The organism is Nocardioides sp. PD653-B2 (assembly GCF_002117935.1).
Taxonomy (GTDB): Bacteria; Actinomycetota; Actinomycetes; order Propionibacteriales; family Nocardioidaceae; genus Nocardioides.
In genome coordinates this window covers 229894-287564 of the sequence record NZ_BDJE01000004.1, presented here as the reverse complement: position 1 = coordinate 287564, position 57671 = coordinate 229894, and the positions used below count along the sequence as shown (strand labels likewise).

Annotated in this window: 50 protein-coding genes (2 of these 50 only partly in view); 27 read left to right on the top strand and 23 right to left on the bottom strand. The window is 70.1% G+C overall.

The features are described from left to right. The 3 genes from PD653B2_RS01990 to PD653B2_RS01980 all read right to left on the bottom strand — a co-directional run. Window positions 1–819, bottom strand: the 5' portion of a protein-coding gene (locus tag PD653B2_RS01990) for an iron ABC transporter substrate-binding protein (protein ID WP_242665090.1). 192 nt of this gene lie to the left of the window's left edge; only the first 819 of its 1011 coding nucleotides appear in the window; it begins with the start codon at window positions 817–819; the stop codon falls past the left edge of the window. Window positions 820–941: 122 nt separating this feature from the next. Then, complete coding sequence (locus PD653B2_RS01985) at window positions 942–1538, bottom strand: cysteine peptidase family C39 domain-containing protein (protein WP_123061212.1); 597 nt, start codon at window positions 1536–1538, stop codon at window positions 942–944. A 159-nt stretch (window positions 1539–1697) separates the two neighbouring features. Further along, window positions 1698–2339 (bottom strand): M15 family metallopeptidase, encoded by a 642-nt coding sequence (locus PD653B2_RS01980; RefSeq protein ID WP_242665089.1) that lies wholly within the window; start codon window positions 2337–2339, stop codon window positions 1698–1700. 287 nt (window positions 2340–2626) lie between these two features. Here PD653B2_RS01980 and PD653B2_RS01975 point away from each other — a divergent pair, with 287 nt between their 5' ends. Next, window positions 2627–3436, top strand: a complete 810-nt coding sequence (locus PD653B2_RS01975) for a hypothetical protein (RefSeq protein ID WP_133058903.1) — start codon at window positions 2627–2629, stop codon at window positions 3434–3436. A 152-nt stretch (window positions 3437–3588) separates the two neighbouring features. Next, on the top strand, window positions 3589–5163 hold the full coding sequence (locus PD653B2_RS01970) for a HEPN domain-containing protein (RefSeq protein WP_085870625.1): 1575 nt from the start codon (window positions 3589–3591) through the stop codon (window positions 5161–5163). A gap of 96 nt (window positions 5164–5259) precedes the next feature. Here PD653B2_RS01970 and PD653B2_RS01965 read toward each other — a convergent pair whose 3' ends face one another. Continuing rightward, window positions 5260–5715, bottom strand: coding sequence for a hypothetical protein (locus PD653B2_RS01965; protein ID WP_133058904.1), 456 nt, complete (start codon window positions 5713–5715; stop codon window positions 5260–5262). Window positions 5716–5856: 141 nt separating this feature from the next. On the opposite strand from PD653B2_RS01965, the gene PD653B2_RS01960 reads away from it, so the two are divergent. The 3 genes from PD653B2_RS01960 (at window position 5857) to PD653B2_RS01950 (ending at window position 11232) form a co-directional block, all read left to right on the top strand. Further along, window positions 5857–9591, top strand: a complete 3735-nt coding sequence (locus tag PD653B2_RS01960; RefSeq protein WP_133058905.1) for a hypothetical protein — start codon at window positions 5857–5859, stop codon at window positions 9589–9591. A 146-nt stretch (window positions 9592–9737) separates the two neighbouring features. Further along, window positions 9738–10082, top strand: a complete 345-nt coding sequence (locus PD653B2_RS01955; RefSeq protein WP_085870622.1) for a hypothetical protein — start codon at window positions 9738–9740, stop codon at window positions 10080–10082. A 46-nt stretch (window positions 10083–10128) separates the two neighbouring features. Continuing rightward, a complete protein-coding gene (locus tag PD653B2_RS01950; protein WP_085870621.1) occupies window positions 10129–11232 on the top strand; it encodes a hypothetical protein in 1104 nt (367 codons plus the stop codon). 109 nt (window positions 11233–11341) lie between these two features. Here the strand turns inward: PD653B2_RS01950 and PD653B2_RS01945 are convergent, their stop codons facing one another. Then, on the bottom strand, window positions 11342–11650 hold the full coding sequence (locus PD653B2_RS01945) for a DUF4209 domain-containing protein (RefSeq protein ID WP_165763298.1): 309 nt from the start codon (window positions 11648–11650) through the stop codon (window positions 11342–11344). 10 nt (window positions 11651–11660) lie between these two features. On the opposite strand from PD653B2_RS01945, the gene PD653B2_RS01940 reads away from it, so the two are divergent. Beyond that, window positions 11661–11987, top strand: coding sequence for a DNA-binding protein (locus tag PD653B2_RS01940; RefSeq protein WP_085870619.1), 327 nt, complete (start codon window positions 11661–11663; stop codon window positions 11985–11987). Between the two features lie 577 nt (window positions 11988–12564). Here PD653B2_RS01940 and dnaB read toward each other — a convergent pair. After that, entirely contained in the window at window positions 12565–14991 is a 2427-nt protein-coding gene (dnaB, locus tag PD653B2_RS01935; RefSeq protein ID WP_207559301.1) for a replicative DNA helicase, read from the bottom strand. 602 nt (window positions 14992–15593) lie between these two features. Here dnaB and PD653B2_RS01930 point away from each other — a divergent pair. From PD653B2_RS01930 to PD653B2_RS01920, 3 genes are read left to right on the top strand one after another with little or no spacing between them, the layout of a single operon-like run. Beyond that, entirely contained in the window at window positions 15594–16931 is a 1338-nt protein-coding gene (locus PD653B2_RS01930) for an MATE family efflux transporter (protein ID WP_242665088.1), read from the top strand. Next, on the top strand, window positions 16928–17485 hold the full coding sequence (locus PD653B2_RS01925; RefSeq protein ID WP_085870617.1) for a hypothetical protein: 558 nt from the start codon (window positions 16928–16930) through the stop codon (window positions 17483–17485). The genes PD653B2_RS01930 and PD653B2_RS01925 overlap by 4 nt, the downstream gene beginning before the upstream one ends. Window positions 17486–17544: 59 nt before the next feature. Further along, window positions 17545–18735, top strand: a complete 1191-nt coding sequence (locus PD653B2_RS01920; RefSeq protein ID WP_085870616.1) for a hypothetical protein — start codon at window positions 17545–17547, stop codon at window positions 18733–18735. Between the two features lie 89 nt (window positions 18736–18824). Here the strand turns inward: PD653B2_RS01920 and rplI are convergent, their stop codons facing one another. The 4 genes from rplI to rpsF all read right to left on the bottom strand — a co-directional run bounded on the left by rplI (window position 18825) and on the right by rpsF (window position 20681). Then, window positions 18825–19271 carry a 50S ribosomal protein L9 gene (rplI, locus tag PD653B2_RS01915; protein WP_085870615.1) on the bottom strand — a complete coding sequence of 149 codons (447 nt, stop codon included), beginning with the start codon at window positions 19269–19271 and terminating at the stop codon, window positions 18825–18827. Window positions 19272–19285: 14 nt separating this feature from the next. Continuing rightward, entirely contained in the window at window positions 19286–19522 is a 237-nt protein-coding gene (gene rpsR, locus PD653B2_RS01910) for a 30S ribosomal protein S18 (protein ID WP_017933521.1), read from the bottom strand. A 183-nt stretch (window positions 19523–19705) separates the two neighbouring features. Continuing rightward, the gene (locus PD653B2_RS01905) at window positions 19706–20272 is read right to left on the bottom strand and encodes a single-stranded DNA-binding protein (protein ID WP_085870614.1); all 567 of its coding nucleotides are present in this window, start codon (window positions 20270–20272) and stop codon (window positions 19706–19708) included. A 118-nt stretch (window positions 20273–20390) separates the two neighbouring features. Beyond that, window positions 20391–20681 carry a 30S ribosomal protein S6 gene (rpsF, locus tag PD653B2_RS01900; protein ID WP_085870666.1) on the bottom strand — a complete coding sequence of 97 codons (291 nt, stop codon included), beginning with the start codon at window positions 20679–20681 and terminating at the stop codon, window positions 20391–20393. Window positions 20682–20928: 247 nt separating this feature from the next. Between rpsF and PD653B2_RS01895 the strand changes: the two genes are divergently transcribed. From PD653B2_RS01895 to PD653B2_RS01875, 5 genes are all read left to right on the top strand, one after another. Further along, window positions 20929–21717, top strand: a complete 789-nt coding sequence (locus tag PD653B2_RS01895; protein WP_085870613.1) for a deoxyribonuclease IV — start codon at window positions 20929–20931, stop codon at window positions 21715–21717. A 63-nt stretch (window positions 21718–21780) separates the two neighbouring features. Beyond that, window positions 21781–23778, top strand: a complete 1998-nt coding sequence (locus PD653B2_RS01890) for a glycosyltransferase family 39 protein (RefSeq protein WP_085870612.1) — start codon at window positions 21781–21783, stop codon at window positions 23776–23778. Next, window positions 23775–24998 (top strand): bifunctional glycosyltransferase family 2/GtrA family protein, encoded by a 1224-nt coding sequence (locus tag PD653B2_RS01885; protein ID WP_085870611.1) that lies wholly within the window; start codon window positions 23775–23777, stop codon window positions 24996–24998. Before PD653B2_RS01890 ends, PD653B2_RS01885 begins: the two co-directional genes overlap by 4 nt. A gap of 40 nt (window positions 24999–25038) precedes the next feature. Then, the gene (locus PD653B2_RS01880) at window positions 25039–26166 is read left to right on the top strand and encodes a lipid II:glycine glycyltransferase FemX (RefSeq protein WP_242665087.1); all 1128 of its coding nucleotides are present in this window, start codon (window positions 25039–25041) and stop codon (window positions 26164–26166) included. Continuing rightward, the gene (locus PD653B2_RS01875) at window positions 26163–27218 is read left to right on the top strand and encodes an alanine racemase (protein WP_085870610.1); all 1056 of its coding nucleotides are present in this window, start codon (window positions 26163–26165) and stop codon (window positions 27216–27218) included. The genes PD653B2_RS01880 and PD653B2_RS01875 overlap by 4 nt, the downstream gene beginning before the upstream one ends. Here the strand turns inward: PD653B2_RS01875 and PD653B2_RS01870 are convergent. Together PD653B2_RS01870 and PD653B2_RS01865 are read right to left on the bottom strand one after the other, a co-directional pair. Continuing rightward, complete coding sequence (locus tag PD653B2_RS01870; protein ID WP_085870609.1) at window positions 27215–28690, bottom strand: glycosyltransferase family 87 protein; 1476 nt, start codon at window positions 28688–28690, stop codon at window positions 27215–27217. The two genes, PD653B2_RS01875 and PD653B2_RS01870, sit on opposite strands and share 4 nt — an antisense overlap. 10 nt (window positions 28691–28700) lie before the next feature. Beyond that, on the bottom strand, window positions 28701–31067 hold the full coding sequence (locus PD653B2_RS01865; protein ID WP_085870608.1) for a transglycosylase domain-containing protein: 2367 nt from the start codon (window positions 31065–31067) through the stop codon (window positions 28701–28703). A 192-nt stretch (window positions 31068–31259) separates the two neighbouring features. Between PD653B2_RS01865 and PD653B2_RS01860 the strand changes: the two genes are divergently transcribed. Together PD653B2_RS01860 and PD653B2_RS01855 are read left to right on the top strand one after the other, a co-directional pair. After that, window positions 31260–31889, top strand: a complete 630-nt coding sequence (locus PD653B2_RS01860) for a PadR family transcriptional regulator (RefSeq protein ID WP_085870607.1) — start codon at window positions 31260–31262, stop codon at window positions 31887–31889. Between the two features lie 51 nt (window positions 31890–31940). Beyond that, window positions 31941–33014: an inositol-3-phosphate synthase gene (locus PD653B2_RS01855; RefSeq protein WP_085870606.1), complete on the top strand. Its 1074-nt coding sequence runs from the start codon at window positions 31941–31943 to the stop codon at window positions 33012–33014. Between the two features lie 87 nt (window positions 33015–33101). Here the strand turns inward: PD653B2_RS01855 and PD653B2_RS01850 are convergent, their stop codons facing one another. Next, window positions 33102–34268 (bottom strand): phospholipase D-like domain-containing protein, encoded by a 1167-nt coding sequence (locus PD653B2_RS01850; protein WP_165763297.1) that lies wholly within the window; start codon window positions 34266–34268, stop codon window positions 33102–33104. 274 nt (window positions 34269–34542) lie between these two features. Between PD653B2_RS01850 and PD653B2_RS01845 the strand changes: the two genes are divergently transcribed. After that, complete coding sequence (locus PD653B2_RS01845) at window positions 34543–38184, top strand: PKD domain-containing protein (protein WP_085870604.1); 3642 nt, start codon at window positions 34543–34545, stop codon at window positions 38182–38184. Window positions 38185–38304: 120 nt separating this feature from the next. Here PD653B2_RS01845 and PD653B2_RS01840 read toward each other — a convergent pair whose 3' ends face one another. Then, on the bottom strand, window positions 38305–39759 hold the full coding sequence (locus PD653B2_RS01840) for a CCA tRNA nucleotidyltransferase (RefSeq protein WP_085870603.1): 1455 nt from the start codon (window positions 39757–39759) through the stop codon (window positions 38305–38307). A 69-nt stretch (window positions 39760–39828) separates the two neighbouring features. Here PD653B2_RS01840 and PD653B2_RS01835 point away from each other — a divergent pair, with 69 nt between their 5' ends. From PD653B2_RS01835 to trxA, 7 genes are all read left to right on the top strand, one after another. Further along, window positions 39829–41961, top strand: coding sequence for a DUF6049 family protein (locus tag PD653B2_RS01835; RefSeq protein WP_133058906.1), 2133 nt, complete (start codon window positions 39829–39831; stop codon window positions 41959–41961). Beyond that, the gene (gene murJ, locus PD653B2_RS01830; RefSeq protein WP_085870601.1) at window positions 41958–43646 is read left to right on the top strand and encodes a murein biosynthesis integral membrane protein MurJ; all 1689 of its coding nucleotides are present in this window, start codon (window positions 41958–41960) and stop codon (window positions 43644–43646) included. The genes PD653B2_RS01835 and murJ overlap by 4 nt, the downstream gene beginning before the upstream one ends. 60 nt (window positions 43647–43706) lie before the next feature. Next, window positions 43707–45554: a protein kinase family protein gene (locus PD653B2_RS01825; protein WP_085870600.1), complete on the top strand. Its 1848-nt coding sequence runs from the start codon at window positions 43707–43709 to the stop codon at window positions 45552–45554. After that, entirely contained in the window at window positions 45551–46252 is a 702-nt protein-coding gene (sigM, locus tag PD653B2_RS01820) for an RNA polymerase sigma factor SigM (RefSeq protein WP_085870599.1), read from the top strand. Before PD653B2_RS01825 ends, sigM begins: the two co-directional genes overlap by 4 nt. A gap of 45 nt (window positions 46253–46297) precedes the next feature. Beyond that, window positions 46298–47050: a hypothetical protein gene (locus tag PD653B2_RS01815; RefSeq protein WP_085870598.1), complete on the top strand. Its 753-nt coding sequence runs from the start codon at window positions 46298–46300 to the stop codon at window positions 47048–47050. A gap of 117 nt (window positions 47051–47167) precedes the next feature. Next, entirely contained in the window at window positions 47168–48178 is a 1011-nt protein-coding gene (trxB, locus tag PD653B2_RS01810) for a thioredoxin-disulfide reductase (protein ID WP_085870597.1), read from the top strand. An 87-nt stretch (window positions 48179–48265) separates the two neighbouring features. Further along, window positions 48266–48592 carry a thioredoxin gene (trxA, locus tag PD653B2_RS01805; RefSeq protein WP_085870596.1) on the top strand — a complete coding sequence of 109 codons (327 nt, stop codon included), beginning with the start codon at window positions 48266–48268 and terminating at the stop codon, window positions 48590–48592. A 137-nt stretch (window positions 48593–48729) separates the two neighbouring features. Here the strand turns inward: trxA and PD653B2_RS01800 are convergent, their stop codons facing one another. Next, the gene (locus tag PD653B2_RS01800) at window positions 48730–49362 is read right to left on the bottom strand and encodes a GNAT family N-acetyltransferase (RefSeq protein WP_085870595.1); all 633 of its coding nucleotides are present in this window, start codon (window positions 49360–49362) and stop codon (window positions 48730–48732) included. A gap of 55 nt (window positions 49363–49417) precedes the next feature. On the opposite strand from PD653B2_RS01800, the gene PD653B2_RS01795 reads away from it, so the two are divergent. Continuing rightward, window positions 49418–50635 (top strand): pyridoxal phosphate-dependent aminotransferase, encoded by a 1218-nt coding sequence (locus tag PD653B2_RS01795; protein ID WP_085870594.1) that lies wholly within the window; start codon window positions 49418–49420, stop codon window positions 50633–50635. Window positions 50636–50680: 45 nt separating this feature from the next. Then, window positions 50681–51460 (top strand): lysophospholipid acyltransferase family protein, encoded by a 780-nt coding sequence (locus PD653B2_RS01790; protein ID WP_085870593.1) that lies wholly within the window; start codon window positions 50681–50683, stop codon window positions 51458–51460. A 42-nt stretch (window positions 51461–51502) separates the two neighbouring features. Here PD653B2_RS01790 and PD653B2_RS01785 read toward each other — a convergent pair whose 3' ends face one another. The 8 genes from PD653B2_RS01785 to rpmH form a co-directional block, all read right to left on the bottom strand. Beyond that, window positions 51503–52459, bottom strand: a complete 957-nt coding sequence (locus PD653B2_RS01785; RefSeq protein ID WP_085870592.1) for a ParB/RepB/Spo0J family partition protein — start codon at window positions 52457–52459, stop codon at window positions 51503–51505. Continuing rightward, window positions 52456–53244: a ParA family protein gene (locus tag PD653B2_RS01780; RefSeq protein WP_414689147.1), complete on the bottom strand. Its 789-nt coding sequence runs from the start codon at window positions 53242–53244 to the stop codon at window positions 52456–52458. Before PD653B2_RS01780 ends, PD653B2_RS01785 begins: the two co-directional genes overlap by 4 nt. A 332-nt stretch (window positions 53245–53576) precedes the next feature. Next, window positions 53577–54275 carry a 16S rRNA (guanine(527)-N(7))-methyltransferase RsmG gene (rsmG, locus tag PD653B2_RS01775; protein ID WP_242665086.1) on the bottom strand — a complete coding sequence of 233 codons (699 nt, stop codon included), beginning with the start codon at window positions 54273–54275 and terminating at the stop codon, window positions 53577–53579. A 57-nt stretch (window positions 54276–54332) separates the two neighbouring features. Continuing rightward, window positions 54333–54950, bottom strand: coding sequence for a protein jag (locus PD653B2_RS01770; protein WP_414689146.1), 618 nt, complete (start codon window positions 54948–54950; stop codon window positions 54333–54335). Further along, window positions 54947–55945 (bottom strand): membrane protein insertase YidC, encoded by a 999-nt coding sequence (yidC, locus tag PD653B2_RS01765; RefSeq protein ID WP_089503858.1) that lies wholly within the window; start codon window positions 55943–55945, stop codon window positions 54947–54949. Before yidC ends, PD653B2_RS01770 begins: the two co-directional genes overlap by 4 nt. A gap of 3 nt (window positions 55946–55948) precedes the next feature. Further along, window positions 55949–56242 carry a membrane protein insertion efficiency factor YidD gene (gene yidD, locus PD653B2_RS01760; protein WP_085870590.1) on the bottom strand — a complete coding sequence of 98 codons (294 nt, stop codon included), beginning with the start codon at window positions 56240–56242 and terminating at the stop codon, window positions 55949–55951. After that, window positions 56239–56595 carry a ribonuclease P protein component gene (gene rnpA / locus PD653B2_RS01755; protein WP_085870589.1) on the bottom strand — a complete coding sequence of 119 codons (357 nt, stop codon included), beginning with the start codon at window positions 56593–56595 and terminating at the stop codon, window positions 56239–56241. The genes yidD and rnpA overlap by 4 nt, the downstream gene beginning before the upstream one ends. 32 nt (window positions 56596–56627) lie before the next feature. Next, the gene (gene rpmH / locus PD653B2_RS01750; RefSeq protein ID WP_056156542.1) at window positions 56628–56765 is read right to left on the bottom strand and encodes a 50S ribosomal protein L34; all 138 of its coding nucleotides are present in this window, start codon (window positions 56763–56765) and stop codon (window positions 56628–56630) included. A 493-nt stretch (window positions 56766–57258) separates the two neighbouring features. On the opposite strand from rpmH, the gene dnaA reads away from it, so the two are divergent. Further along, a protein-coding gene (dnaA, locus tag PD653B2_RS01745; RefSeq protein ID WP_085870588.1) for a chromosomal replication initiator protein DnaA crosses the window boundary here: on the top strand, window positions 57259–57671 show its beginning. It continues 1033 nt past the right edge of the window; 413 of the gene's 1446 nt are visible here — the first part of the coding sequence; the start codon lies at window positions 57259–57261; its stop codon lies beyond the right edge, outside the window.

Sequence of the window (57671 nt, the reverse complement as noted above, 5' to 3'; positions counted from 1 at the left end):
CGCGACGAACTCCTGCGCCTCCTTCGCGTGCTCGGCGCTCTCCAGGACACCGGCACCGGAGATGCTGAGGAAGGCCCCCGGGTCCTGGTTGCCGAAGAAGTGCAGCTTGCTGCTGTCGCTGTTCTCCCCCGACTCGGCCTGGTCGCGGTCCCAGTAGTAGTGGTACTCGATCCCGGTCGCGACCTCGCCGGAGTCGACGGCCTCGAGGACGACGTTGTTGCCGTCGTACACGGTGCCGTTGTCGGCGAGCCCGGCCAGCCACTTCTCGGTCGCGGCCTCACCCTCGAGATCCAGGACGGCGGCGACGATCGCCTGGAAGTCCGCCCCGGTCGGCGAGAACGACACCTCGCCCTGCCACTCCGGGTCGGCGAGATCGAGGATCGAGGCCGGGAGGTCGTCCTCGCTGATCAGGCTCGGGTTGTAGACCAGCACCGTCGAACGGGCCACGAAGCCGGTCCACAGGCCACTGGCCGGGCGGTACTGCTCCGGGATCGGGGTCGTCGCTGCGGCGTCGAGCGGGGCGAGCAGGCCGGCTCGTTCGACGGCCGACATCGCCGGGGTGTTCTCGGTCAGGAAGACGTCGGCGGGCGAGGCCTCGCCCTCCTGGATCAGCTGCGCCGCGAGCTCCGAGTCGGAGCCGTTGCGCAGCTCCACCTCGATGCCGGTCTTCTCCTCGAACTTCGGCGCGATCTCCTCCAGGAGCTGCTCGTGCTGCGCGTTGTAGATCACGAGCTTCGGCCCGTCATCCTGCGAGCAGGCGGCGCCGCCGCCGAGAGCGACGACCAGGACCATGGACAGGGCTGCGGGCAAGCGCTTCACGGGTGAGGGACTTCCTGGGCATCGGCTGTGGAATGACTTAGGGCAGCCTCACCTTAGCCGCGATCGCGAGATAGTTGAAGACTGGCCCAGCTTTCGTCTGGGCGTGGGCGCAGCCGTGCTCCTCACGTCGCCTGTCCGCACGGCTCCCACGGCAGAGCCGGTTGCGGGCCGGCGGTGGGCCAGAAGACGATCGCGCGACCGCTGTACGAGGCCGCGAAACGCGATCTCGAGACGCGGTCGTTCTCCCCGCCCCACCGTGACGGGTCGGCGAACCGGACGGCGTCGCTGCCGCGAACGGTACCGACGGCGACGACGAGGTGACCTCCCCGACGGCCGTCCATCGGAAGCTGGTGGGTGACCGAGACGATCGAGGGGTAGCCACCGTCCGCGAGGGCGAACAACGGGCCCACGTCGGCGACTTCGGTCGCGCGACCGCTGAGCCCGTGCGCCGCGCCCAGCTCACTCAGACCCACGTGCAGGATTCCCGCGTCGGTGAAGTACTCCTCGCGGATGGCGGCCCGCAGGAGCTCGGTCTGGCTGGGGACGGGGAGCCGGTGATACGCGAGCACGGTTCGCAGCGCGGCGAGCCCGCAACTGCGATCACTCCAGGCCGCCATCTCCTCGCTCGTGAGCGCGGTGTCGTCCTGCGGCTCGCCGCTCAACAGGTGGAAGTGCTGGGGGAACCGCAGCACGGGGCCTCTGCCCACCGTGTTCGTCATGATGCAGCAACCTCCGTGGGGCGCGGTGCGGACACGGCTCTGGAACCATCCGGCTGTGCGGAAGGGCCGCCGTCAGGCAGACGGCTGCCAGGGACGTCCACCCGACGTATCCAAACAGCATTGCCCGAGCGAAGACCACCGGGCTGAGGATCAGGTGGATCAGCTGGGCACGACAGGCCCGTAGCGCGCCTCGTCGGCTCCCGTCAGCAGCGCCCAGTAGCGATCGCCGTACGACCAGTGCCACCACTCGGTGGGGTAGTTCACCAGACCGGCTCCTGACAACGCTGCCGCGAGAACGTTCCGGTAGTGCCGGGCCTCGCTCCCGACCTCGGCATCCGAGTAGCATCGCCCACCCGACTCCTCCGGCGAGGCGTTGACGGGCGTGCCGAGATCGAGCTGCGTGCCCTGCTCGTCGCAGAGCGTCAGATCGATGGCAGCTCCGCTGACATGAGGCGCGACGGCCGGGGGTGAGACGTAGCGGCTCGCCAGCAGGGCGCACTGGTCGTCGGTCAGGTCCGCGTGGTCCCGGGCCAGGACAGCGCGGTACTCCTCGAAGTACCGATGCTGCAGCGAGGCGTCTCGATACCCCTCGACCCAGCAGAGTCGAAGCCCCTCGGGAAGCATCTGCCCTGCGTCGAGAAGACGCTCGTGCACACCCACGCGTACCAACCGGCGCGCCGGGTCGACATCCTCCTTGAGGGGCGACATCGCGAATCTCGCGTCCGCCGAGACCAGCGGCTCCCCACACTCACGGACCGGGACTCCGGCGACCTGCGGGTCTCCCATCAGCACGATCGGCACCCGATCCACCTTAGTCATCTGGCTGGCGGCGAGGACGGAGTCGACGATGTCGCGGTTGCCGCGGGCTCCGGCATCGACCTTCCTGACGGAGCCGCGCGATTCTGTCAGTCGGTTCTGCGGGGATCCCGGGATTCTGTCAGCGCTAGCGCAAACGACTTTGTCATCTCTGCCTAAATTGCGCCCCATCCCGGTTCAACTGAAGTCTTGAAGGCTGCGACGTTTGCCCATCGCAGGGTGCGTTGATCGAAGAAGTCCCCGCAGCGGGCGCTCGATGGCACGCTGTGCCGGTGACGTTGCTTCTCGTCTTCGGCGCCAACGACGGTCTCCTCATCCTGGCCGACGGCCGCACAACAACCACGCCTGCGGGTGACGCAGATCCATATGCCTCATGTGATACCGCACGCAAGACCGCGGTCGCCAAGACGGGAGCGGTCGTGGCGATGGCGGCGGGGAGAGCGTCGTTCAATGAGCAGGTCGTGGCAGACATCTTCAACGTGGCGCTCGCCGGCGAGGTCGCGAAAGTGTCCGCCGCAGGGAGGACCTTGACGGTGTCGGAAGCCGCACACGCCTGCTTCATCACTCTGCAGGCGCGCAACTTGACACACGAGCAGGAAGGGCGCGGCGTCCTTGCCGTCATTGTCGGCTATGACGACGAGACTCAGGGGCCCCAGGTGTGGGAGTTCACCGTCCCGGACACGGGCAACGGCCCTCACTCGAGTCAGCGCTTTCGCGAAGACGGGATGTTGGCCGTCCCTTGTACCGCGGATGCCGCCCACGTCGTCCGAACCGAGTTTGGGTTTGTCTCCCCGGACCGGCTCAACGAGCTACTCGACGAGCACGGCGATGACGACACCTCCCCCGACTTCTACGACCACTACACGCTCACTAACCAGTCTTTGGTGGACGTCAAAGCTGCCGTGGTGGCCGCCATGGCGAGGCTGACGGAGTCCGACGCCCCAGCCTTCGATGTCAGTGGTGTCGGCGGTGTGTGGGTGATGCACGAAGTGGCCGAAGGTCGACCCATCGAAACGACGCGACACAGGTGGGGCCCGATGCGCGTCGGCGGTGGCGGATGCGGAGAACCAAGTTTCAAGTAGGTGAACCTTCCGCCGGACGACCTTCCGTCGCCGGCAAGGTCATGTCAGGTCGGACCCCGGCTCGCGAACCGCCGCGGCGGTCGGCTACCGACATGTCGTCCAAACTCTCACACCAGACGCACGGAGCCTGGTCGGGTTGGTTGGATGGGATTGTGAGCGACACCGAGCCCGACACGCCGACCGTGACGCCGTCACCCGACCAAGCGTGGGCGCTTCCGCCGATGCCGGAGGACGTGATCGACCCGCAGTTGTTCAAGTTGACGATGACGGTGGTCGCTCAGATGGATGCGATGGTCACCGAGTACTTCGCCCGGGAGGGTTACAAGTACACGCCGTACCGGGACAAGAGGCAGGTGAAGGCGTTCGACTCTGGTTGGCCGAACGTGTACTCGAAGGAGAAGGACGAGACCCGCGTCGCGCCCGCGGATTTGTTTGCGCACAAGGCGAGCGTCATCGACCCGTTCCCCTACGACGACATCCCGGGCGTGGCCGCACTGAAGGAATACGTCACCTCAACACCTTCGGTGCTCCAGCGGATGCGTCCCGAGAACGAGGCCGGCACTCTGCCTGACGACCTGGCTGAGTCGTTTATGGACACGAGCATCGTGCTGTTTCCGAACAGCATCTACGACCGTGCGACCGCGTTAGGCCTAGAGATAACGGACCCCGCGGTGGCGGACCTATACGCTCAGCGGGAACGGTCGTGGCTCGCACCCACCCTGGAGTACCAGCTGGTTGTCCCGCTGCTCTTAACTGACTTCGACATCTCCGACGAGGGCCTGCAGGTCGATGACGAGACTCGTATCGAACGGCTCACCGACGACGACCTGCGATGCATCAGCGAAGTAGACCGGTTCACCGTCATGGCGCCACTGGCTGACGCAGCCAAGTGGGCCGTGGTCGTTGACATGGCCGCGATGGAGAACATCGGCGAAGGCCGGACGCTGTTCAGCCGCGATGCTCCCATCGACACCCGTGGCGTCGAGGCGGTGTGCGACGCCATCCGCATCGTCTCCCTCGCACGACCCGGATGGGCTCGGGTATTTCGCCGGCCCCGCAACTGGGCAAGGCACTGGGAAGACAACCTCCCGAACCTGAACCACGTCTTCACCGCACGCCGCTACCCGTCGTACTTCGAGGACGGCGGCTGGCTCAAGGAGCACGCCGGGGTGACCGCCAACGAGGCAGCACAACTTCCGGTGGTTGCAGCGGCGCTGAAAACTTCGAGTGCTCAGGCGAAGCTAGCGTCCCGGCGTTTGTCGACGGCGTTGCTGCGTGACACCCCGGACGATCAGCTCATCGACGCGTGCATCGGCCTGGAGGCGCTCCTAGGACAGAAGGGCGCCGAGATCTCCTACCGCGTCGCGGTTCGCGCCGCCGCACTCCTCGCGACCAAGGCCGAGGAACCCCGTGCCCCCGAACTCACGTTCAAGCTCGCTCGGAAGGTCTACGACCGCCGCTCCGAACTCGTGCACGGCAGCACCAGCGGCAAACACGCCATGGTCCAGCCACAGGAGGGCGGCCATGAGTTCTCCACCCACTCGGTCGCCGTGTGGCTGCTACGCGAAGTTCTCCTCGAGCGGCTGGTCCGGTCCGACTGGTCGGTCGAGGACCTGGACGCGATGGTCTTGCAGGGGTTGGCGCCGGCGAACCCAGCCGACCCGGGAGCCGACACCGAGGAAGCGCAAGCCTCCGCCACCGATGAGACGACCATCGGCGACGCCTAACCGGCTGCCGCCAGTGTCATGGGTTGGGTAATTGAGCCGCCCTTCGGTTTCACCATGCTCGAACCCTATTGTTCCCCGCTGCCATCGGCGACCGCGTCATTCCGGTCCGAAGCCGACGAGACTGTTGCACATGGTGACGATCTCACCGAGTTCGGTCGCCAAGGCTTCGATCTCCTGTGCTGACGGCGCAGGTCGACTCTGCCATGGTTCGTCGGCGCCGTGGCGAAACCTGAGGAGGACCGGAGTCGTCACGGGGCCGTCTTCGGTCTCGACGAACTGGTCCATCGCAAGGTCGTGCACAAGACGGTTGCGGCGGGCGAAGCGTTCCTCGGCGACTGAGTGCAGGTGGGCGAGGTCGGGATGCTGTGAGACGGCTTCTTTGAGCGCTCGGCGTGCGGCACCGGTGGTCTCCATGAGTTTGAACATGTCGGCCTCACGCACGCGTCCGGAGACAAGGATCGAGATCGCGAACTCGGCGCCGGTTGCGGCGAGGACGACCTTGCCGATGGCGCGGAGCTGGTCGTCGTCGAGGACGTGTTCAGCGAAGCCCACGACGCGGAGCGTACGACGATAGGACCCCGCGCGGATGCCAGTCGGGGGGAGACAGCCCTCGGCGAGCTCCAACAGAAGGCGCTCGCTGATCAGCACGCCGAGTCGCCATCGGGTGTCGGCGTAGGGCGCTACCTTCGCCTCGTGGGGGATGCGAGCACACCAAATAAGACACCTCGTCCTCTGGAGGGCTGGTCACCGACTCCGGACGGCATCTGGAACGCTCGCCGGGAAGCGCTGCACGCGGTTCTTGCTGCGCAAGACGCGCTCGTCGGCGGCCTCTACTGTCGTGCCGTCAACGGGCTCGGGGAACGACCCCTGACGCCAGATGCGCTCGTCGTGACCGCTCATGCGATCAGGGAGCTGGTCAATCGACTCCCGAAGGTTCTCGACTTGATCCCTGCGAAGAAGGGCGGGGAACCCAAAGAGTCGGCAGCGCGCGCAACCCTCGCCCGGGAGCTCGCGGCAGCCGGCTACAGCCTCTCGGGCGACCCCCGAGACCTTGATCCGGACTCACACGAGACCCCCGGCACCGGCACCAGCCCCGCTGTGGCGCACCGCGAAGATTCCGCAGGCCCGGTCACCGAACGGACGACCTCTGACCGAGCCGTGCTCGCCGGACTCGAGTCGTCCGTTGTTATCCCGCGGCGGCTGCTCGACGCCATCCGCGAGGTCGCCGCGGCGCACCGAGAAGGCTCGTCCCGAGCGGTCGACCTCCGCGCCGCGGTTGTCCTCGGAAAGGAAAGGTCCGGTGGCGCGGACGCGACGATCACGATGTTCAAGAAAGCGATCGACGAGTTCGAGAACTGCCGCCACCCCGGCGGCGGTGATCTCCCGGCCCACTTCTTCCGGCCGCAAGATCACTATGTCGCGCTATTCGAGGTCATCGAATCGGTCATCGAGAGTCGGGTCGGTCGATTCTTCGACGTCGTCGACGACCTTCGCCTGCTACTTGCACAGGCGAACCAGCAGTTGAACGGCACTTGGGTCACACCCGATGACGTCCTATTGGACCAGGTTCTCCCACGGATCGGAGACCCACAGCACAGACGCGTCTTCTTCAACGACCTGAAGAACCCCAGGTGGGTCGAGGGCCTCGATACCCGTGGTGTCTTCAACGACCCGCCACTCAACGTCGTCACCGACGCCGGACTGATGCCCTACATGCCGTGGCCGCAAGGCGACTACCTGCACGCAATGGTCGCCGAACAGCCGATGGCCGTGGCGATGATCCTTGATCGCGTCGTCACGCGCGACACCGTCTGGAACGTCCGAGAGCTCCTAGTGCGATGCGCTGGTCAAATGCCTGCCGACTCCGCCGTCATCCTCACCCCAAAGATCTGCGACATCCTGGACGACCGTCGGATTGGCCCCCACACGGGCGCCGACGTCCTAGCCGTCCTCGAAGTCCTCGTCCCCGGCAACCACCCGAAGGCAGCAAAGAGACTTCTGCACAAGATGCTCGAGCCGCGACCCGCACCGGACAGCAAGTTCACGTTCAACCGAGTCACCGCTGGAATCGACATCGACTGGTACGCCGAGGCATTGGAACGCGCCGTCATCGCTTACAACGGGAACCGCGACTTCCTCATCTGGCTCACCTGGTGGCTGACGCGACACCAGGAGTACTCGGGTTCATACGGCCCCGACGAACGCGACTTCACCACCCTTCGACGCCCGGCAATCGGCGACCACCCGCACAATCATCGCCACGACGAAGTAGGCGAAGCACTCATCGACACCGTCCGCGACCTGTCCATCTCCCGAATTCGCGACCACGGGCCAGAAGATGTCGCCGACATCCTGCACCGTGCGCCCGCACCAGTTCTCCGGCGGATCGAGCTGTACGCCCTGGCCCAGACAGTGCAAGACCATCCCGATGTAGTCGCCGTCGCGTCCGACCGGCTCGTGGACCCGCAGCTCAATGACGGCTACACCTACCTCCACGAGCTCAAGCAACTCGCCGCCGCAGTGCTGCCACTCGTCGACGAGAACACCTACCGGGCATGGGAACGACCGATCCTCGCCGGCCCAATCCTCACGGACGCAACAAGAGAGCGCATCACATCGAACTACGGCGGGGGCGATGCGGCCGTCGCGGTCGCTGAGTTTTCGGAGCGGTGGCAGTTGAGCCGACTCAACATCATCGACCCCGACTCACTGCGTGAGCCCGCCCGCACCCTTCGAGAGCAACTACTCGAAAAAGAGGAGCGGCGGTACCGACCCGACGATCACACGGCCGTCGGCTCCGAACCCAACTTCGCAGCGATGACGCCGAGCGAAGTCCTCGCGATCCTCTCCAATGACCACGACTTCACCGTCGACGCGTCACAACCCCGTGACACCCTTGCCCGGGCGCTCGAAGTCGAGGTAGCACGACGACCCCGCGAGTACACCGAGGTCGCCGGCGGGGCCCTTGAACTCGACTCCGGGTACGTCCACAGATACATCAGCGGTCTCCGTGACCATCTGAAGGCCATCAGCGAGACCACCAAAGTCGATCCGAAAGGCGAACAGCCCTCGGGAGACAACACCCAGCTGGGTCCCGCCGCGAAAGCAGACATCGACTGGGACGCACTCCTGCACGCGCTCCTCGCAAACCGGACGTGGCGAGATGACGTCCACCAGGACCACGACTTCGGAACGTGGCGCTGGGTACGACAAGAGGTCTGCAACCTGCTCGAGGACGCGACACCGCACCAGCTCCCTGCACATCTGCGGGCCGCCGCTGCCGCCATCACCACCGACATCGTGTCCGACACCGACCCGACACCCGAGACCGAAGAGCGATACGGCAACGGGTGGGATCCGTTCACCTACGCGCTCAACACTGTCCGGCCAACCGCCGTACGCACACTCCTTGCCATCGCTCGTGCCGATACCGCCGACCACCACCCGCCGGCCCCCGACTACAGCAAGACACCCCTGCCAGTGGCGGCCCTTCAGACCGTCACTGCCCTCCTCACACCCGAGCGCGACCACAGCCTCACCATTGCCGCCGCTATCGGCGAACGAGCCGGCTGGTTACTGTCCAGCAGCCGCGACTGGCTGGACCAGCATCAACCACAACTTCTCTCACCCGATCCGTTCGGCGACACGTTCGTCACCACGGCCGTCGCACTGCACAATCCGCACCCAACACTCATCGACTACCTACGCCCAGCGATCGACACAATGCTCCAACGCGCTGCCGCCGGCGAACACCTCACGAACGGCGTGCGCGACGACTCCCCGCTCAAGCTCATCGGGAACCACCTCGTCATCCTCAACGTCTGGGGCCGGCTGGACCTGAACGACCCACTCCTCGCTCAGTTCTTCAACGACGCACCCGTCGAAGAACGCGCCAAAGTTCTCGGCGGACTCGGTTGGCAGTTTTTCCATGCAGGCGCCCTCGACAACGACATCCGTGATCGAGCCGCCATCCTCTGGGACCACCGGCTTTCCGCTGTTCGATCACGCGACGCTGATCCCGCCGAACTGACAGAGTTCGACTGGTGGATCAGATGCGGACACTTTGACCGCACGTGGTGGCTACCTCGGCTCCAAGAACTGGCACGGGACTACCAGTTCGAAGGAAGTCTCCACGTGGGCGACGACCTCGAAGCCACATCCGTTGACGACCCGGATGCGGCTGTCGACGTCCTCGCCGGCCTCCTTCGTCACACTCCCGGCACGGCGCTCCACTACGGGCTGCACAGGGCCGCACCCGTGATTATTGCCCGCGCCCTTGAGCATGGAAGCGAAGCAGCCAGGAAGACCGCAGACGACGTCATGGATCGCATCGCGCGAAACGGCGGAATCAACATTGCAGACGAGGTCGAAGGCGCACGAGAGCAAGAGCGCCTCGCCAACCGCTGCGACACGAACACGGACCCCTGACAGGCCAACCTGCTAATTGCACCGGCCAGCTGGATCGCGGCCTACGGACCTCCGTAAGCGGGGAACAGTCAGCAGGGCTGGCCGGTCGATGTCCTAGCTATTGCGAGCGGGCCCGAGATGTCGGCGGCTGCTGCCACGATGCGATCGTGATGCTGAACCACTGGCTCGTCCTCATCTACACAGCGGGGGCGATCTCTGAACTGACCGGTGTTGGCCTGGTCGTCAAGCAGTTCCGCGACGCACGCGGTCTTTGGCGGTCGCACACGGCGGCAGTCGAGCAGCAGCGGGCTGCAGTTGCGTCCGACCCGCGATGGTCCTTCGACGAGATGTACTCGCGTTACGGCATCCTGCCCGGCGAGATCCAACGGAGCTCCGCCACGATTCGGTCGCTCCTCGAGGTCAACGAGCGCATGCAGATCTGGACCGTCGTGCTGCTCGTCGCCGGAATCGTCCTAGGCACGATCGGCAACATGGTGAGCTTGGCCGGATAGGCGGACCCGTCGGCTGAAGCATTGGAATGCGATAGGAGATCGGTCCATGGAATCTGCCTCATGGGAAGACCGGGTCGAACCCGGCACGAAGGCAGCCGGCGCGCTCCTGTCTGCGATGCACGCAGACCTCGACGACGTTCTCGGCGGCTTCGGCTGGTGGTCCGGATACACGGACCAACGACGTGTTGCCCTGCTGAGCGAGTACCTCATGTCGTCCATATCGGGCGTCTCCCACGCGCTGGCGAGCGCGTCGCTTCAGGCCACGACTCTCGCCGAGAAGCAGTTCGCAGACGCCATGTGGATCCACACCCGGTGCTTGGACGTCGCCCGAACGAACCCCGCTGCGTCGAACGATGACTTTCTCGCTTCCATTCAGCGCGGACCGTCGGAGCGCAGGCGCATGACCGAGATCGAAGCAGCGCGCGAGCACGTGTTCTTCCACCTCGCCCAGACAATGGACCGGCTGGCAGCCTCGATCATCGGAGTGGCCGCCCTTCATGTCGATATCATCCGGGCTGACTGGAACGACATCAGATACGCCCTCAGAAGGATGGACAACGGGGGCAAGCGCCCACTCGACGACCCTGGAACCGACGGTCGGTTAGCCCAAGAGGACCTGCTGAAGGTCATCCGCAGCGCGGTCGTTGTCGGCCCGGTCAATTGGATGGAGTGGATGCTCCGCCAACGTGACACCGCGGCCCATCGCGCACCGAAGACCTCATGGATGCTCTTGGTTAGCGGCGGCGCTCCTGACCCACGGACGGTCTTTCCGTTCTACCGACAACCCGGCTGGTCGGAGGTCGAGGCGATGGCGAGCACTGGCGTGAACGGCGGACCGAACGACCTGTTGATCATGCGCGAACCACAACAGATTGTCGACCACTTCGTCGAGCACGTGACAGGTGTAGTTGAGGCCGCCATGATCGCCATGAAGTCGCTGTGGGACCGGCGGCGGCGCGAACGCACGCTGCTTGTGCAGCCCGGAGTTCAGTGGCCGAATGTCATGGAGCACATCGCGCTTCAGTTCGACGGATTCGACGCCAGCCCGCTACACGTGGTCGGCGAAACCATCTTCACCTCACCGGAGACAAGCACCCGGATGAGCGCAAGCAAGGTCATGGACAGCGATCGGGCCTTTTGGCGGCCCTGACCACCACACGGGGTCGACGGCACTGTGCGAGCACGACCAGCGGTCCTAGATCCCACAGTTGGACAAGTCGATTGACAGCCACCTGGTTGAGAGCCACCGACGCAATGGCCTACTCATCGCTCTCCTCGCCACCTGGCTCGCTGTCGCCGTGCATCGCGACCCAAACCGGTACGACGGCGATGCGCATGATCAGCCACCATGCATACACCGCGTTGGCGCTCCACGCAGCGGCATCAGTTACAAGCCCGTGAGCCAACTCGTTCCTCAGGTTAGGTCCTTCCTGCTCAACCAGCAGGGAACGCAACTCGAGCTGCAGGCCGGGCCCCAAGATCTCCAGGGCCGCGTCCACCACCAGCAGTGCGCCCAGTCCCTTCTCGGTCTCGACTCCCGTCAGCGGATCGACGACGAGCGTGTTCACGCCGGCTCGCATGCGCACCGAGGCCGGGCGCGACCCTCACGACCGAGGACTGCAGGACTTGGTCGGCGAGCTCTCCACACAGTCAGAAACTTTCCGGCGCCTGTGGGCCGACCACAACGTCCGCACGCACGGCGCCGGCACCAAGCGCTTCCACCACCCGGTCGTCGGAGAGCTGACCCTCGCCTACGAGGAGCTCTCCATCACCGCCGAACCGGGACTCGTCCTCATGGTCTACACCGCCGAACCCGGCTCACCCTCCGCCGAGCGCCTCCGACTGCTCGCCTCCTGGGCCGTTCCCGCCGACCTACCCATCAACATCCCCAGTCCGAACAGCTAGAAGGAGCGGGGTCGCACTTACTACGGCGGGCGTGATGTCGTCTCGGGCCAGCAAAGAGCGGGTCTGCGTGCCCTTCCGCGGCGAGGATGAGCTCGCTTGGCGGGCGATGCATGTGCCTGCAAGAGCGACACACACGATCTCCGTCATCCGAGAGTCCCTTGGCTTGTCGTGGCCGCCGCGCCATGGCCGCTGTGATGGCCTGACGGGGTTGCCCAAACGCGTGATGCCAACGACTGGCGGACCGACTAGCAGCACGGCGGCCCATGCGGCAGCGCATTGGGTTTGGCTTGCCCTTCTTGTGACCTGCCGCCATTCAACCGGGTCCGGAAGCCCGGGTTTCTGCATCACTGCAGGTCAGTGGACCGGTGCGGAGCCGCCTGTCGGAATCGAACCGGCGACATGCCTATTAAGAGGTACGGCCGCACGACACGTGTTAGGCAGCAGTTGGCAATCCCGGACTTTCGTAGATTCTTAGCCGACTGCCGTCTCTGTGAGATGACAGAATTCAGGTGCAACTGACGGTTTAACTTGCGTTACTGACAGAGTTGCCCGACTCCGGCATCTATGTCGGGTCACATCAGTGCGCCATGTCGACGAAGCGTGAGTAGTGGCCCTGGAAGGCGACGGTGATGTCGCGGGTCGGCCCGTTGCGGTGCTTGGCGACGATCAGGTCGGCCTCGCCGGGACGGGTCGACTCCTTCTCGTAGACGTCGTCACGGTGCAGCAGGATCACCATGTCGGCGTCCTGCTCGAGCGAGCCCGACTCGCGCAGGTCGCTCATCATCGGGCGCTTGTCGCCGCGCTGCTCGGGGCCACGGTTGAGCTGGGAGAGCGCGATGATCGGGACGCTGAGCTCCTTGGCGAGCAGCTTGATCTGGCGGGAGAACTCCGAGACCTCGAGCTGGCGGGACTCGACCTTCTTGCCCGACGTCATCAGCTGCATGTAGTCGATGACGATCAGCTTGAGGTCGTGGCGCTGCTTGAGCCGGCGGGCCTTGGCCCGGATCTCCATCATCGTCATGTTGGGCGAGTCGTCGATGAACATGGGCGCCGACGACACCTCGCCCATCTTGCGGGCCAGCTTGGCCCAGTCGTCGTCGTTCATGTTGCCGTTGCGGATGTGGTTGAGCGGCACCTTCGCCTCGGCCGACAGCAGCCGCATGGTGATCTCGGAGCGCGTCATCTCGAGGCTGAAGAAGACACTGGTCAGGTTGTTGTGGATCGACGCCGCGCGGCACAGGTCGAGGGCGAGCGTCGAGTTGTGGGTCGGGATCATCGACTCACCCGCGAGGTAGAGGTGGTCGTCGTTGTCGACCTGGACGCAACGCACGGGCACGCTGTCGACCTGGCGCACGGCGGTCACGTAGCGGCGGCCGATCCGTGCGGTCGTGTCCGGGCGCTCCTCCTTGTGCAGCTGATGCTTGCGCTGCAGCCAGAAGACGTCGTCGGTCGTCGAGAAGTTGAGGATGTAGCAGGTCGACGTCTCCTCGGACCGACCCTGGACGCGCCTCGACGTGCGACCGCACTTGTAGCCGAGGCTGACGACGAGCTCGTAGACGTCGTCGGCGAGCTGCTTGCTCGTGACGGCGAACTGGCACGAGCCGACACCCTTGACGACAGTGCCGTCGGTGTCCATCAGACCGGCGAGCAGGGCCCGGCGTTGCGTCTCAGAGGCCCGGAGGTAGTCCTGCGGGATGTGCTTGTTGCCGAGGACCCCGATCTTGCGGAGCAACGCCTGGAACGTGCCGCGATCGGCGTAGCAGCCCGCGCACAGGATGCGCTTGCCCGCGCGCTCGCCACAATCCACGCACACACCGGACGGGACGTTCCACTCGTCGTCGGGCAGCTTGATGCTGTAGAGCATCGCTCCGTGGTGCTCGACGACGAGGTCGCAGACACCCTCGAGCCGCATCGGGATCTCAGGCGTCTCACAGGTGATCCTTGCGCTCGCGCTGTGCCCGTCACCCAGCCACACCCCCAGGGCGTACGCCGGCACGGCGAGCTGCAGATCAGCACCGGTCAGGGGCGCCGCGTTGAGCACTGCGTGGTTGGCCCGGCCCTCAGCCCCGACGCGCACGGTCGCGGCGATCTCCTCGGTCGTGACGACCGACGGGAAGACGTGCTGGTTGACCGTGCGGTTGTAGTGGCGCTCCGCCGCCCACCTCGACTTCCGGGCTGCCCGGGTCTCGGTCAGCCACTGGTGCTGGGCGTCGGCGACGATCCGGGACCCGTCGGAGAACTCGACCTCGTAGCACGGGCGGTCGGCCATCACGTCGGTCGCCGCGACGACCGTCGTCGGGCGCCCCTGGGCGTCGTACAGGCGGTCACCGACGCGGACCTCGCCCATCGTCGTCCAGCCGTCAGGGGTCGGCAGCGGGGTGTCGAGCGCGAGCGCCTTCCCCATGGCGGGGCGCGCCGCCACGATGATCATCTGGCCGGAGTGGAGACCGTTGGTGAGGTCGTCGAGGTCGGCGAAGCCCGTGGGCACCCCGTAGAGGCCGGCCTCGCGGTTGCCGATCGCCTCGATCTCGTCCAGGACGCCGTCCATGATGTCGGAGAGCGGGGCGTAGTCCTCGGCCGAGCGCCGGTCGGTGATCTTGTAGACCTCGGCCTGCGCGGTGTCGACGATGTCGTCGACCTGGCCCTCGCCGGCGTAGCCGATCTGCACGATCTTGGTGCCGGCGTCGACGAGGCGCCGCAGGATCGCCTTCTCGCGGACGATCTCGGCGTAGTAGCCCGCGTTGGCCGCGATCGGCACGTTGGCCGAGAGCGTGTGGAGGTACGACGCCCCGCCGATCCGCTGCAGCTCGCCGCGGCGCTGGAGCTCGGCGGCGACGGTGACCATGTCGACCGGCTCACCGCGCCCGTAGAGGTCGATGATCGCGTCGTGGATCGTCTCGTGGGAGGGCCGGTAGAAGTCGACACCGCGCAGCGCCTCGGAGACGTCGGCGATGGCGTCCTTCGAGATCAGCATCGCCCCGAGCACGGACTGCTCGGCGGCCATGTCCTGCGGCGGGGTGCGGTCGCCCGGCGTGGTGGGTCGTTCGCCCGGCGCGTAGGACGCCGGACCGTCGCCCCAGTCGTCCAGCGGGGGCTCCGGCATGCCTCGCGAGCCCTGGTCGGTGACGCTCACCCGTAGCCCCTCCTGATCCGCATCGGTCGACCCCTGGCCGCTGCTCCGTCGGGCAGCCGCGGCGTGCTGCCGAGGCTAGAGACGACCACCGACACCCCGGGACCGTACGCGGTCCGGCGGGTCCGGCGACACCCCGTCATCCACACCCCCCGGCGTCGCCTGGGGATAACTCGTGTGCTGCCCGTGGACGACACGCGGGCACCTGTGCACAGCCTGGGGAGCGGCCTGTGGAGGACCGGCCCCCGGAACCCCGGAGTACCCTTCTGACCTGCACAAACAGTTGCTCACAACTGTGGAACCAAAACTCCTGGCAAGAAAAAGTCGTTCACCTCCCGTCCACCCGGGCGTCACCGCACGGTTTGTCGACATAGCGCCCCGGAGCAGGTTTCCCCCGCTTCATCCACAGGTGTTGATAACTAGTTACGTAGGGGTCATTTGACGAGCATGTCTCTTACTATGACTAGGCTGTGGTCGTGAGGAACGGATCGGACCGGGAGATCCTCCGGCTCGCGGTCCCGGCGTTCCTCGCCCTGGTCGCCGAACCCCTCTTCCTGCTGGCCGACGCGGCCATCGTCGGCCACCTCGGCACCTCCCAGCTCGCCGGCCTCGGGATCGCCGCGGTCGTGCTGCAGACGGCGGTCGGGCTGTGCGTCTTCCTGGCCTACGGCACGACCGCCAGCGTGGCCCGCCACCTCGGCGCGGGTGACCTGCGCGGGGCCTTGACGCAGGGGGTCGACGGGCTCTGGCTCGCGGTCGCGATCGGCGCGGGCGTGACCGTGCTCGGGGTGCTGCTGACCGGCCCGCTCGTGCACGCGTTCGGCGCCTCCGACGAGGTGACCGGCCCGGCTGCGACCTACCTGCGCATCGCCTTCCTCGGCACGGTCCCGCTGCTGCTCATGCTCGCCGCCACCGGTGTGCTCCGAGGCCTCCAGGACACCCGCACCCCGCTGGTGGTGGCCGTCGGCGGCAACGCGCTCAACGTCGCACTCAACCTGCTGCTCGTCTACCCGGCCGGCCTCGGCATCGCCGGATCCGCCCTCGGCTCGGTGATCGCGCAGGTCGCCAGCGCGGCGGTCTTCGTCGCGGTCGTCGCCCGTGCGGCGAGGCGCCAGGGAGCGTCACTACGGCCCGACGTCCCGGGCATCCGCGCCGCGGGCCGCGCGGGCGTGCCGCTGGTGATCCGGACGCTCACCCTGCGCGCCGCGCTGCTGGTCACGACGTACGCCGTCACGCTCGGCGCCGTGGGCGCGCGCGAGCAGGAGGTCGACCTGGCCACCCACCAGCTCGCGATGACGCTGTGGACCTTCCTGGCCTTCGTGCTCGACGCGATCGCGATCGCCGCCCAGGCCCTCACCGGTCGCTCGCTCGGCGCGGGCGACGTGGACGGCACCCGCGCGACCACCCGCCGGATGGTGCGCTGGGGCGCCGTCAGCGGCGTGGTCACCGGCGTCCTCCTCGCCGCGGCCAGCCCCCTGCTCGGACCGCTCTTCACCGGCGACGCGGAGGTCCAGGACCTCCTGGTCCCGGTGCTGGTCGTGGCCGCGGTCGGGCAGCCGCTGGCAGGCGTCGTGTTCGTGCTCGACGGGGTGCTCATCGGTGCCGGCGACGGCCGCTACCTCGCCCGTGCGGGGCTGGTCACCCTGGTCGCCTACGCACCGGTCGCCGTGGTCCTCGCGCTCGGGTCCGCCGGCCTGGTGGCGATCTGGGTCTCGTTCGCCGCCGTCTTCATGGGCGCCCGGTTCGTGGTGCTGGTCCACCGCGCCCGCGGCGACGCCTGGCTGGTGACCGGCGCCCGTAGGGCGGCGCCGTGAAACCGCTCCAGGCCGTCGCGATGGGTCTGGTGATCGTTGCCCTCAGCGCCCGGGCCGACGGCTACGACCTGGTCGCCGACCCGCTCGGCTGGCTCCTCGTGCTCCGCGGGATGACACAGCTGCCGCGCTCGACGCCCTGGTGGGACACCACGACCTTCCTGGCCGGCCTGGCGCTCCTGGTCTCGGTGCCGCTGTGGTTCCCGGGTGTGGTCGACGCGCTCGCCGGCACCGACGACTCCCTGACCTGGGCGGCCAACCTGCCGCAGATCGCCTTCGTCGCCACGCTGTGCGCCGCGCTCGCCCGGACGGCGACCGAGGCCGGCGACCGGTCGCCGGCGAGCTGGCTGAAGACCGGCAGCACCCTCACCGTCGCGGCCGGCGTGCTCCCGATCGTCGTCTACACGGTCGAGCCCTCCCTGCTGCTCCCGCTCCTCCTGCTGGCGACGGTCGCCCTGGTCCTGGTCATCGTGCTGCTGTTCCGCTACTCGTCCCGGCCGTGGGCGCTGCCCGGGGTGGACCAGACCGCCACCCACGCCGAGGGCGTCGACACGTAGCCCCGGGGGAAGGGTCGCCGTTGAAGGGCCGGGAGCACACGCACGCATCGGAGGGACTCATGCGCCATCTCACGACCCGGCGAGCCACGGGCGGTCTCGCCGCGCTCCTGGTCGGGGCACTCCTGCCGCTCCTGCCCGGGGCCGCACCGGCGCTCGCCGCGGACCCCTGCCTGAGCGAGGCCCAGCCCACCGACCCGCTCCTGGGACTCCCGACCGGACCCGGCTGCGACGACACGGTCCCGCCCACCACGTCGATCCTCACCAGCCGACCCGCGGTGGTCGGCGGCTGGATCCGGACCACGAGCATCGCCATCGACTTCCAGGGCGAGCATCCCGACGCCGACGCCGACCCGATCGCCTACGAGTGCCAGTTCTACGACAGCCCGGCCGCGCCGACCTCGTGGAGCCCCTGCACGAGCCCGGTCAGGTACGACGACCTCGACGAGCGCGGTGCGACGCCGTACACGTTCCGGGTCCGCGCCGTCGACGCCACCGACGACGCCCACGACCTGACGACCGACCCCTTCTTCCCGGCCGACGCCGACCTGCCCGACTACGACCAGACGCCCGCCGAGCTCGTCTTCCGCGCGGACGCGACGACCCCGAGCACGTTCGGCTTCCTGCGCACGACCTACTACGACCAGGACCAGCAGGCCACCCCGATGGTCACGGCGACGAGCGTGCAGGTGACCCTGCAGAGCGACGAGGGCGACGACCAGCAGCCGGCGCGCTACCGCTGCCGGCTCGACGGCCGCGCCGTCGCCTGTGCCGACGGCCTGGCCACGCTGCGGGGACTGAAGCCCGGCCCGCAACGGTTCACCGCCGCCGCGGTCGACCCCGCCGGCAACGTCGACCCGACGCCGTACGTCCAGTCCTTCTTCGTGCCGCGCAACCTCACCGCCGGCGACGTCGTGAGGTCCTCGAAGGCCGACTGGCGTCGGGTCCGCCTCTCGAGCGCGTTCGCCGGCGACTACCTGCAGTCCTCGACGTACGGCGCGACCGCCGCCTTCCCGGTCCGCAACGTCCGGGAGATCCGCCTGCTGGCACCGGCTGGACCCCGGCTCGGCCGGGTGCAGGTGCGGATCGGCCACGCCGCGTGGACCACCGTGAACCTGGCGTCGGCGAAGGCCGAGGCGCTGCACGTCTACCAGCTGCGCGACCAGTTCAGCCCGCTGAGGAGCGGGCTGCTCCAGGTGCGGGTCGCCTCGAGGGGCAAGCTCGTCCGGGTGGACGCGGTCTCCGCGCGCTGAACCCGCGTCCGCCCTCGAACGCGACAGAGGCCGCCCCTCCCGAAGGAGGGACGGCCTCTGCCGTGTGAAACGTTGCCGCTGCGCTCGGGTCAGGCCGGGATGACGTTGAGGGCCACCGTGGCGGACACCTCGTCGTGCAGCTTGACGGACACCTCGTGGGCGCCGAGCGACTTGATCGGGTTGTCGACCACGATCGTGCGCTTGTCGACCTGCTCGCCCGAGGCGTCGGCGAGAGCGCCGGCGATCTCGGAGACGGTGACGGCGCCGAAGAGGCGGCCGCCCGCACCAGAGCGCACCTTGACGGCGACGGACTGGGCCTCGAGCTTGGTCTTGATCTCGACCGCGTGGTCGTGGTCGCGCACCGCGCGCGAGGCACGGGCGCCCTTGATCGACTCGACGGTCTTCTCGGCACCGCGCGACCAGCGCAGCGCCAGGCCGCGCGGGACGAGGTAGTTGCGGCCGTAGCCGTCCTTCACCTCGACGACGTCGCCGGGGGCACCGAGACCGGTGACTTCCTGGGTCAGAATGAGCTTCATGTCGTCAGCTCCCTTCAGCGACCGGTGGACGTGTAGGGCAGCAGTGCGACCTCGCGGGCGTTCTTGACCGCGATCGCGACGTCCCGCTGGTGCTGGACGCAGTTGCCGGTGACCCGACGGGCACGGATCTTGCCCCGGTCGGAGATGAACTTGCGGAGCAGGGTGGTGTCCTTGTAGTCGACACCGGTCGCCTTCTCCTTGCAGAACTGGCAAACCTTCTTCTTGGGCTTGCGAATCACTGCCTTGGCCATTGTGGTGCTTCCTTTCTAGAAGCCCGGCTTGCGCCGGAATGGTTGAGGGATTCGGTTGGGTTGGTGCTGGTGGATCAGAACCTGGCTCGGTCTCGATACGCCCGTCTCGGCTTCGCTGCGCTCAGCCGTGGGCTACTCGACCTGGCACCGGGTCGTCGCCTCGCTTCGCGAGGCGACGGGTGCTCAGAACGGAGGCTCGTCGGAGCCCACGCCGGGTGCGCCCCACGGGTCGTTGCCCGCTGCCGGAGCGGACGAGCCGCCACCGGCGGGAGCGCCGCCACCTTGAGGAGCGGGCGTGGCCCACGGGTCGTCGCCACCGGACGCCGCCGGCCGCGACTGGGCCGCCTGGCCGCCGCCACCGGAGTAGCCGCCGCCACCACCCGAGCGCGAGGCCCGGGTGACCTTGGCGGTCGCGAAGGCGAGCGACGGGCCGACCTCGTCGACCTCGAGCTCCACGACGGTGCGCTTCTCGCCCTCGCGGGTCTCGTACGAGCGCTGCTTCAGGCGCCCCTGCACCACGACACGCATGCCGCGCTGGAGGGACTCGGCGACGTTCTCCGCGGCCTGACGCCACACCGAGCAGGTGAGGAACAGCGCGTCGCCGTCCTTCCACTCGTTGGTCTGGCGGTCGAAGGTGCGCGGCGTCGACGCGATCCGGAAGTTCGCCACGGCCGCACCCGAGGGGGTGAAGCGCAGCTCCGGGTCGTCGACGAGGTTGCCGACCACCGTGATGACGGTCTCGCCTGCCATGCGGTTCTCCCTAAGCGTTGGTTCTGATCAGAGTCGTCCGACCACGTCCACCCATCGTTGCCGCTGGCACCGACACAGGGAAGTGGCCGTCCACAGGCGGTGCCTGCGGACGCGACGGTCAGTGAGCGTCGGGACGCATGACCTTCGTCCGGAGGACGGACTCGTTGAGGGTGAGCTGGCGGTCGAACTCCTTGACCGTGGCCGGCTCGGCGTTGATCGAGATGACGGCGTAGATGCCTTCGGCGTTCTTCTTGACCTCGTAGGCCAGGCGACGACGGCCCCACACCTCGACGGACTCGACGCTGCCACCATCCTTGCGGATGACGTTCAGGTACTTGTCGAGCGACGGCTCGATGGTGCGCTCTTCAAGACTGGGCTCGAGGATGACCATCACTTCATAAGCACGCACAGCGGTCTCCACCTCCTCTGGACTAAGGCGACCACGGTCTTTCCGTGGCAGGAGGGCGATGCGTCCCACTCGGCCGCGAGGCCGGATGGGTGCTCCCGGGGGCCAGCCCCATCGGTGGGGTGGACGCAGAGAACGCCCAAGGCTAACAGCGGGCGGCGGTGGCCAGAAATCACGGAGCGCGGGTGCGTACGCCGCCCCCGGGCCGACCGCCGGTGACGCTGTCGGCGTGGGTGCCTAGGGTGGCCGCATGGACATCGGTGCCCACGTCGACCAGGCCGACCCCGTTGCCGAGGCGCAGGCCCGCCAGGCGCCCCACGTGCAGTTCTTCCTCGGCGACCCGCAGGGCTACCAGGGCCCCGAGTTCCGCTACGCCGGTGGCGCCGAGGGCCTCAAGGCCGACGCCGACGCCGCGGGGATCGGGCTCTACGTGCACGCGCCGTACATCGTGAACGTCGCGACGACCAACAACCGGATCCGGATCCCCAGCCGCAAGCTGCTCCAGCAGCACGTCGACGCGGCCGCCTCGATCGGGGCCCAGGGGCTCATCGTGCACGGCGGCCACGTGAACAAGGACGACGACCCGGAGAAGGGCTTCGACAACTGGCGCAAGGCGATCGACGCGACCGACCTCAAGCTGCCGCTGCTGATCGAGAACACCGCCGGCGGCGACAACGCGATGACCCGCTACCTCGAGCGGATCGGCCGCGTCTGGGACGCGATCGCTGCGACCGAGCAGGCCGATCTCGTCGGCTTCTGCCTCGACACCTGCCACGCCCACGCCGGCGGCAACAGCCTGGAGACCGTGGTCGCCGACGTCCTCGCGATCACCGGGCGCATCGACCTCGTGCACTGCAACGACAGCCGCGACGCCTTCGACTCCGGCGCCGACCGGCACGCCAACCTCGGCGCGGGCAAGGTCGACCCCGAACTGCTGGCCGCGGTCGTGCGCGACGCAGGCGCCCCGGTCGTGCTCGAGACGCCGGGCGGTGCCGACGAGCACGTCGCCGACGCCGCCTGGCTCCGGGACCGGATCTAGCCTCACAGAGACCGCACAGACGAGCCACACGGTCCCGCCAAGGCGCCGCCCCACCGTGGGGCCATGACCGCTCCCGTCCTGGATCCTGCCCGTACGACGCCCGCGCCCGAGCCGCCCGAGCAGCACCGCGACCGGTACCGCCCGGCCCTTGCCGGGCTGCTGGTCGCGACGGGTGTCCTCTACCTGTGGGGCCTCGGCGAGTCCGGGTGGGCGAACAGCTTCTACTCCGCCGCCGCCCAGGCGGGCTCGGAGTCGTGGAAGGCGCTCTTCTTCGGCTCCTCCGACGCCGCGAACTCGATCACCGTCGACAAGACCCCGCTGGCGCTGTGGCCGATGGCGCTGTCGGTGAAGGTGTTCGGCCTGTCCTCCTGGTCGATCCTCGTGCCGCAGGCGATCGAGGGCGTCCTCGCGGTGTGGCTGCTGACCGCCACCGTCCGGCGGACGACGGGCGCGGCGTGGGCGGGCCTGCTCGCCGGGGCGGTGCTCGCGCTGACGCCCGTGGCGGTGCTGATGTTCCGCTTCGACAACCCCGACGCGATGCTCGTGCTGCTCATGGTCGGGGCGGCGTACGCCGTGCTGCGGGCGGTCGAGGACGGGGTCAGGCACCCCGTGCGTTGGATGGCGCTCGCCGGCGCGCTGGTCGGGCTGGGCTTCCTGACCAAGATGCTGCAGGTCTTCCTGGTGCTGCCGGCGTTCGGGCTCGTCTACCTCGTCGCCGGACACCCGCGGGTGCGCACGCGGATCGGCCACCTCCTCGTCGCCGTCGGCACGATGACCGCGGCCGCGGGCTGGTGGATCGCGGTCGTGTCGCTGTGGCCGGCCGCGAGCCGGCCCTACATCGGCGGCTCGCAGGGCAACTCGATCCTCGAGCTGACCCTGGGCTACAACGGGTTCGGCCGGCTGAACGGGGACGAGACCGGGTCCGTCGGCGGCGGCATCGGCGGCGGCATCGGAGGCGGCGGCAGGTGGGGCGAGACCGGCGTCGGCCGGCTCGTCAGCAGCGAGGTCGGTGGGCAGGTCGCGTGGCTGCTGCCCGCCGCCGTGGTGCTGCTCGCCGCCGGGCTCTGGTTCACCGCGCGCCGGCCGCGCACCGACGGCGTCCGCGCGGCCCTGATCCTGTGGGGCGGCTGGCTGCTGGTCACCGGGCTGACCTTCAGCTTCATGGCCGGCATCTTCCACGCCTACTACACGGTCGCGCTGGCGCCGGCCCTCGCGGCGCTCGTCGGGATCGGCGCCCACCAGGTGTGGCAGCAGCGGCGCAGCTGGGAGGCCGGCCCGATCGCGGCCGTCGCGGTCGTCCTCACGGCCGTCACGGCGTTCCTCCTGCTGGGCCGCAGCGCCGACTTCCTGCCGTGGCTGCGGTGGTCGGTCCTCGCCGGTGGCCTCCTGGCCGCGGCCGCCCTGACCGGCCTGCGCCGGCTGCCGCGCCGGCTCGCCCTGGCGGCGGCCGTGCTCGCGCTGGCCGCCTCGCTGGCCGGGCCGGCGGCGTACGCCGTCCAGACCGCCGGCACCGCCCACACCGGCTCCATCCCGTCGGCGGGCCCCCCGGTGACCGGTGGTCAGGGTGGTCCCGGCGGCCGGGGCGGCTTCGGAGGCCCTCCGGGTGCGGCCGGCCAGGCACCCCCGGGCCTGACCCGGGGCCAGCTGCCCCAGGGCGGCCCGGGCGGTGCCGGAGCGGGCGGCCCGGGCGGTGCCGGGGGCCTGCTCGACGCCAGCGAGCCGTCGGCGGAGCTGACCGAGCTGCTCCAGGACGACGCCGACTCCTACACCTGGGTCGCGGCCGCGGTGGGCTCGAACTCGGCATCCGGCTACCAGCTCGCGACCGAGGAGCCGGTGATGGCGATCGGCGGGTTCAACGGCTCCGACCCGAGCCCGACGCTCGCCGAGTTCCAGCACTACGTCGAGGACGGCCGGATCCACTACTTCATCGGTGGCAGCGGCCTCGGCCGGTCGATGGGCGGCAGCAGCGCCAGCAGCGAGATCGCGGCGTGGGTGGAGGCCACCTACACCGCGACCACGGTCGACGGCGTCACCCTCTACGACCTGACGAGCGCCTCGTGAGCGCCGCCCAGCCGTGGGGGTCGCCGGACGCGGCGTCCGAGACCGCCCTGGCCACCCTCGAGATCGTGATCCCGGTCTTCAACGAGGAGCGGGACCTGGCCGCGTCGGTGGTGCGGGTCCGCGACCACCTCGCGAGCCTGCCGTGGTCGTTCCTGATCACCATCGCCGACAACGCGAGCACGGACGGCACGGCGGTGGTCGCCCGACGACTCGACCACGCCGACGACGTGCGCGTCGTCCACCTGGCCGAGAAGGGCCGCGGCCGGGCGCTCAAGAAGGTGTGGAGCGGGTCCGAGGCCGACGTCCTCGTCTACATGGACGTCGACCTGTCGACCGACCTCAACGCCCTGCTCCCGCTGGTCGCTCCCCTGATCAGCGGCCACTCCGACCTCGCGATCGGCACCCGGCTGCGACCCGGCTCCCGGGTCGCGCGGGGACCGAAGCGAGAGCTGATCTCGCGGGGCTACAACCTGCTGCTCAAGGGCACGCTGCGGGCACGCTTCTCCGACGCCCAGTGCGGCTTCAAGGCGATCCGGGCCGACGTCGCGCGCGCGGTGCTGCCCCTGGTCGAGGACAACGCGTGGTTCTTCGACACCGAGCTGCTGGTGCTCGCCGAGCGGGCCGGCCTGCGGATCCACGAGGTGCCGGTCGACTGGGTCGACGACCCGGACAGCCGGGTCGACATCCTGCGGACCGCTGCCGACGACGTCCGCGGCATCGCGCGCCTGGCCCGGGGTCTGGTCAGCGGCCGGCTGCCGGTCGGTGACGTGGCCGAGCGCCTGGGCCGGGCCTCGGCCGACGCCGGAGGTGGCCGGCTCGGGATGCAGCTGGTGATGTTCGGGCTGGTCGGCCTCGCCTCGACCGTGACGTACGCCGTGCTCTTCCTGCTGCTGCGCGGGCCGTTCCCGGCCTTCACGGCGAACCTGCTCGCGCTGCTCCTGTCGACCGTCGCCAACACCGCGGCCAACCGACGGCTGACCTTCGGCGTGACCGGCGCCGCGGGTGCCGTCGGCCACCAGCTCCGCGGCCTACTCGTGTTCCTGGTCGGCCTCGGCGTCACCAGCGCCTCGCTCGGGGCGCTCCACGCCGCGGGGTGGACCCACCGCGGCGCGGAGGTCGTCGTGCTCACCGTCGCGAACCTCGTCGTCACCGTGCTGCGGTTCGTCGCGATGCGGAGCTGGGTGTTCGTACGCCGGGGGGTCGGCCGACCAGTGCGGTGAGGGTCGCGGAGCTCCGGACCCCCTCCGATAGCCTCGGACGGTGCTGAGCGTCCGCAAGATCTCCGAAGGCGACCACCTGGAGTTCATCCGCGGTCGCCGTTCCGCGAGCTTCCTCCAGACCCCGGCCTGGGGCCACGTGAAGTCGGAGTGGAGGCGTGAGTCGCTCGGCTGGCACCGCGGCGACGAGCTCGTCGGCGTCGGCCTGGTGCTCTACCGCCAGCTGCCGAAGGTGAAGCGCTACCTCGCCTACCTGCCCGAGGGCCCGGTCCTCGACTGGGACGACGAGGACCTCGCCGCCTGGCTCACCCCGATGGCGGCGCACCTCAAGGAGCAGGGGGCGTTCGGCGTCCGGATGGGCCCGCCCCTGGTCACCCGGCGCTGGGACGCCGCCACCGTCAAGGAGGGCATCGCCGACGACAGCGTCCGCCGCCTGGGCGACCTCGCGCCGACCGAACGCGACCACACCGGCGCCCGCGTCGTCTCCCAGCTGCACGAGCTGGGCTGGCGCCCGCAGGCCGCCGAGGGCGGCTTCGCCGCCGGCCAGCCGCAGTACGTCTTCCAGGTCCCGCTCGCGGGCCGCACCGAGGCCGACGTGCTCGCCGGGATGAACCAGCTCTGGCGGCGCAACATCAAGAAGGCCGCCAAGGAGGGCGTCGTCGTCACGGCGTCGGCCTCGACCGACGAGGCGCTCGCCGCGCTCCCCGCCTTCCACGACCTCTACGTCCACACCGCCGAGCGCGACCACTTCACCCCGCGGCCGCTCGCCTACTTCCGCACCATGGTCGAGTCCCTCGGCGCCGAGGAGCCCGACCGGATCCGCCTCTACGCCGCCCGGCACGACGACACGCTGGTCGCGGCCACGATCGCGATCCGGGTCGGCGCCCACGCGTGGTACTCCTACGGCGCCTCCTCGACCGAGAAGCGCGAGGTCCGCGGCTCGAACGCCGTCCAGTGGGAGATGATCCGCGACGCGATCGCGGCCGGCGCCGACGTCTACGACCTGCGCGGCATCACCGACACGCTCGCCGGCGACGACCCGCACCTCGGCCTGATCCAGTTCAAGGTCGGCACCGGCGGCGAGGCCGTGGAGTACGTCGGGGAGTGGGACCTCCCGCTCAACCGGGCGCTCTACAAGGCGTTCGACGTCTACATGGGGCGTCGGTCATGAGCCTCACCCTCACCGTCGACGGCGACCGCTGGCGCGCCCACCTGCGCGCGGTCGCCGGCGCCGAGCCCGGCCTGGTCCCGGTCGCCAAGGGCAACGGCTACGGCTTCACGCTCGGCCGGCTGGCCCGCAAGGCCGCCTGGCTGGGGGTGGACACCCTCGCGGTCGGGACGTACGACGAGCTGCCCGAGGTCGCCAGCCGCTTCGACGGCAGCCTGCTCGTGCTGACGCCGTGGCGGCCCTTCGGCGCCGCTCTCGAGGTCGATCCGGCGCTGGCGTCCCGGGTGATCCACACCGTGAGCCGCGTCGAGGACCTCGACGACCTCCTGGGTCGCCAGCCGGACGCCCGCTTCGTGCTCGAGCGCCTGACGAGCATGCTGCGCCACGGCCTGACCGCCCGCGAGCTCTGGGCGGCGGCGCGCGCCGTCGGCGACCACCCGCGGGCGCGGGTCGAGGGTGTCGCCCTCCACCTGCCCCTGGCGCACGGCGCCCACCTCTCCGAGGTGCAGCGGCTGATGAACGACGTGGTCGCCGCCGAGCTCGCGCTCGACACGATCTGGGTCAGCCACCTGAGCGCCGCCGAGCTGGCGACCCTGCGCGCGGCGTACCCCGACTTCACGTTCCGCCCGCGCATCGGCACCGACCTCTGGCTCGGCGACCGCGGCGCGCTGCGGGTCACCGCGACGGTGCTCGACGTGCACGCGGTCGAGCGCGGCGACGCCTTCGGCTACCGGCACCGCACCGCGCCGAAGGCCGGGCACATCCTCGTCGTCAGCGGCGGCACCGCCCACGGCATCGGCCTCGAGGCACCCACCGGCGATGCGAGCCTGAGGTCCCGCGCGGCCACGCTCGCCCGGGGTGGACTCGACGCGGCCGGCTTCGTGCGGTCGCCGTTCTCGATCGACGGCAAGCAGCGCCTCTTCGCCGAGCCGCCCCACATGCAGGCATCGATGCTCTTCCTGCCGCACAGCGCCCACGTGCCCGCGGTCGGCGACCAGGTGGACGTCCGGGTGCGCTACACCGCCACGGCCTTCGACCGCGTCGTCATCGACTAGCGCAGACGCGTCAGCGGAGGCGCTGATGGTGGTCGAGCGGGACCGGTGTCTCGAGACCTGCCGGAGGCAAGGCCCCGCACGGGGTCGTGGCGCGGCAGCAGGAGGTCGCGCACCACGACCGCCACCAGGTAGAGCTCGGCCGCGATCCGGACCAGGATCGCCGCCCAGTAGAAGCCGGCGTCGCCGCCGGACGCCGGGGCGAGGAAGCCGCCGAGGTACCACCACACCGCGGCGAAGTAGAAGACCTCGCCGGCCTGCCAGATCAGCAGGTCGCGCCAGCGTGGGCGGGCCAGCACCGCGAGCGGCAGCAGCCACAGCACGTACTGCGGTGAGTAGACCTTGTTGACGACCAGGAAGCCCGCGACGATGAGGAACCCGAGCTGGGCCAGGCGTGGCGTCGCCGGTGACCGCAGGCCGAGCAGCAGGACGCCGATGCACCACACCCCGAAGAAGAGCCACGAGCCGACGTTGATCGTGTGCGGGTCGAAGGCGAACGGGTCGCTCGTCTTGTCCAGAGCCTGCTGGACGACCAGCCAGATCGAGCCGAGGTCGGCGCCTCGGTCGGAGTTGAACGTCCAGAACACCTTCCACTCGCTCGGCCCGGAGACGTAGGCGGGCAGGTTCGCGACGATCCAGGCGCCCACCGCACCGGCCGTCGCGAGCGCGAACGTCCGGGCTCGGCGCTGACGCAGACAGATCACCAGCAGCCCGCCGAGGAGGAAGAGCGGGTAGAGCTTGGTCGCCGTGCCCAGCCCGATCAGGACACCGGTCAGCACCGGCCGGCCGCGCGCCCACGCCCACAGCGCCCCGGCCACGAAGGCGACCGCGAGCAGGTCCCAGTTGACCAGCCCCGTGAGCAGGAGTGCCGGCGAGAGCGCGAACGCGGCCGCGTCCCAGGGGCGCCGCGGGTTCACCCCGGCCAGCAGCCAGGCGGACAGCAGGGCGAGGACCGCGAAGCCGATCGCGTTGACGACCACGAAGATCCGCATCTCGCGGTGCACCTCGGGCAGCCCCGCCACCTGGCCGGTCGGCAGGCCGTAGCGGCTGTCGAGGTCCGGTGAGCCGTTGAGCCAGTGGGTCACCAGGGCCGTGCCGAACGCCCAGTAGGAGATGCCGACGGGGTACTCCATCACGTCGTAGCGGGCCCGGACCTGGGCGTCGTCGCTGTAGGGCCAGCTGAGCTCGACGAACCCGCGCCCCGTGTAGAGGTACGGCAGGTCCGAGTAGCACATGTGCGTGTAGCGGGCGTCGCCGTCCTGCCAGGTGTCCTGGTAGCAGTTGTTCTTCTGCACCATGCCGAGCGCCATCACCAGCGCGGTCAGGGCGAGCACGACGCGCACCGGAGTCCAGAAGGGATGCCGTCCGGCCCGGGTGCCGGCCGGTCCCCCGATGCTCTCGCTGAGGGCGGTGACGACAGGGTCGTCGGCGGTGGGGTCGACCCAGTCGCCTCGTCCGCCCGGCCGGTCCGCCATCAGCGGCCCATCAGCGGCGTCGGGCTCCGCTGCGCACGCGTCCCCGGGTCCCGCGCGGGCTGCCGCCCTGGCTCGGGGGCGTGCTCGGGGTGGCGGACGAGGTGGGCGAGGGCGAGCCGGACGGCGACTCGCAGCCGAGCACGCCACAGCTGTCGGTGGGCGACTCGGTGGGCGCCTCGGTCGTCGGGGTCTCGGTGGGCGCCTCGGTCGTGGGCGTCTCCGTCACGGTCGGGGTCCTGGTCGGCTTCGGCGTGCTCGTCGGGGACGGCGGCGGCGTGTACGGGTCGTGACCCTCCTGCGGCGCCTGACCCGAGACGTTCGCGGGCTCCGGGAACGGGACCACGTCGGTGTCGACCAGGTCGCGGCTCATCACCGCGGCCCAGGTGCGGGTCGGGTACTCCGCGCCGAAGTACGACGGCAGCCAGCCGTCCAGCTGGTCGTCGCCGTCGCCGCGCACGTACATCACCGCGGTCGCGAGCTGCGGCGTGTAGCCGACGAACCAGGACGACGACACCTCGTCGTCGTCGTTGGTCGCGGTGCCGGTCTTGCCGGCCGCCGGCCGGCCGATCGCCTGGGCGTTGGCGCCGGTGCCGTCCAGCACCACCTGCTGCAGGGCGTACGACGTGTCGGCGGCGATGTCCTCACCGGTCGCGGGCTCGCCCGCCTCGGTGGTGACGTCCACGCCGTCGGGGAAGTCGTCGAACGCCTGGGTCGTGTTCTGCTTGTAGGAGTAGAGGACCTTGCCGTCCTTGTCCTCGACCCGGTCGATGACGTGGACGTCGGCGCGCTCGCCGCCGTTCGCGATGGTCGCGTAGGCGTTGGCCATGTTGATCGGGCTGATCCGAGCCTTGCCCAGGGTGACCAGGGCATCCGCCTCGAGGTCGATGCTCTTGTCCGGGATGCCGGGGTACTTGTTGGTCGGGTCCCCGGGTGGGATGCCGGCCTTGTTGGCGGTCTCGACGATCTTGGCGGGGCCGTCGGGGATCGAGTTCGACATGTCGACGAACGCCGTGTTGATCGACTGCTCGGTCGCGTAGGTCAGGCTGACCCGGTCGCCGTAGTCGTTGCCGTCCCCGGGCCCCTCGTTGACGACGTCGAGGCCGTCGGGGAACTCGTACGGCGAGTTGCCCTGGAACGTGTCCTCGAGCGAGTAGCCGTTCTGCAGGGCCGTGGCCACCGTCAGCGGCTTGAGCGTCGAGCCGACCATGCCACCGGCGACCGCCCAGTTGATCTGCGAGTCGAGGTAGTCCTGGCCGGCGTAGAAGCCCCGCAGCGCGCCGGTGCCGGGCTCGACGCTGGCGATGCCGATGTGCAGCTGCTTGTCCTTGAAGCCCTCGGGCCGCTGCTCGAGCGCGCCGTCCTCGGCCGCGGCCATCGCCTTCTTGGTGAAGGTCGTGGTGATCCGCAGGCCCGCACCGTCGAGCTCCTCGTCGGTGAAGGGCTGGCCCGTCTCCTTGTTGATGGTGCCGAGCAGCTCCTTGCGGACCAGGGTGAGCATGTGGCCGCGCTGGCCGCCGTACTTGCTCTGGGCCTTGATCTCGGGGAACTTCGGGAGGTGCTTCGCGGCCTTGTCGGCCTCCTCCTGCGTGATGTTGTCGGCCGACGCCATCCCCTCGAGGACGTAGGCGTAGCGCTCCTTGAGCGCCTGCCTCGAGTCGCGCCCGTTGGCCGGGTCGAAGTGGGAGGGGTTGTTCAGCACGCTCGCCAGGACCGCGGACTGCTTGAGCGTCAGGTCCTTCGCGTCCTCGTCGAAGAAGGCCTCCGCCGCGGCCTGCACGCCGTAGGCGCCCCGCCCGAAGTAGATCGTGTTGAGGTAGCCCTCGAGGATCTCCTTCTTGCTCTTGGTGCGCTGGATCTTCAGCGACAGGACGGCTTCCTTGATCTTGCGCTGGTAGGAGCGCTCCTGGCTGAGGTAGAGGATCTTGACGTACTGCTGCGTGATCGTCGACGCGCCCTGGGTGGAGTTGCCCGACGCGTTGCTGAAGGCGGCGCGGATGATGCCCTTGGGGTCGATGCCCTGGTCACTCCAGAACGTGCGGTTCTCGGCGGCGACCACGGCGTCCTGGAGGCTCTGCGGCATCTCGTCGAGACCGATCGAGACCCGGTTCTGGGTCGCGAAGCTGCCGACCTCGGCCTTGCCGTCGGAGTAGTAGACGAACGACGTCTGCGCCTCGAAGTCCTTGTTCGGGTCCGGGATGTCCGTCATCCGGTAGAGCACGACGAAGCCGGCGGTCAGGACGAGCACACCGACCAGGCCGACGATCGCGAGCCACTTCACCACGCGCAGGACCTTCTGCTTGCGGGTCCGCGGACGCGACGGCTGCTTCTTGCCGGGCGACTTGCTTGCGGGGCCGGCGGCCCTGCGCTTACCACTCACGTCGAAGGCTCCGCGGGTCGGGGTCGAGATCCTCGTCAGGGTACGGGGAGGGCCCACCCCCGCCCAAGACGGCACCCGGAGCGGGCCGGTGAACCGGGCCCGACCACGCGGGAGCGGGTGAGCGACGTCTCCATGACCACCTCGTACCGGTCCTCGATTCGCAACGAGTGGATATATCGCTACGATAGGTCCATGGCACGTCGCGCAGAGACCATCGAGCTCGCAGTCCTCGGACTGCTGCACGAGGGACCCATGCACGGCTACGAGCTCCGCAAGAGGCTGAACCTCATGCTCGGATGGGGTCGCGTCCTCTCCTACGGATCGCTCTATCCCACGCTGAAGAAGATGCTGCGCGGTGCGCTGATCGAGGAGACCGCCACCACGGTCACCCCGGTCACCCGGCGCCCGCGCATCGTCTACCAGCTCACGGAGGCCGGGCAACGCGAGTTCGAGCGCCTGATGATGGAGGTCGGCCCCACGGCGTGGGAGGACGACAACTTCGACATCCGGTTCGCGTTCTTCAGCCGCACCGACATGGAGATCCGGCTGCGCGTCCTCGAGGGACGTCGCACCCGCCTCCAGGAGCGCCTCGAGCGGGTGCAGAGCCAGCTGTCGATGACCCAGAAGGAGGTCGACAGGTACGCCGTGGAGCTCCAGCGCCACGGTGTCGAGTCGGTCGAGCGCGAGGTCCGGTGGCTCTCGGACCTGATCAACGCCGAGCGCAGCGGAGAGCACGGCACCACCAGCATCGGCCAGCAGGCCACCTCGACCCCGGCAGATCCGGCCGCGGTCCAGCCCCCCGAGGTCAGCGGCCAGAAGTAACGGCTCGCCTCACACGCAGTCAGACAGAAGTCAGACAAGGAAGGAATCCCGATGGGTTCGGTTCGAGTAGCAATCGTGGGAGTGGGCAACTGCGCCACCTCCCTGATCCAGGGTGTGGAGTACTACAAGGACGCCGACCCCGAGGGCACCGTCCCGGGTCTCATGCACGTCATGTTCGGCGACTACCACGTCCGCGACGTCGAGTTCGTGGCGGCGTTCGACGTGGATGCCAAGAAGGTCGGCTTCGACCTGTCCGAGGCGACGCAGGCGTCCGAGAACAACACGATCAAGTTCGCCGACGTGCCGCCCCTGGGCGTCACCGTGCAGCGCGGCCACACGCTCGACGGTCTCGGCAAGTACTACCGCGAGACGATCGAGGAGGCCGACGGCGAGGGCGTCGACGTCGTCCAGATCCTCAAGGACACCCAGGCCGACGTGCTGGTGTCCTACCTGCCGGTGGGCTCCGAGCTGGCCGACAAGTTCTACGCGCAGTGCGCGATCGACGCGAACGTCGCCTTCGTCAACGCGCTCCCCGTCTTCATCGCCTCCGACCCGGTCTGGGCCAAGAAGTTCGAGGACGCCGGCGTCCCGATCATCGGCGACGACATCAAGTCCCAGGTCGGCGCGACCATCACGCACCGCGTGATGGCGAAGCTGTTCGAGGACCGCGGCGTGGTGCTGGACCGCACCTACCAGCTCAACGTCGGCGGCAACATGGACTTCAAGAACATGCTCGAGCGCGACCGCCTCGAGTCGAAGAAGATCTCGAAGACGCAGGCCGTCACGTCGAACATCGGTCACGACCTCGGCGCCCGCAACGTGCACATCGGCCCGTCCGACTACGTGCAGTGGCTCGACGACCGCAAGTGGGCCTACGTCCGCCTCGAGGGTCGCGCCTTCGGTGACGTCCCGCTCAACCTCGAGTACAAGCTCGAGGTCTGGGACTCCCCGAACTCCGCCGGCATCATCATCGACGCGATCCGCGCCGCGAAGATCGCCAAGGACCGCGGCATCGGTGGCCCGATCATCTCGGCGTCGTCGTACCTCATGAAGTCCCCGCCGGTGCAGCTGCCGGACGACGAGGGCCGCCGCCGCGTCGAGGCCTTCATCAAGGGCGAAGAGTAGGCCTGAGGAACGAGGGCCTGCTCGTCTCGCCCGACAGCTCGACACCAGTGGCTGCCAGGACCGACGTCCTGGCAGCCACTGCTGCGTTCACTGGCTGTACTGCGCCCAGATCATCGCGAAGTGGCGGTCGTAGGCCGCGAGCGCCGACGCGAACGGGACCTGCACGGTGACCTCGTCGTTGAACCGCGAGACGTCCGACCAGTTCTCCGAACCCGTCCACACCCCCTTGAACGGCTCGCCGGCCCACGTCCCGGACAGCGACATCCACTTCTCGTGGGAGAAGAGCTCCCACCCGGTCTCGTCGAAGCCCGTGAGGGGATCGTCGTCGAGATCGAGGGCGGACCTCCGGATGGCGACGCCCGACCTGTGCAGGACGGCGTGCACCCGGCGCCCGGCCCCGCTGACCAACACCTGGACCCGGCAGCCGGCCCGCGACAGCACCGCGACCTTGCGGGCCAGCATCAGGCCGCGCGCACCCACCCAGCCGTACATCATGATGCGGATCGTGGTGTGGCCCGCGTCGCCGTACCCCGCCGGGGCCCGACAGCCGACCTTGCCGAGACGCTGGAAGATGTGGTCCCGGCGCCCGTTGGCATGCGGGTCCGATCCGAACTCGACGGCGTACGGGCCGGCCTGGACCGCCACGTAGGGGTTCTTGCGCCACCGGTCCTGCGCCATCTGGGCGAAGTCCGTGCTGAAGTCGTCGAACATCTTCTGGTTGCCGACCACCGTGTAGAGGTCGTTCCAGTGCACGTTCGCGGCGAAGCTCATCAGGTTGTTCGAGCCGAACATCACGACCGGCTTCCCGTTGCCGGTCGCGGAGAACAGGTAGAACTTGGCGTGCTGGTTCGATCGCTCGCTACCCAGCCGGCAGGCGCCCTGGCACACCTTGAAGAAGCTCGGCACCGGGTAGGGCTCCCGCTTCGGACCGAACTTCCTCGGGTGGCACCGGTCCTTCCACCTCGGCCTGGTGTCGCGACCGAGGTAGCGGATCATCCGCTTGGCCTCGGCGCCGATCGCGTTGTCGTTGAGCACCAGCTGCACCGACACGTGCCGCCGGCACGCACGGATCAGGGCGTCGCCGATGTCGCGCCGGTTGTAGGAGTAGACCGCGATCCTGATCACGCCGTTGCGCGGCACGCTGTCGATCGTGTTCCGCACCTTGGTCATGTTGACGTTGCGCGCCTCGTAGTCCCCCCGAGGGTTGTTCCACGTCGGTCCGGGGCGCGGCGTGAACGACGTGGCTGCGCTCACCGGGCCCGTCGACAGGCACCCGAGAAGAACCGCCAGGACGACACCGCCAGCAACCCGCCTGAACAACCGATCCCCCCCTGCCTGCACGGTCATGACCCCTGGATCGTAGGCGGGCGCCGGCCGCGGCGCGGGGGAAAACGCCGGTCTGGACCGATTGGCCGACGCGGTCTGTCCGATGAAACAGGTGGGTACGGCTCGTAACCAGTCCGACCGAGCCGTCGTTGGGTGAGCACCGCGTCGCCACCCGCGACCCCTTCCGAGATTGCGTCCGCCCATGAGCCAGCACGCCCCGTCGTCTCGACGCCGTCGCACCACAGCGGTCACCACCGCACTGGTCGCCGGCCTCGCCACCGCCACCCTCGCCCTGCCCGCCACCACGGCATCCGCGGCCTCCACCGCACCGACCCGCGCCGTCGCCCCCCGGGTCGCCACCTCGGCCCCGGCCGTCAGCACCGTCAGCGTCGGCGGGCTCCAGGTGGAGAACAGCTTCGTCTCGTCGGTCGGCTGGGTGAAGCCCGGGGACACCTACCCGTCGCGCATCATCGTCAGCAACACCACCGACCTCCCGGTGGCCGGCGCGAGCGTCGTGGTCACCGCACCCGAGGGCTCCACCATCACCGGCGCCGGCTCGGGCGCGACCATCTCCGGCGGCGGCACGACCGTCACCTGGGCGGTTCCGGCCGTCGGCGCCAAGCAGACCAAGACCCTGGTCCTCGAGAGCGTGGCCGACACGACGGCCCAGAACCCCGAGATCGTCTGGCGCGACATCTCGACCTCGGCCGCGATCACCGTCGGCTCCGCCACCAAGACCGCGACCAGCCACGGCCCCAAGGTGATCCCGCCGTCGGACGTCTACGACACCGCGCGGTACGGCGACCGGCCGTTCCCGGTCGTGCCGGTCCAGTACCGCGACCGCGCCTACCAGGCCGGCCACAACGGTGACTCGCTCGAGTCGGTCATCAACGACCCGGCCAAGCCGGGCTCGACGTACAACCTCTACCAGGAGATGTCGCTCGGCCAGCTCTTCCCCGAGGGCACCGTCCCGTCGGCGGGCATCGCCACCAAGGACTTCACCTACGCCCCGGGCTTCGACTTCAGCCAGATCGAGCCGGGCCAGAGCTGCGCCGGCCTGACCGAGACCGCCGGCGTCCCGGCGCCCGGCACCGTCGGCGGCCCCGCCTACACCGACCGGATCACGGACGGTGTCTACAACCTGCCGGGCAACACCGGCTACTACGGCTCGGACGCCAACGGCTCCGCGATCATCGGCTCGCTGGCCGGCGTCGGTGCGCTGCAGAACATCGACTCCGGCTGCGGCCCGGCCGGCAAGATGGTCTACGACGCCGCCGCCATCGCGGACCCGGAGATCGACTACTCCGACTACGACACCGACAAGGACGGCGTGGTCGACTTCTTCATGGCCGTCTTCGCCGGCTGCGGCGGCAACGGCTCCTCGCAGCTGTCCGTCGCCGGGTGCGACTACACCGACCTGCCCTACGACAACGTCTGGCCGCACTCCTCGTCGCTCGAGTACTACTACTCCGACCCGGTCACCGGGCTGCCCGGTTTCACCACCGACGACCAGCTCAAGGACCTCGAGGGCCGGCCGCTCTGGTACACCGACGACAGCTACCGCGACATGACGACCACCGACAAGGGCGACGCCCTCAAGGTGTTCGTCCGCGTCGGCCCCTACAACGTCAACCCCGAGACCGCGATCGACAAGGCCTCGGTCATCTCCCACGAGTACGGCCACTCGCTGGGCCTTCCCGACTTCTACTCGACCGGCAGCCGGGAGACGTACGGCGACTGGAACCTGATGGCGACCGACAAGTCCCAGAACATGGACGCCTTCTCGCGCCAGGAGCTCGGCTGGGTGGTCCCGCAGGTGCTCCAGCCCGGACAGACCACGACGGTCTCCGGCATCACCGACTCCAAGCAGGACACCGGCACCATCACCTGGCAGCGCCCGGACGGCACGCCGTACACGCTGACCAACGGACCGGACGGCACCGTGCACAACTCGGAGATGTTCGTGGCCAAGCTCCCCGGCCGCCAGCTCCTCGACCCGGCGAAGTTCGACACCGGTGACAAGGCCAGCAAGACCCATGCGTGGTGGTCCGGGTCGGGCAACGACTTCGGCTGCTCGCCGAACGGTGGCCACAACCTCGACCTGTCGATCCCGCAGCTGGCGAGCCTGCCGGCCGGGAGCACGGTCAACTTGTCGTTCAAGTCCAACTGGGACATCGAGTGGGACTACGACTACGGCTACGTGCTGACGACGACCGACGGCGGCAAGACCTACACGTCGCACGCCTCGGAGAACGGCTACACGACGTCGAACACCGATCCGCTCGCCGGCAACCCGAACCAGAACACCTGCCAGGCGACCTACGACAACGGCCTCACCGGCACCAGCGGCTCCTACCAGGCCGGCACCGAGGCGTCCGACCGCAAGCTGGGCAACACGCCCGACGCGGTCTTCCTCGAGGACAGCTACGACATCAGCGACCTCGCCGGCAAGGCGAACGGCGCGCTGCGGTTCAGCTACGCCACCGACCCGGGCCTGGCCCGGCCGGGCTGGTTCATCGACGACGTCGAGGTCACCGCCACGACGCCGTCCGGTGAGAAGGTGCTGCTGCAGACGGACTTCGAGTCCGACGGCGGTCCCGACGACGCCCGCATCTTCAACGGCGGCTGCCGCGAGGACCTGACGACCGCGCAGCAGTGCACCCAGGGCTGGAAGTACCTCCAAGCCGGGGCCGAGTCCGAGCAGGACCACGCCTACTACCTCGAGATGCGCGACCGCTCCGGCTTCGACCTCGACGGTCACGGCCAGATCGACCGCGACCCGATCGGCTGGGCGGCGGGCCTCTACCTCGCCTACACCGACGAGGCGCACGGCTACGGCAACGCCGGCACGGACGACCCGCCGGCACAGTCCCCGCTCGACTCCACGCCGGAGCCGGGCTCCTCGACGCCGGACCTCAACGACGCCGCCTTCACGGCCGCGTCCGGCAGGTCGTCGTACTCCGACGCGGCGAGCAACCCGCACGTCGACAACTACGCCGACCCGAGCAGCGCCTCGGGCAACTGGGAGTTCGGCTACGGCTGCCTCGGGTTCAACGTGCTGTCGATGTCTGGTGCCGACGAAGGCCCGGCCACGTCCGACGGCGACCTGACCGGCAACGTGAAGTTCACGATGGGCACCGGCTGCGGCCAGTTCGACTACGGCTACACGAAGGTGACCGCCCCGCAGAACACCGCCCCCACCGCACAGGCGAAGGCCCCGGCCACCGCCACCACCGGTGAGAGCGTCACGTTCAGCGGCGCCGGCAGCACCGACGCGGAGACACCGAACGACCTCGACTACAGCTGGGACTTCGGCAACGGCGGCTCGACCAAGGACGCCGCGGGCCCGACGGCGCACCACGCCTTCAACCAGCCGGGGACCTACGACGTCACGCTGCTCGTCACCGACCCCTCCGGTGCCACGGACACCGACGCCGTCCAGGTGACGGTGGCCGGCAAGCCGACCGGCCCGGGTCACCAGGCGAAGACCGTCCCGTGTGGGGCGTCGAAGGTGAAGAAGACCGGCAGCTGGCGCAACGTGAAGTCGAAGCAGGCTCCCCGCGGCAGCTACTGCGACAACCTGGGCAAGGGCACCGGCAAGGACACGATGACGTTCTCCTTCCGCGGGCCGAGGCTCGACGTGATGTTCGGCAAGGGCGCGAAGGGCGGCGCCGCCGCGCTGATCGTCGACGGGCACAAGGTCGGCATGCTGAAGTTCCACGGCAAGGGCAAGCGCCCGTCGATCACCTTCCACCGCAAGCTCTCCGGCCTCGGTGCCGGCAAGCACACGGTGACGGTGGCGGTCACGAAGGGCCGGGCGTTCCTCGAGAGCTTCCGCGCCTGACTTGTCGGCCCAAACCCGCACGACACGCCGGTGCCACTCGGCGTGTCGTGCGGGTTTCACCGGTCGACCGGTGAAACCCGCACCGTAGGACCGCCGCCGACGCGCCGCCTGAGCGGACCGCTACTGCCGGCGCGCGTCCCACCAGGCGAGCAGCGCGGCCTTCGCGGCCTCGGGCTCGAGCGGCCCCCCGTCGAGCCGGAGCTCCAGGAGGAACCGGTAGGCCATCCCGACCTCCCGGCCCGGACCGATGCCGAGGATCTCCATGATCTGGTTGCCGTCGAGGTCGGGCCGGATCGACGCCAGCTCCTCCTCCTCCGACAGGACCGCGATCCGCTCCTCGAGCTCGTCGTAGGTGCGGCGGAGCCGGTCGGCCTTGCGCCGGTTGCGCGTCGTGCAGTCGGCGCGGGTCAGCACGTGCAGGCGCTCGATCTGGTCGCCGGCGTCGCGCACGTAGCGTCGTACGGCGGAGTCGGTCCACTCCCCCGACCCGTAGCCGTGGAACCGCAGGTGCAGCTCCACCAGGAGGCCGACCGCGTCGATGTCGTCGTTGGAGAAGCGCAGCGCCTTCATCCGCTTGCGGGTCATCTTGGCGCCGACGACGTCGTGGTGGTGGAAGGTCACCGTGCCGTCGTCGACGAAGCGCCGGGTGCGCGGCTTGCCGACGTCGTGCATCAGCGCCGCGAAGCGGGCCACGAAGTCCGGGCCGCCGCCGGGCAACCGCGGCTCGAGGTCGATGGCCTGCTCGAGCACGGTGAGCGTGTGCTCGTAGACGTCCTTGTGCCGGTGGTGCTCGTCGCGCTCCAGCGCCAGCGCCGGCAGCTCGGGCAGCACGAGGGCCGCCAGGCCGGTGTCGACGAGGAGCCGCAGGCCGAGGATCGGGTACGGCGCGCAGACCAGCTTCACCAACTCGTCGCGGACCCGTTCGGCCGAGATGATCTCGATCCGCCCCGCCATCGCGGTCATCGCGGCGACCACCGACGGGTCGACCGTGAAGCCGAGCTGGGCGGCGAACCGCGCAGCCCGCATCATCCGCAGCGGGTCGTCGGAGAAGGAGTCCTCGGGCCGGCCCGGCGTCCGGAGCACGCGGTGCGCCAGGTCGACGATGCCGCCGTACGGGTCCTCGACCTCGCGGCCGGGCAGCCGCACCGCCATCGCGTTGACGGTGAAGTCGCGGCGACCCAGGTCACCGGCGAGGTCGTCCCCGAAGTCGACGGACGGGTTGCGCGAGGACGGGTCGTAGGCCTCGGAGCGGTACGTCGTGATCTCGACCTGCCAGTCGCCCTTGCGGCAGCCGATCGTGCCGAACGCGCGGCCCATGTCCCAGATCGCGTCGGCCCAGCCCTGGAGCAGCTTCTCGGTCTGCTCGGGCCGCGCCGACGTCGTGAAGTCGAGGTCGTTGTGGCGGCGGCCGAGCATCGCGTCCCGGACCGGGCCCCCGACCAGGGCCAGCTCGTGGCCGGCCGCGCGGAACCGCTCGCCCAGGTCGTCGATCACCGGCGCGATCCGGTCCAGCTCCTCCGCGACGGCACGCTGGACCTCGACGATCTGGAGGGGAGGCGGCAGGGCGTCGGGCACGGGAGCCGAGTCTAGGTCCTGGGGGCGCGGGGGTCCGATTCGCACAGGTGACCCCGATACAGTCGGCGGGTGCTTCGCCCGGTGTCGCTGTTGCCTGCCCTCGCGGCGGTCGCGACCCTGGCTGCCGTGGTGGTCGCCCCGATGGCGCCGGCGAGCGCCGGCACGGCCCCGAAGGCGCGCGCCGACCAGGCGCCGCTCGCGGTCACCATCGACAGCCTCAGCCCGTCGACGATCCCCCAGAAGGGCCCGATCCGGGTGAGCGGGTCGGTCACCAACAACGACACCGAGGCCTGGACCTCGATCCAGGTCTTCGCGTTCGTCTCTGACACGCCGATGACGACCGCCGACGAGCTCGCCGACGCCGCCCAGACCGACGCCGACGCGGACGTCGGCGAGCGGATCACCGACACGTTCGACACCGTCGACGAGCTCGCCCCCGGGGAGACTCACCCGTACACGCTCCGGGTGCCGCGCTCGGAGATCGGCGTCGACGAGGCGGGCGTCTACTGGTTCGGCGTCCACGCCCTGGGCACCAGCGACGACGGACGGATCTCGGGCGCCGACGGCCGGGCCCGCACCTTCCTCCCGCTCGTGGCGAGGACCCGGAAGTCCGTCGACACCGCCCTGGTCCTCCCCGTCCGCCGCGAGATCCTCCACACCGCCGACGGCAGCCTCGCCAAGGTCCCGACCTGGACCCGGACCCTCTCCCCGGGCGGCCGGATGCGCTCGATGGTCGACTTCGGGGCGGCCGCCGGCTCCCGGCCGATCACCTGGCTGGTCGACCCGGCCGTCCCCGACGCGGTCGCCCGCCTCGTCGCGGGCAACCCGCCCCGGTCGCTGGAGCCGACCGTCTCCGACGACGACACCGACGGCGACACCGGCGACGCGTCGGAGTCGCCCTCTCCCTCGGTCCAGCCCTCCGCGGACGGCGACGACGAGGCCGACGCTCCGAAGGATCCCGAGGTCGCCGCGGCCGCCGAGGCGGGCACCTCCTGGCTGCAGCGCCTGCACGAGGCCCTCGAGGGCAGCCAGATCCTCACGCTGCCGTACGGCGACGTCGACGTCGCCGCCGCCGCCGCGTACGACCCCGAGGTCTACCAGCAGGCGCGCAGGCGCTCGAACGGCGACCTGGCGCCCTGGGGTCTCCCGACCTCCCCCGTCGTGTCGTCGCCGAGCGGCTTCATCGACCAGGCCGGCATCGAGGCGACCGAGACCGGCACCCCGGTGCTCGTGACCGACCGGATGTTCGGTCCGCACGCCCCCGCGGTCGCGCGGGCGGACGGACACACCCTGGCGGTCTCCTCGTCGGGCGCCGCCAGCGGCGGCCCGGGCCCGGACAACCCGATGGCCCCGGTCGCCCTACGCCAGCGCATCGTCAGCGAGGCCGCCGTCCGCCTGATGACGCCGGGTCGCAAGCCGCTGATCGTGACGTTCCCGACGACCTGGTCGCCCGACTCGACGACCGGCTTCTTCGAGGGCCTCGACCTCGACTGGCTGCACCTGACGACCCTCACCGACGCGATGCAGCGCGAGGGCAGTGCGGTGTCCTTGGAGGACCTCGACTACCCCGCCCGCCAGGTCGGGCTCGAGCTGGACGCCGCGAACTTCGCCGCCGCCGACAACCTGGTCCGGGCCGGCGACACGCTGCAGAACCTGCTGACCCAGAACGACGAGGTCGGCACCGAGGTGCGCGACGAGGCGTTCTCGGACACGTCGTACTCCAACCGGCTCCGGCCGGGGGCTGCGCGGGCCTCCGCCGACTCCTCGCGCACCTGGATCGACAACCGGCTCCGGTCGGTGCGCATCGACGCCCCCAAGGCCGTCATCCTCTCCGGCGGAAGCGGGCGGTTCGCGGCCACGATCACCAACGGGCTCGATCAGCCCGTCACGGTGAAGATCACCGCGCTGACGGAACCGCCCCTCAAGGTCGCCGTCCCGGCCGAGAGCGTCGACATCGGGGCGGGGCGAGGGACGACCGTGCTCCTCAACGCCTCCTCGTCGGCGCTCGGCATCCGCAACGTGACGCTGGCGCTGACCGACGTCAAGGACGCACCGCTCGGGTCCTCCGACGACCTGCCGATCCGCTCCAACCGGGTCAGCAACGTGATCTGGCTGATCCTCGGCACCGGGGTCGCCCTGCTCTTCGGCGCGATCGTCGTCCGGCTGTTCCGGCGGCTCCGCGCGGCGGCCGGGTCGGCATGACCGCCTTCGACGGCGAGCGCCCCGACGACGAGCGCGAACGCGTCCTCGCCAACAGCGCCGTGATGGCGGCCGGCACGGTCGTGTCGCGGATGAGCGGCTTCGTCCGAGCCGGGCTGCTCGCGGCGGCGCTCGGCGCCTACCTGCACGCCGACATCTTCAACATCGCCAACACGATCCCGAACATGCTCTACATCCTGCTCGCGGGCGGCGTCGTCAACGCCGTGCTGGTGCCGCAGCTGGTGCGGGCGATGCGGCACGACGCGGACGGCGGCGAGGCGTACACCAACCGGATCATCACCCTGGCCGCGCTCTTCCTCGGGGCGGTCACCGCGCTCCTGGTGGTCGCGGCGCCGTGGGTGATGTCGGTCTTCCTGTCGTCCTGCTACCGGGACCCGAGCATGGCGGCCCAGCGCGACTCCGTCATCGCGTTCGCGCGCTTCTGCCTGCCCCAGATCTTCTTCTACGGGATGTTCGTGCTGGTCGGGCAGATCCTCAACTCCCGCGGCCGCTTCGGGCCGATGATGTGGGCCCCGATCGCCAACAACGTCATCTCGATCGCGGTGCTGGTCGTCTACCTGTTCGTCTTCGGCCCCGCCCGGGGTGCCGAGGTGTTCGGCGCCTTCTCCCCGCACCAGGAGCTCCTGCTGGGCCTCGGGTCGACCCTCGGGATCGCGGCGCAGTTCGTGATCCTGGTGCCGTACCTCCGCTCGGCCGGGTTCCGCTACCGGCCGCGATTCGACTTCCGCGGCACCGGCCTCGGGCACACCTTCCGGCTCGGCATGTGGACGGTGCTCTTCGTCATCGTCAACCAGATCGCGTACACGGTCGTCGTCCGGCTGTCGTCCAGTGGCACCGCATCCTGCTCGGGGGGGAGCACCGACGGCACGGGCTACACCGTCTACTCGCAGACGTTCCTGATCATGATGGTCCCGCACTCGATCATCACGGTCTCCCTGGCGACCGCGATCCTTCCTCGACTCGCCGCGCGCGCGGCCGACGACGACCTGCGCGGCGTGGCCCGGTCGCTGAGCGAGACGCTGCGCAGCGCACTCGCGGTGGTCATCCCGTTCGCCCTCGTGCTGCCGCTCGTGTCGACCAACGTCTCCCACGTGATCTGGGGGTACGGCGCGGCCGCGGACAACTTCGCGGCGTTCGCGCCGTCGCTGGCCCTGTTCGGGATCGGGCTGGTCTTCTTCACGATCCACTACCTGATGCTGCGGGGCTTCTACGCGCTCGAGCGCAACCGCACCGTCTTCTGGATCCAGTGCGCCGTCGCGGCCACCAACATCGCCGTCGCCGTCGTCCTCGTCGGCGCGACCGACGCACGGCACACCTCGCCGGCCCTGGTGCTCGCCTACAGCGCGTCCTACCTCGTCGGCTCCGTGGTCTCCTACGCCGTCCTGCGGCGGGTGCTGGGCGGGCTTCGCACACCGACGCTCGTCCGCTTCCTCGTCCGGGTGCTGATCGCGGGCCTGGGCGCGGCCGCGGTCGCGGCGGGCGCGGCGTACCTCGCCCAGCAGATCGACGGCGACCCCGGCCGGCTGGTGGCCGCGGCGACGCTGCTGGTCGTGGGCGCCGTCGACCTGATCGTCTTCGTGCTGCTCGCCCGCGTGCTGCGGGTCCTCGAGGTGAGCGCCGTGGTCGACACGATCACCCGCCGTCTCCCCCTCCCGCGGCGAGGCTGAGTCCGCCCTACGATGGCCCTGGGCCACCAGTCCTGCACGGGAAGCGACGAGGGGAGCTGAGTGCCGAGCTCGATCCGGCCCGGCGACGTACTCGCCGACCGCTACCGCCTGGTCGACCTGCTCACCGAGAGCAAGGGCGGCCGGTTCTGGCGCGCCCACGACCGCGTGCTCGAGCGGCACGTCGCCCTCCACGTCATCGCCGAGGACGACGAGCGTGCCGACGCGCTCCTCGAGGCGGCGCGCCGGTCGGCGACCGTCCACGACCGCCGGCTGCTGCGGGTCCTCGACGCCGACCGGGCGGGGGGCCTCTGCTACGTCGTCAACGAGTGGGGCACCGGCGACTCGCTCGACATCATGCTCGCCACCGAGGGCCCGCTCGGTCCGCGGCGCGCGGCCTGGCTGGTCTCCGAGGTGGCGGCGTCGATCGCGGTCGGCCACGAGGCCGGCGTCGCCCACGGCCGGCTGGTGCCCGAGAACGTCCTGATCGACCACGGCGGCGCGGTGCGGCTGATCGGCTTCGCCGTCGACGCCGCGATGTACGGCCTCCCCCCGGGCCGGGTCTCCACCGACGTCGCCGACCTCGGCGGCCTGCTCTACAGCGCGCTGACCGGCAAGTGGCCGGGCACCTCGAGATCCGACGTCCCGCCCGCCCCGGTCGAGCAGGGCCGGGTGCTGCGTCCCCGGCAGGTGCGCGCCGGCATCCCGCGGCCGCTCGACGCGCTCTGCGACGAGGTCATCAACCCGTACGGCGGGCAGTGGGGCGCCCGGCTCCGCGAGACGCACGACGTGGCGACCGCCGAGGGCATCGCCGACTACCTGTGCGCCTTCGTCGGCGACCCGACCGGGCTGGCCGAGGCCGAGGCGGCAGCCGGCCACCGCGACACCGAGACGATCTCGCTGCCGGCGCTGCCCGACCCTCCGGCCCGCGACGAGGCGCCCGCCGTACCCGAGCCGGAACCGGAACCCACCCCCGAGCCCACGCTCGATCCCCCCGCGTCGACGGAGCTGCCGACCCAGGCGGGCCTGCCGATCTTCGACGACGAGCACGACGACGTCTCCTGGCTCGCGGCCCGCAGCGAGCCGGTGCCGCCCCCGCCGCCGTTCGAGGACCCGCCGGAGCGGCCGCTCTTCGCGCCCGAGCCCAGCCCGGGCGGCACCTCGCGCACCCCGCGTCCCGGCGCGGCGCCCCAGGCCACCGTCGCCCGGGGCGGCGCGGGCTACTGGCCGTGGGACACCGGTCCGGACACCGGCACCGGCACCGGCATGACGCCGACGGTCGACGACGAGGCCGAACCCGTGCCGGGGCGCAGCTGGCTCCGGCTGGCCGGGGCCATCGCGGCCTGCCTGCTCCTGCTCGTCGCCATCGTGGTGGCCTACAACCTCGGGCGCGGCCGCACGCCGCTGGGTGCGCTGCCCGGCGACGACGGCCCGAGACCCAGCGCCACCACGTCGTCCGCCCCGCCTGCGCAGGTGATCACCGGCGTGACGGCGACCGACTTCGACCCGCAGGGCGACCTCGCCGAGAACCCGGAGACGGCCGGGCTGGCTGTCGACGGCGCCCCGGCCACCGCGTGGCGGACCCTCACCTACCTCCAGAACTTCGGCCCCGGGGGTCTCAAGACCGGTGTCGGTCTGGTCCTCGACCTCGGCGAGCCCCGGGACGTGTCCTCCGTGGACCTCTCCTTCGTGGGCACACCGACGGCGTACTCCCTCTACGTCACCGACCAGGCACCGACCGGCGTCAAGGGGCTCACCCCGGTGGCGAGCGGCACCGCCGAGCAGCAACGCGCGCGGGTCACCCTCGACACCGCGGCGAGCGGGCGTTACCTCACCGTGTGGCTCACCTCGCTCCCGGCCGTCGAGGGCGGTTTCCGCGGTGAGGTCGCCGAGGTGACGGTCCGCGGATGAGCGACCCGGACGACGGGCCCGACGCGCTCGTCAGCGACCACGACCTCCTGCGCGCCCACGTGGCCGGCGACCCCGAGGCCTTCGGGACGCTCTTCCACCGGCACCGCGACCGCCTGTGGGCGGTCGCCGTGCGCACCATGGGCAACCGCGAGGACGCCGCCGACGGGCTCCAGGACGGCATGGTCGCGGCCTACCGCCGCGCCGACACCTTCCGCGGGGACGCCGCCGTCACCACCTGGCTGCACCGCGTGGTCGTCAACGCCTGCCTCGACCGGCTCCGCGCGGCCAAGGTACGGCGGACCGAGTCGCTGCCCGACGACCTCGAGGAGTACCGCGACCGCGGCTCCGCCGCCACGGCCGCGCCCGGCACGGAGGACCCCGCCGACCGCTCGGTGCGTGAGGAGCGCCGCCGGGCCGTGCTCGACGCGCTGGCCACCCTGCCGCCCGAGCAGCGTGCCGCCCTGGTCCTCGTCGACATGGAGGGCTACCCGGTCAACGAGGTGGCCGAGATGCTCGAGTGCGCCGTCGGCACCGTGAAGTCGCGCTGCTCGCGCGGCCGGGCCCGGCTCGCGGAGCTGCTCGCGCCGCTGCGCGAGGAGCGCCACGGTGACCCGGGACACGCCACCCCGGGGAACCCGCCAGCGTCCGGATCCGTCGGATCAACGGATGCTCCGCGCGGCCCGCCGGCCGGAGCCTGACGCCCTGACCCCCGCCAACGAGCCTCGCGAGGAGGTGAACCACCCGTGTCCGAGCCCGAGGACCTGACCCCCGACGAGGAGCAGGTACGCCGCCTGCTCGCCGACGCCCGCCACACCGAGCCGCTGCCCGACGACGTCGCCGCCCGGCTCGACGCGGTGCTCGCCGACCTGCGCGACGAGGACCCCTCCGACCCGGTCCCGGTCACCGTCGTCCAGCAGCCGGCCGACCTCGCCGCAGCGCGTCGTCGGCGGCGCAACGTCCGGTCCTGGCTGGTCGCCGCGGCGGCCGTGGTCGTGGTGGGCATCGGCATCAACCAGGTCACCCACCTGGACGTCTCCGCGGACGACAGCGGGAGCAGCGCCGACGCCGGGCCTGCGGCCGCTGGCAACCAGCTGCAGTCCGGGCCCGAGGACGCCCCGGCGTCGTCGGGTGCTACGCAGGACTACAGCAGCATGCCCTCGGGCGCACCGGTCCGCCTCGACCCGGACCGTTTCGGCGCCCAGGTCAGCCGGCTCCGGGACACCGAGTTCGCCCGGGTGACCGGGACCGCCGGCGCGCTGTCCGGCTCCGCCTCTGCCGAGAGCCCCCTCCCCGACGCGCTGAGCGACCGCCACGACGCCTACGAGGACACCTGCCCGACGACGGGCTGGGGCCGCGGCCGGGCCGTGCCGGTCCGATACGACGGCCGGCCCGGCGTCCTGGTCCTCCGACCGGTCCGGGGTGACACCCAGATCGTCGACCTCTTCCTGTGCGGCTCGGACCACACCGAGCGGTCGATCACGCTGCCCGCGCCGTAGCCGCAGCCGCCGGGTGCCCCAGGACCGGGGAAGATTCCTCACCTACGATCGGTTCTACTGATCGCAGGGACCCGCACGCCCGGTCCCCATCACCAGCCTCGAGGAGAGTCGCGCTCCATGTCCGACACCCGCAACGTCATCATCATCGGCTCCGGCCCGTCCGGCTACACGGCCGCCGTGTACGCCGCCCGCGCCAACCTGGCACCGCTCGTCTTCGAGGGGTCGGTGACCGCCGGCGGTGCGCTGATGAACACCACCGAGGTGGAGAACTTCCCCGGCTTCCGCGACGGCATCATGGGCCCGGCCCTGATGGACGAGATGCGTGGCCAGGCCGAGCGCTTCGGCGCCGAGCTGGTCCCCGACGACGTCATCGAGGTCGACCTGACCGGCGACACCAAGGTCGTGAAGACCGCGACCGACACCTTCACCGCGCGCGCCGTGATCCTGGCGACCGGCTCGGGCTACCGCAAGCTCGGCCTGCCCCGCGAGGAGGCCCTGTCGGGTCGCGGCGTCTCGTGGTGCGCGACGTGCGACGGCTTCTTCTTCCGCGACCAGCACATCGCCGTCGTCGGCGGCGGCGACTCCGCGATCGAGGAGGCCACCTTCTTGACCCGCTTCGGGTCCAAGGTCTCCTTGATCGTGCGCCGCGACGAGCTGCGCGCCTCCAAGATCATGCAGGAACGCGCGTTCGCCGACCCGAAGCTCGAGATCATCTGGAACTCCGCGATCGAGGAGATCAACGGCGCCGACCGGCTCGAGTCGGTGACCCTGCGCGACACCGTGACCGGGGACCTCAGCAACCTGCCCGCGACCGGGCTCTTCATCGCGATCGGCCACGACCCGCGCTCCGAGCTGCTCCGGGGCCAGGTCGACCTCGACGCGAACGGCTACGTCATCGCCAGCCACCCGTCCACCGGCACCAACCTGCCGGGTGTCTTCGCGGCCGGAGACCTGGTGGACCACCACTACCGTCAGGCGATCACCGCCGCCGGCACCGGCTGCGCGGCCGCCCTCGACGCCGAGCGCTACCTCGCCGAGCTCGACCACGCGGCCTCCGGCCCGGCCGACGCCCAGGCGCGTTCCGACGCCGAGCTGATGACCGAGACCGTCCAGGCCGCCGGCGCCTGACCGCACTCATGTCGGGGAACATCCGTCCCCGCCGTGGTGTTCTCTGACAACAGGCGTTCGACGCCACCACAGAAGGAAGGAACCACCGTGGGCAACATCTCCGCCGTGACCGACGCCGAGTTCGAGGCGCAGGTCCTCAAGTCCGACAAGCCGGTCCTCGTGGACTTCTGGGCCGAGTGGTGCGGTCCGTGCCGCCAGGTCGCTCCGATCCTCGACGAGATCGCCACCGCGCACGGTGACAAGATCACCTTCTTGAAGATGAACGTCGACGAGAACCCGGTCACCCCCTCGTCGTACCGCGTCACCGGCATCCCGACGATCAACGTCTACCAGGGCGGCGAGGTCGTGAAAACCATCGTCGGTGCCCGCCCGAAGGCGACGCTGCTCAACGAGCTCGCCGACTTCATCGCCTGACCGGGACGCGTAGCGGACCGGTCGATGGTGGTCGAGCGAGCCGCGCGACTGAGGAACGAAGTCGCGTCCGGCGTGTCGAGACCCGTCGACCTATCCGCACAGGTCTAGTTCTGCTCCACCCACGAGGCCCGCGTCGTTCACGACGTCGGGCCTCGTGCTGATTTCCCGGCCGACTTGGGCGCCGGCCGCATCGCCCCGACCAGCCGCTCGATCGCGGCCTCGACCTCGCTCTTCCAGCTGATCGCGGTCCGCAGGTCCATCCGCATCCGCGGCGTCGTCATGTGCGGGCGGTGGGTCTTGAACCCGACGCCGCCGAGGAAGTCCACCGGCACCACGCACCGCCCGCCGCGACCGGTGGTGTCGCCGAACGCCTCGACCGCGGTGATCCCGCCGCGCCGGATCAGGTCGCGGGCCATGCCCTGGACGAGCATCCGGCCGATCCCGCCGCCCCGCAGCGCGGGATCGACGTACGCCATCGTCATCAGCACGGCGTCCGGCGACACCGGGGCGGTCGGGAAGCCGGCGGCGCCGGGCACGAACGCCTCGGGCGCGTAGACGAGGTAGCCGACGACCGCGTCGTCGACGAGCGCCACCCGGCCGCACGACCCCCACTCGCGCAGCACCTCCGAGACCCAGGCGTCCTTCTCGGCGCAGGGGTCCTCGACGCGCTCGCGCCGAACCGGGTCGAGCTCCCAGAAGAGGCAGGAGCGGCAGGGGGCCGTGATCGTGTCCAGGTGGTCCAGCGTGAGCCGGACGATCTTGCGGGACATCTCGCGCCTCCTCCCCTTCCCCTCATCGTAGGTCCGCGCCTGCGAGGATGGTGGGGTGCGAGAGATCCGGCAGAGCAGAAAACTCCGAGGAGTCCGCTACGACGTGCGCGGGCCCATCCTCGTCGAGGCCCAGCGCCTCGAGAGCGAGGGGCACCGCATCCTCAAGCTGAACATCGGCAACACCGCGCCGTTCGGCTTCGAGGCGCCCGAGGCGATCGTGGCCGACATGATCCACCACCTCCCGGAGTCCCAGGGCTACGCCGACTCGCGCGGCATCTACGAGGCCCGCACCGCGGTCATGAACTACTACCAGTCCCGCGGGTTGCGCGACGTGAGCGTCGAGGACGTCTTCATCGGCAACGGCGTCTCCGAGCTGATCTCCATGGTCCTCCAGGCCTTCGTCGACGACGGCAACGAGATCCTGGTGCCGGCCCCCGACTACCCGCTGTGGACGGGCGCCGTCACGCTCGCCGGCGGCACCGCCGTGCACTACCGCTGCGACGAGGACAACGACTGGAACCCCGACCTCGCCGACGTCGAGGCCAAGATCACCGAGAACACCCACGCCCTGGTGATCATCAACCCGAACAACCCGACCGGCGCGGTCTACAGCGAGGACGTCGTCAAGGGCCTGGTCGACATCGCCCGGCGCCACGACCTGGTCGTGATGGCCGACGAGATCTACGAGAAGATCCTGTTCGAGGACGCCGTGCACCACCACGCGGCGGCGTACACCGGCAGCGACGTGCTCTGCCTGACCTTCAGCGGCCTGTCCAAGGCCTACCGGGTCTGCGGCTACCGGACCGGCTGGGTGATGATCTCCGGCCCCCGGGAGATGGCCACGGACTTCATCGAGGGCCTCACCTTGATCTCCAACATGCGCATGTGCGCCAACGTGCCGGCCCAGCACGCCATCCAGACGGCCCTCGGCGGCTACCAGTCCGTCCAGGAGCTGGTCGCCCCCGGCGGCCGCTTCTACGAGCAGAGCATGCTCGCGCACCGGCTCCTCAACGAGATCCCCGGCGTCAGCAACGTGAAGCCGAAGGGCGCCCTCTACTGCTTCCCGCGGCTGGACCCGGAGGTCTACCCGATCGAGAACGACGAGGCGTTCGTGATCGAGCTGCTGCGCGCGAAGAAGCTGCTGGTCACGCACGGCACCGGCTTCAACTGGCCGGCCCACGACCACTTCCGGCTGGTCACCCTCCCGGACGTGACCGTGCTCGAGGAGGCGATCGGGCGGATCGCCGACTTCCTCGCCGTACGCCGCCGCTGACCCACCGCCACGCCGCGCTGCCCAGGAGCCCCCTAGGCTCCGGTCATGCCCGACCTGACCTACCGCGCGATCGTCGCCACCGCCAAGACCGGCTTCAAGGTGCTCGGCCAGCGCTTCGACATGACCGGCACCGACCACGTCCCGCGCTCGGGCGGCGTGCTGCTCGCCTACAACCACATCGGCTACGTCGACTTCGTGTACGGCGGGCTCGCGGCCAACCCGTCGAAGCGGCTGGTGCGGTTCATGGCCAAGCGGGAGCTCTTCGACCACCGGGTGTCGGGACCGCTGATGCGGGCCTGCCGCCACGTCGAGGTCGACCGCGGCGCCGGCACGGCGTCGTACGACACCGCCGTACGGCTTCTCCAGGACGGCGAGGCCGTCGGCATCTTCCCGGAGGCGACGATCTCGCGGGCGATGGAGCTCAAGGAGTTCAAGACCGGTGCGGTCCGGATCGCGGCCGAGGCCGGCGTGCCGCTGGTCCCGGTGATCGTGTGGGGCACCCAGCGGATGATGACCAAGGACCACCCGCGCGACTTCTCGCGCGGCAAGACGATCGCCATCCGGGTGGGCGAGGCGCTGCATCCCACGGGCGCGGACCCGGTCGCCGAGACCGCCGAGCTGCGCGCGGTGATGTCGGCGATGCTCGACGAGACGATCCGGGCCTACCCGCCGGCCGAGCAGCCGCCCGGCTCCTGGTGGCTGCCGGCCTCCCACGGCGGCTCGGCACCCACGCTCGAGCAGGCGGCCGCGCTCGACGCCGAGGAGAAGCAGCTCCGGGCGCAGCGCCGGGCCCAGAGGTCCGCCGATCACGATAAGTCGACATAGCGACTTATCGGTAGATCGCCCTGTCGATCAGTCCGCCAATCGCTAGATCGGTCTGTCGCTGCGGTTCCGCGGGTCCATCACGTCGACGATCCGCTGGAGGTCCTCCATGGTCGCGAACTCGACGGTGATCTTGCCCTTGGCCCGGCCCAGGTCGACCTTCACCCGGGTCTCGAGCCGATCCGAGAGTCGCTCGGCCAGATCCGCAAGCCCGGGCGCGTAGGGCTTGCTCCGGGCCGCTCGCGGTGCCCGCGAGTCCTGGTCGCGCACGGCGACGATCTCCTCGAGGCCGCGCACGCTGATGCCCTCGGCGATCACCCGCTGCGCGAGGCGATCCTGCAGGTCCGCATCCTCGATCGCCAGCAGGGCCCGGGCGTGGCCTGCGGACAGCACGCCCGCCGCGACCCGGCGCTGGACGGCCGGGGTCAGCTTCAGCAGCCGCAGGGTGTTGCTGATCTGCGGCCGGGAGCGCCCGATCCGGCTGGCCAGCTCCTCGTGGGTGCAGCCGAAGTCCTCGAGCATCTGCGAGTACGCCGCCGCCTCCTCCAGCGGGTTGAGCTGCGAGCGGTGCAGGTTCTCCAGCAGCGCGTCGCGCAGCATGTCGACGTCGTCGGTCTCGCGGACGATCGCCGGCACCACCGCCAGGCCGGCCTCCTGGGTCGCCCGCCAGCGGCGCTCGCCCATGACCAGCTCGTACTCCTCCGGGCCGTGCTTGCGCACGACGATCGGCTGGAGCACGCCGATCTCCCGGATCGAGTGCACCAGCTCGGCCATCGCGTCCTCGTCGAAGACCTGGCGCGGCTGGACGCGGTTCGGCTGGATCTGGCCGACCGGGAGCTCCGCGAAGTAGGCGCCGTCGACCGTCTGCAACCCGCCCCGGTCCGGGCCGGGGCCCTGCTCGGCGTGCTGGTCGCCCTCGTCGGCGGGCGGACCCGTGGGGATCAGCGAGCCCAGGCCGCGTCCGAGCCCCCGTCGTTGGGGCGGGCGGTTGGCGGCATTCATGCTCTGGCTCCCTTGGTGGCGATCTCGCGGGCGGCCTCGAGGTAGCACAGCGCGCCCGGCGAGCCGGGATCGTAGGTCATCACGGTCTGGCCGTACGACGGCGCCTCCGAGACCCGCACGGACCGCGGGATCGTGGTCTTGAGGACCTGGTCGCCGAAGTGCTCGCGCACCTCCTCCGCGACGCCGGCCGCGAGCCGGGTGCGGGCGTCGTACATCGTCACCAGGATGGTGGAGACGTCCAGGCCGGGGTTGAGGTGCGCCTTGACCATCTCGACGGTCTCGAGCAGCTGGCCGAGGCCTTCCAGCGCGTAGTACTCCGCCTGGATCGGGATCATCATCTCGTTGCCCGCGACCAGGGCGTTGAGGGTCAGCAGGCCCAGCGACGGCGGGCAGTCGATGAAGACGTAGTCGAGACGCTCGTCGCCGAGATCGGCGGCGGTCCCGACGTGGGGGTGCCCGTGGATCGCCTTGCGCAGCCGGCCCTCGCGGGCGACCACCGAGACCAGCTCGATCTCCGCGCCGGCCAGGTCGATGGTGGCGGGGACCACGAACAGCTGGTCGGCCTCCGGGCTGACGCTCACGACATCGATGATCGGCACCCCGTCGACGAGGGTGTCGTACGTCGACGCCACCCCGCGGCGGTGCTCGACCCCGAGCGCGGTCGAGGCGTTGCCCTGCGGGTCGAGATCGACCACCAGGACCCGCTGCCCGAGCTGGGCCAACGCCGCCGCGACGTTCACGGTCGACGTGGTCTTCCCGACGCCGCCCTTCTGATTGGCGACCACGAAGATCCTCGTGGCGTCCGGCCGAGGCAGCGGCGGGCGTAGCCGTGCGCCGTGGCGGGCCAGCACCGTGTGCTCGGCCGCGCGCGCCAGCGGCGTGGCGTGGTCGTTGTCGAAGACGGGCGCGGCGACCGCGACGTCTCCCGCGGTACGTACCTGGAAGCCGCCCGGCTTGGTAGCGCCGCCGTCCTCGGTTTCACGTGAAACATCGGGTGCCGGGTCTGTGGGCCCGCTCGTTTCACGTGAAACAAAATCCGACCCCGTCTGTGGAGGAATCGGCCCGTCCTGTGGATAACTACGCTCAGCCGACGGCTCGCCACCGGTGGAAAACTCGGTCACGCGCCACGCCTCCGATTCGAATTGCCCCGCCTACGACCCGAGCGTTGGTGAGCTGTGCCGCGGTCCGGCGAGGTCGCAAGGGGCCAAGATACCCGCCCGGGATCCGCCCAGGCCACCCGCAGAGCCAGCGTGGGGGACTCCGTCCGTCCGGCACCCAGCACGTGCACCTCCGGCTCCGCGCACTCCCACCGGGCCAGGTCCGCCCGGGCCGCCTCGATCTCCTCGTCGACCGAGGACCCCTTCATCGCCACGAGGGCTCCGGTGGGGGCCACCAGCGGCATCGACCACCCCAGCAGCCGGCCCAGTGGCGCGAGCGCGCGCGACGTCACCACGTCGAACGTGCGCTGCCCGTGCAGCGCCTCGGCGCGGCCGCGGACCACCTCGACGGAGGTGAGTCCCAGCGCCTCGACGACCTCGTCCAGGAACGTCGTCCGGCGCAGCAGCGGCTCCACCAGGGTGACCGTCAGGTCGGGACGGGCGATGGCCAGCACCAGGCCGGGGAGCCCGGCGCCCGAGCCCAGATCGCAGACCGTGGCGTCGGCCGGCATCAGCTCCGCGAGCAACGCGCAGTTGACCAGGTGCCGCTCCCACAGCCGGGGAGCCTCGCGGGGACCGATCAGACCCCGCACCACGCCATCGGTCGCGAGCAGCTCCGCGTAGCGCTCGGCCAGCGGGAGCCGCTCAGGCGAGAACACCCCCCGGGCCACCTCGGGCACGGAGGGCGTTTCACGTGAAACATCGTCACCCATGGGTCACGCCGGCAGGACCACCACGAAGCGACGCGGCTCGACGCCCTCGGACTCCGAGGACAGGCCGGCCGCTGCCACCGCGTCGTGGACGACCTTGCGCTCGAAGGGCGACATCGGGTCGAGCGACGCGCTCTCCCCGCTCTCTCTCACCTGGGCGACGGTCTTCTCCGCGAGCGCGATGAGCTCCTCGCGCTTCTGGGCGCGGTAGCCCGAGATGTCCAACATCAGCCGCGACCGCTCACCGGTCTCGCGGTAGACCGCCAGGCGAGTCAGCTCCTGGAGGGCATCGAGGACCTCGCCGCGCGCCCCGACCAGCTGGGACAGGTCGGCGCCGACGATGGACACCGCGGCGCGGTCACCTTCGACGTCCATGTCCAGGTCACCATCGAGGTCGGCGATGTCGAGGAGCTCCTCGAGGTAGTCCGCAGCGATGTCGCCCTCCTGCTCCAGCTGCTCCAGGCGCGACGGCCCGCCGGCCTCCTCGGCTGCGTCCGGGTCAGCCGCGTCGGTAGCGTCGGTAGCGTCGGTCGAGTCGTGACCGGCGTCCTGGTCGGTGTCCTGGTCGATCTCCTGCTGGGTCGGCTCGTTCTCGACCTCGGGGCCCACTGCCTCGTCACTCACTGCTGTTCTCCCTCGGGATTCGGATTGCCCGCAGGCCGCGGCCCGCTGGACTTCTTGCGCTGCTCACGGGTCTGCTTCTTCGGCTGCTGGCGCTGGGTCGGCCTGCGGTCGACCTCCGGCTCCGGCTCCGGCTCGGCAGCGACCGGCACGCCGTGCTTGGCGGCCTTGGCCCGGTCCCGCTCGGCCTTCGCGGTCGCGGCCGCGGTGCCAGGAGCGGGGTTGTTGCGGATCACGTAGAACTGCTGGCCCATCGTCCACAGGTTCGACGTGGTCCAGTAGAAGAGGACGCCCACCGGGAACGCGATACCGCCGACGGCGAAGACGACCGGGAGGACGTAGAGGAGCAGCTTCTGCTGCTGCGCGTAGGGACCGGACAGCGCGTCGGCCGGCATGTTCTTGCTCATCAGCTGGCGCTGGGTGGTGAAGGTGGTGGCGGTCATCGCGACCACCAGGAGCGCGGCCAGGATCTGCACCGACAGCTCGCCGTCCGCGCGCAGGAACGTCGCCTTCAGCGGCACGACGCCGAACAGCTCGGCGTTGCCGAAGCTCTCCGCGAGCGCCTTGGTCAAGAAGGCCACCCCGTCGCCCTTGGCGGCGTGGTGGTCGAGGAGCCGGAACAGCGCCAGGAAGATCGGCATCTGGATGATGATCGGCAGGCAGGAGGCGAACGGGTTCGTCCCGCTCTCCTTGTAGAGCTTCATCGTCTCCTGGGCGAGACGCTCGCGGTCGTGGCCGTACTTCTTCTGCAGCTCCTTGACCTTGGGCTGGATGAGCTGCATGTTCCGGCTGGACTTGATCTGCTTGACGAACAGCGGGATCAGCAGCGCCCGCACCGTCAGCGTCAGGCCGATGATCGACAGCACCCAGGTGCCGCCGCCATCGGGGTCCATCCGCAGCACCTCGCTGAAGAGCCAGTGCCAGGCCACGAGCACGCCGGAGATCCCGTAGTACAGCGGCGTCATGATGAAGTGGCCGATAGAGCCGAGGAATTCCACGGGTCAGGCTCCTTGCTGGGGAGAGGGAGTTGAGCCCGCTCGGACGCGGGAAGACGGGGCAGGGTTCATGCGGGGAGGCACCGGGTCGTACCCGCCGGCGGCCCAGGGGTGACAGCGGACCAGCCGGCGCACCGCCAGCCACCCGCCGCGGAGGCTCCCGTGCTGCCGGACCGCATCGAGCGCGTACGCCGAGCACGACGGGTGGTAGCGGCAGACCTGGCCGTAGAGCGGGCTGATGAGCAGCCGGTAGGCGCGCAGGAAGCCGATGAGCAGGTAGCGCACCGGGTCGTACTTCACCTGCTCACCTCCGGGGCCACCCGATCGAGGCAACGCCTGAGGTCGGCCGCGAGTTCCGCGCCGGTCGCGTCAGCTGCCGCCGGCAGCGCGCGGACGACGAGCACAGCAGAGCCCGGGAGCGACGAGACGTGCTCCCGGGCGAGATGGCGGAGTCGACGCTTCACACGGTTGCGAACGACGGCGTTCCCGACGGCCTTGCTCACCACGAACCCGATCCGGGGTGGCCGGTCGGCGGGTGTGGCGCCGTCGGCGGCCAGGTGGACGACGAGGGTGCGACTTCCCGCCCGCCGGCCCACGCGGACCGCCTGGTGGAACGACGATCCGTCGGTGAGGCGGTGAGGGGAGGGCAGCACGAGGCTGACCTGGTCCGGGCCTGGGTCGGCCGTCAGACGGCCAGGCTCTTGCGACCCTTGCGGCGACGGGAGGACAGGATCGACCGGCCGGCGCGGGTGCGCATGCGCAGGCGGAACCCGTGCACCTTGTGACGGCGGCGGTTGTTCGGCTGGTACGTACGCTTGCTCACGACATTCTCTCCATGGTGGGTCAGGGCAGCCACGCCGGGCCGGGACGGCAGTGCAGAGAAGCCTTTCGGCTGGCACCGCCCACCCACGACGTGACCCAACGGGTCGGCTGCTCTTCGTGGACATGCGGCACCGGTCGACACCGGGTGACCGAACAACGGTACGCGCTCGCGTTCCACAGGGTCAAACCGGCATCGAGGCTCCCCGCGACAGCCTGTGGATGACGGGTTGCCGCGGGCGTCCACCGCTTGTTACGTTCCCGGGGACCGAGGTTCCCCGCCGCCCTCGTCGCCACCTGGATCTGCTTCCCGTGTGACGCCCGCCACATTTCCGATTTTGGGCCTGTGACCTGCGGAAACAGAGATTCGGAACGACGCGGGGCGCGTCTCGGAAGGGCTCTCTCCACAAGAAGGGAGTCGGGTTCACAACCTGTGGACAAAGCTGTGGACTCACGGCGACAACCCACGAGCAGGACGATCAGGAAAGCGGGAACCCGTGGAGCACAACACCTCGGACCTCAGTGTCGCGTGGCGCGGCGTCGTCGACGACCTGCAGCCCAACCAGCGGGCCTGGCTGCGCGCCAGCGAGCCGGTGACCCTCCACGAGAGCACGGCCATCGTCGCCGTCCCCAACGACTTCACCCGCAACCAGCTCGAGGGCCGGCTGCGCGCCCAGCTGGAGGACGCCCTCACGGTGCGCTTCGGGCGCGAGATCAGGATCGCCGTCACCGTGAACCCGCAGCTCGAGGACGTCGCGATCGCCGACGCGCCGCACGAACCGCTCGAGCAGGTGGCCCGTCCTGAAAGCGACTTGTCGACAAACCGACAGATTGACACTCCGGCTCCGCTGCCACCGCCCCCCGCCGAGCCGCTCGACGCGGGCCCCCGCCCGGTCACCTCGCTGGAGAC

What these genes read in the sequence shown, in the direction of transcription:
- PD653B2_RS01985 (WP_123061212.1), bottom strand. Translation starts at nt 1,538, where the DNA reads ATGACGAACACGGTGGGCAGAGGCCCCGTGCTGCGGTTCCCCCAGCAC.
- PD653B2_RS01950 (WP_085870621.1), top strand. Translation starts at nt 10,129, where the DNA reads ATGGAATCTGCCTCATGGGAAGACCGGGTCGAACCCGGCACGAAGGCA.
- PD653B2_RS01940 (WP_085870619.1), top strand. Translation starts at nt 11,661, where the DNA reads ATGCGCACCGAGGCCGGGCGCGACCCTCACGACCGAGGACTGCAGGAC.
- dnaB (WP_207559301.1), bottom strand. Translation starts at nt 14,991, where the DNA reads ATGGCCGCCGAGCAGTCCGTGCTCGGGGCGATGCTGATCTCGAAGGAC.
- PD653B2_RS01920 (WP_085870616.1), top strand. Translation starts at nt 17,545, where the DNA reads ATGCGCCATCTCACGACCCGGCGAGCCACGGGCGGTCTCGCCGCGCTC.
- rplI (WP_085870615.1), bottom strand. Translation starts at nt 19,271, where the DNA reads ATGAAGCTCATTCTGACCCAGGAAGTCACCGGTCTCGGTGCCCCCGGC.
- rpsR (WP_017933521.1), bottom strand. Translation starts at nt 19,522, where the DNA reads ATGGCCAAGGCAGTGATTCGCAAGCCCAAGAAGAAGGTTTGCCAGTTC.
- PD653B2_RS01905 (WP_085870614.1), bottom strand. Translation starts at nt 20,272, where the DNA reads ATGGCAGGCGAGACCGTCATCACGGTGGTCGGCAACCTCGTCGACGAC.
- PD653B2_RS01895 (WP_085870613.1), top strand. Translation starts at nt 20,929, where the DNA reads ATGGACATCGGTGCCCACGTCGACCAGGCCGACCCCGTTGCCGAGGCG.
- PD653B2_RS01890 (WP_085870612.1), top strand. Translation starts at nt 21,781, where the DNA reads ATGACCGCTCCCGTCCTGGATCCTGCCCGTACGACGCCCGCGCCCGAG.
- PD653B2_RS01875 (WP_085870610.1), top strand. Translation starts at nt 26,163, where the DNA reads ATGAGCCTCACCCTCACCGTCGACGGCGACCGCTGGCGCGCCCACCTG.
- PD653B2_RS01870 (WP_085870609.1), bottom strand. Translation starts at nt 28,690, where the DNA reads ATGGCGGACCGGCCGGGCGGACGAGGCGACTGGGTCGACCCCACCGCC.
- PD653B2_RS01860 (WP_085870607.1), top strand. Translation starts at nt 31,260, where the DNA reads ATGGCACGTCGCGCAGAGACCATCGAGCTCGCAGTCCTCGGACTGCTG.
- PD653B2_RS01855 (WP_085870606.1), top strand. Translation starts at nt 31,941, where the DNA reads ATGGGTTCGGTTCGAGTAGCAATCGTGGGAGTGGGCAACTGCGCCACC.
- PD653B2_RS01845 (WP_085870604.1), top strand. Translation starts at nt 34,543, where the DNA reads ATGAGCCAGCACGCCCCGTCGTCTCGACGCCGTCGCACCACAGCGGTC.
- murJ (WP_085870601.1), top strand. Translation starts at nt 41,958, where the DNA reads ATGACCGCCTTCGACGGCGAGCGCCCCGACGACGAGCGCGAACGCGTC.
- sigM (WP_085870599.1), top strand. Translation starts at nt 45,551, where the DNA reads ATGAGCGACCCGGACGACGGGCCCGACGCGCTCGTCAGCGACCACGAC.
- trxB (WP_085870597.1), top strand. Translation starts at nt 47,168, where the DNA reads ATGTCCGACACCCGCAACGTCATCATCATCGGCTCCGGCCCGTCCGGC.
- PD653B2_RS01800 (WP_085870595.1), bottom strand. Translation starts at nt 49,362, where the DNA reads ATGTCCCGCAAGATCGTCCGGCTCACGCTGGACCACCTGGACACGATC.
- PD653B2_RS01790 (WP_085870593.1), top strand. Translation starts at nt 50,681, where the DNA reads ATGCCCGACCTGACCTACCGCGCGATCGTCGCCACCGCCAAGACCGGC.
- PD653B2_RS01785 (WP_085870592.1), bottom strand. Translation starts at nt 52,459, where the DNA reads ATGAATGCCGCCAACCGCCCGCCCCAACGACGGGGGCTCGGACGCGGC.